At 69.8% G+C, this 54,840-nt stretch carries 48 protein-coding genes and 2 tRNA genes; 40 read left to right on the top strand and 10 right to left on the bottom strand.

Annotated features, from left to right (window positions below; all coding sequences use genetic code 11):
* Positions 1-151: 151 nt before the first annotated feature.
* Positions 152-565: an SsgA family sporulation/cell division regulator gene (locus tag ACWDEX_RS31735; RefSeq protein ID WP_003987206.1), complete on the bottom strand. Its 414-nt coding sequence runs from the start codon at positions 563-565 to the stop codon at positions 152-154.
* 566 nt (positions 566-1,131) lie between these two features.
* Here ACWDEX_RS31735 and ACWDEX_RS31730 point away from each other — a divergent pair.
* Positions 1,132-1,203, top strand: a tRNA-Val gene (locus ACWDEX_RS31730).
* Between the two features lie 254 nt (positions 1,204-1,457).
* Here the strand turns inward: ACWDEX_RS31730 and ACWDEX_RS31725 are convergent.
* Positions 1,458-1,745: a hypothetical protein gene (locus tag ACWDEX_RS31725; protein ID WP_450467918.1), complete on the bottom strand. Its 288-nt coding sequence runs from the start codon at positions 1,743-1,745 to the stop codon at positions 1,458-1,460.
* 37 nt (positions 1,746-1,782) lie between these two features.
* Entirely contained in the window at positions 1,783-4,167 is a 2,385-nt protein-coding gene (locus tag ACWDEX_RS31720) for an SCO7613 C-terminal domain-containing membrane protein (RefSeq protein WP_450467917.1), read from the bottom strand.
* 68 nt (positions 4,168-4,235) lie between these two features.
* Here ACWDEX_RS31720 and ACWDEX_RS31715 point away from each other — a divergent pair, with 68 nt between their 5' ends.
* Together ACWDEX_RS31715 and ACWDEX_RS31710 are read left to right on the top strand one after the other, a co-directional pair.
* Positions 4,236-4,682, top strand: coding sequence for an SRPBCC family protein (locus tag ACWDEX_RS31715; RefSeq protein WP_450467916.1), 447 nt, complete (start codon positions 4,236-4,238; stop codon positions 4,680-4,682).
* Between the two features lie 64 nt (positions 4,683-4,746).
* Positions 4,747-4,818, top strand: a tRNA-Val gene (locus ACWDEX_RS31710).
* 88 nt (positions 4,819-4,906) lie between these two features.
* On the opposite strand, the gene ACWDEX_RS31705 is transcribed toward ACWDEX_RS31710, so the two are convergent.
* Positions 4,907-5,632, bottom strand: a complete 726-nt coding sequence (locus ACWDEX_RS31705) for an exonuclease domain-containing protein (RefSeq protein WP_450467915.1) — start codon at positions 5,630-5,632, stop codon at positions 4,907-4,909.
* Positions 5,633-5,802: 170 nt separating this feature from the next.
* Here ACWDEX_RS31705 and ACWDEX_RS31700 point away from each other — a divergent pair, with 170 nt between their 5' ends.
* The 4 genes from ACWDEX_RS31700 to ACWDEX_RS31685 all read left to right on the top strand — a co-directional run bounded on the left by ACWDEX_RS31700 (position 5,803) and on the right by ACWDEX_RS31685 (position 10,380).
* The gene (locus ACWDEX_RS31700; RefSeq protein ID WP_450467914.1) at positions 5,803-6,369 is read left to right on the top strand and encodes a DUF4365 domain-containing protein; all 567 of its coding nucleotides are present in this window, start codon (positions 5,803-5,805) and stop codon (positions 6,367-6,369) included.
* Positions 6,366-7,589 (top strand): hypothetical protein, encoded by a 1,224-nt coding sequence (locus tag ACWDEX_RS31695; protein WP_450467913.1) that lies wholly within the window; start codon positions 6,366-6,368, stop codon positions 7,587-7,589. The genes ACWDEX_RS31700 and ACWDEX_RS31695 overlap by 4 nt, the downstream gene beginning before the upstream one ends.
* 100 nt (positions 7,590-7,689) lie before the next feature.
* On the top strand, positions 7,690-9,666 hold the full coding sequence (thrS, locus tag ACWDEX_RS31690) for a threonine--tRNA ligase (protein WP_450467912.1): 1,977 nt from the start codon (positions 7,690-7,692) through the stop codon (positions 9,664-9,666).
* Positions 9,667-9,819: 153 nt separating this feature from the next.
* Positions 9,820-10,380, top strand: a complete 561-nt coding sequence (locus ACWDEX_RS31685) for an HIT family protein (protein ID WP_450467911.1) — start codon at positions 9,820-9,822, stop codon at positions 10,378-10,380.
* Between the two features lie 58 nt (positions 10,381-10,438).
* Here ACWDEX_RS31685 and ACWDEX_RS31680 read toward each other — a convergent pair whose 3' ends face one another.
* Both ACWDEX_RS31680 and ACWDEX_RS31675 read right to left on the bottom strand, forming a co-directional pair.
* On the bottom strand, positions 10,439-12,109 hold the full coding sequence (locus ACWDEX_RS31680; RefSeq protein ID WP_450467910.1) for a hypothetical protein: 1,671 nt from the start codon (positions 12,107-12,109) through the stop codon (positions 10,439-10,441).
* A gap of 183 nt (positions 12,110-12,292) precedes the next feature.
* Positions 12,293-14,491, bottom strand: a complete 2,199-nt coding sequence (locus ACWDEX_RS31675; RefSeq protein WP_450467909.1) for an elongation factor G-like protein EF-G2 — start codon at positions 14,489-14,491, stop codon at positions 12,293-12,295.
* Positions 14,492-14,720: 229 nt separating this feature from the next.
* Between ACWDEX_RS31675 and pgsA the strand changes: the two genes are divergently transcribed.
* From pgsA to ACWDEX_RS31600, 15 genes are all read left to right on the top strand, one after another.
* The gene (pgsA, locus tag ACWDEX_RS31670) at positions 14,721-15,461 is read left to right on the top strand and encodes a phosphatidylinositol phosphate synthase (protein WP_450467919.1); all 741 of its coding nucleotides are present in this window, start codon (positions 14,721-14,723) and stop codon (positions 15,459-15,461) included.
* A 28-nt stretch (positions 15,462-15,489) separates the two neighbouring features.
* Positions 15,490-16,413, top strand: coding sequence for a phosphatidylinositol mannoside acyltransferase (locus ACWDEX_RS31665; RefSeq protein WP_450467908.1), 924 nt, complete (start codon positions 15,490-15,492; stop codon positions 16,411-16,413).
* A complete protein-coding gene (locus tag ACWDEX_RS31660; protein WP_450467907.1) occupies positions 16,410-17,633 on the top strand; it encodes a glycosyltransferase family 4 protein in 1,224 nt (407 codons plus the stop codon). Before ACWDEX_RS31665 ends, ACWDEX_RS31660 begins: the two co-directional genes overlap by 4 nt.
* 257 nt (positions 17,634-17,890) lie before the next feature.
* Complete coding sequence (locus ACWDEX_RS31655; RefSeq protein ID WP_450467906.1) at positions 17,891-18,436, top strand: hypothetical protein; 546 nt, start codon at positions 17,891-17,893, stop codon at positions 18,434-18,436.
* Positions 18,437-18,679: 243 nt separating this feature from the next.
* Entirely contained in the window at positions 18,680-19,591 is a 912-nt protein-coding gene (gene pdxS, locus ACWDEX_RS31650) for a pyridoxal 5'-phosphate synthase lyase subunit PdxS (protein WP_450467905.1), read from the top strand.
* Between the two features lie 33 nt (positions 19,592-19,624).
* A complete protein-coding gene (gene pdxT / locus ACWDEX_RS31645) occupies positions 19,625-20,233 on the top strand; it encodes a pyridoxal 5'-phosphate synthase glutaminase subunit PdxT (RefSeq protein WP_450467904.1) in 609 nt (202 codons plus the stop codon).
* 75 nt (positions 20,234-20,308) lie between these two features.
* On the top strand, positions 20,309-21,061 hold the full coding sequence (locus tag ACWDEX_RS31640) for a YebC/PmpR family DNA-binding transcriptional regulator (RefSeq protein WP_450467903.1): 753 nt from the start codon (positions 20,309-20,311) through the stop codon (positions 21,059-21,061).
* A 143-nt stretch (positions 21,062-21,204) separates the two neighbouring features.
* Positions 21,205-21,735: a crossover junction endodeoxyribonuclease RuvC gene (gene ruvC, locus ACWDEX_RS31635; RefSeq protein ID WP_450467902.1), complete on the top strand. Its 531-nt coding sequence runs from the start codon at positions 21,205-21,207 to the stop codon at positions 21,733-21,735.
* Positions 21,732-22,337 carry a Holliday junction branch migration protein RuvA gene (gene ruvA / locus ACWDEX_RS31630; protein ID WP_450467901.1) on the top strand — a complete coding sequence of 202 codons (606 nt, stop codon included), beginning with the start codon at positions 21,732-21,734 and terminating at the stop codon, positions 22,335-22,337. The genes ruvC and ruvA overlap by 4 nt, the downstream gene beginning before the upstream one ends.
* Positions 22,338-22,435: 98 nt before the next feature.
* Positions 22,436-23,530: a Holliday junction branch migration DNA helicase RuvB gene (ruvB, locus tag ACWDEX_RS31625; RefSeq protein WP_450467900.1), complete on the top strand. Its 1,095-nt coding sequence runs from the start codon at positions 22,436-22,438 to the stop codon at positions 23,528-23,530.
* Positions 23,531-23,693: 163 nt separating this feature from the next.
* Positions 23,694-24,161: a preprotein translocase subunit YajC gene (yajC, locus tag ACWDEX_RS31620; protein WP_450467899.1), complete on the top strand. Its 468-nt coding sequence runs from the start codon at positions 23,694-23,696 to the stop codon at positions 24,159-24,161.
* 137 nt (positions 24,162-24,298) lie between these two features.
* The gene (gene secD / locus ACWDEX_RS31615) at positions 24,299-26,077 is read left to right on the top strand and encodes a protein translocase subunit SecD (protein WP_450467898.1); all 1,779 of its coding nucleotides are present in this window, start codon (positions 24,299-24,301) and stop codon (positions 26,075-26,077) included.
* Positions 26,078-26,080: 3 nt separating this feature from the next.
* Positions 26,081-27,199 (top strand): protein translocase subunit SecF, encoded by a 1,119-nt coding sequence (gene secF, locus ACWDEX_RS31610; protein WP_450467897.1) that lies wholly within the window; start codon positions 26,081-26,083, stop codon positions 27,197-27,199.
* Positions 27,196-27,735 (top strand): adenine phosphoribosyltransferase, encoded by a 540-nt coding sequence (locus ACWDEX_RS31605; RefSeq protein WP_450467896.1) that lies wholly within the window; start codon positions 27,196-27,198, stop codon positions 27,733-27,735. The genes secF and ACWDEX_RS31605 overlap by 4 nt, the downstream gene beginning before the upstream one ends.
* A gap of 204 nt (positions 27,736-27,939) precedes the next feature.
* Positions 27,940-30,483 (top strand): RelA/SpoT family protein, encoded by a 2,544-nt coding sequence (locus ACWDEX_RS31600; RefSeq protein ID WP_450467895.1) that lies wholly within the window; start codon positions 27,940-27,942, stop codon positions 30,481-30,483.
* Between the two features lie 94 nt (positions 30,484-30,577).
* Here ACWDEX_RS31600 and ACWDEX_RS31595 read toward each other — a convergent pair whose 3' ends face one another.
* Positions 30,578-31,807 (bottom strand): DUF349 domain-containing protein, encoded by a 1,230-nt coding sequence (locus tag ACWDEX_RS31595; protein WP_450467894.1) that lies wholly within the window; start codon positions 31,805-31,807, stop codon positions 30,578-30,580.
* Between the two features lie 132 nt (positions 31,808-31,939).
* On the bottom strand, positions 31,940-32,761 hold the full coding sequence (locus ACWDEX_RS31590) for a peptidylprolyl isomerase (protein WP_450467893.1): 822 nt from the start codon (positions 32,759-32,761) through the stop codon (positions 31,940-31,942).
* A 167-nt stretch (positions 32,762-32,928) separates the two neighbouring features.
* Between ACWDEX_RS31590 and ACWDEX_RS31585 the strand changes: the two genes are divergently transcribed.
* Both ACWDEX_RS31585 and hisS read left to right on the top strand, forming a co-directional pair.
* On the top strand, positions 32,929-33,636 hold the full coding sequence (locus ACWDEX_RS31585) for an MBL fold metallo-hydrolase (RefSeq protein ID WP_450467892.1): 708 nt from the start codon (positions 32,929-32,931) through the stop codon (positions 33,634-33,636).
* Positions 33,637-33,649: 13 nt separating this feature from the next.
* On the top strand, positions 33,650-34,912 hold the full coding sequence (gene hisS, locus ACWDEX_RS31580; protein WP_450467891.1) for a histidine--tRNA ligase: 1,263 nt from the start codon (positions 33,650-33,652) through the stop codon (positions 34,910-34,912).
* Between the two features lie 112 nt (positions 34,913-35,024).
* Here the strand turns inward: hisS and ACWDEX_RS31575 are convergent, their stop codons facing one another.
* On the bottom strand, positions 35,025-35,948 hold the full coding sequence (locus ACWDEX_RS31575) for a hypothetical protein (protein WP_450467890.1): 924 nt from the start codon (positions 35,946-35,948) through the stop codon (positions 35,025-35,027).
* Positions 35,945-37,360, bottom strand: a complete 1,416-nt coding sequence (locus ACWDEX_RS31570; protein WP_450467889.1) for a phenylacetate--CoA ligase family protein — start codon at positions 37,358-37,360, stop codon at positions 35,945-35,947. Before ACWDEX_RS31570 ends, ACWDEX_RS31575 begins: the two co-directional genes overlap by 4 nt.
* A gap of 894 nt (positions 37,361-38,254) precedes the next feature.
* Here ACWDEX_RS31570 and ACWDEX_RS31565 point away from each other — a divergent pair.
* The 16 genes from ACWDEX_RS31565 (at position 38,255) to nusB (ending at position 54,727) form a co-directional block, all read left to right on the top strand.
* Positions 38,255-38,902, top strand: a complete 648-nt coding sequence (locus tag ACWDEX_RS31565) for a vitamin K epoxide reductase family protein (protein ID WP_450467888.1) — start codon at positions 38,255-38,257, stop codon at positions 38,900-38,902.
* A gap of 79 nt (positions 38,903-38,981) precedes the next feature.
* Positions 38,982-40,337 carry a replication-associated recombination protein A gene (locus ACWDEX_RS31560; RefSeq protein ID WP_450467887.1) on the top strand — a complete coding sequence of 452 codons (1,356 nt, stop codon included), beginning with the start codon at positions 38,982-38,984 and terminating at the stop codon, positions 40,335-40,337.
* 386 nt (positions 40,338-40,723) lie between these two features.
* Entirely contained in the window at positions 40,724-41,338 is a 615-nt protein-coding gene (gene rpsD / locus ACWDEX_RS31555) for a 30S ribosomal protein S4 (RefSeq protein ID WP_450467886.1), read from the top strand.
* Positions 41,339-41,575: 237 nt separating this feature from the next.
* A complete protein-coding gene (locus ACWDEX_RS31550) occupies positions 41,576-42,043 on the top strand; it encodes a DUF948 domain-containing protein (protein WP_450467885.1) in 468 nt (155 codons plus the stop codon).
* Positions 42,044-42,050: 7 nt separating this feature from the next.
* Complete coding sequence (locus ACWDEX_RS31545) at positions 42,051-42,446, top strand: hypothetical protein (RefSeq protein ID WP_450467884.1); 396 nt, start codon at positions 42,051-42,053, stop codon at positions 42,444-42,446.
* Positions 42,446-45,118 carry an alanine--tRNA ligase gene (gene alaS, locus ACWDEX_RS31540; RefSeq protein WP_450467883.1) on the top strand — a complete coding sequence of 891 codons (2,673 nt, stop codon included), beginning with the start codon at positions 42,446-42,448 and terminating at the stop codon, positions 45,116-45,118. Before ACWDEX_RS31545 ends, alaS begins: the two co-directional genes overlap by 1 nt.
* Positions 45,119-45,134: 16 nt before the next feature.
* Positions 45,135-45,599, top strand: a complete 465-nt coding sequence (ruvX, locus tag ACWDEX_RS31535) for a Holliday junction resolvase RuvX (protein WP_450467882.1) — start codon at positions 45,135-45,137, stop codon at positions 45,597-45,599.
* A gap of 110 nt (positions 45,600-45,709) precedes the next feature.
* The gene (mltG, locus tag ACWDEX_RS31530; RefSeq protein WP_450467881.1) at positions 45,710-47,518 is read left to right on the top strand and encodes an endolytic transglycosylase MltG; all 1,809 of its coding nucleotides are present in this window, start codon (positions 45,710-45,712) and stop codon (positions 47,516-47,518) included.
* A complete protein-coding gene (locus tag ACWDEX_RS31525; protein ID WP_450467880.1) occupies positions 47,515-48,351 on the top strand; it encodes a shikimate dehydrogenase in 837 nt (278 codons plus the stop codon). The genes mltG and ACWDEX_RS31525 overlap by 4 nt, the downstream gene beginning before the upstream one ends.
* A 179-nt stretch (positions 48,352-48,530) precedes the next feature.
* Positions 48,531-49,715, top strand: a complete 1,185-nt coding sequence (gene aroC / locus ACWDEX_RS31520; protein WP_450467879.1) for a chorismate synthase — start codon at positions 48,531-48,533, stop codon at positions 49,713-49,715.
* Positions 49,712-50,227, top strand: coding sequence for a shikimate kinase (locus tag ACWDEX_RS31515; protein ID WP_450467878.1), 516 nt, complete (start codon positions 49,712-49,714; stop codon positions 50,225-50,227). The genes aroC and ACWDEX_RS31515 overlap by 4 nt, the downstream gene beginning before the upstream one ends.
* A complete protein-coding gene (gene aroB, locus ACWDEX_RS31510; protein ID WP_450467877.1) occupies positions 50,224-51,315 on the top strand; it encodes a 3-dehydroquinate synthase in 1,092 nt (363 codons plus the stop codon). The genes ACWDEX_RS31515 and aroB overlap by 4 nt, the downstream gene beginning before the upstream one ends.
* Positions 51,316-51,519: 204 nt before the next feature.
* Positions 51,520-52,377 carry a Pro-rich N-terminal domain-containing protein gene (locus tag ACWDEX_RS31505; RefSeq protein WP_450467876.1) on the top strand — a complete coding sequence of 286 codons (858 nt, stop codon included), beginning with the start codon at positions 51,520-51,522 and terminating at the stop codon, positions 52,375-52,377.
* 146 nt (positions 52,378-52,523) lie between these two features.
* A complete protein-coding gene (locus ACWDEX_RS31500) occupies positions 52,524-53,630 on the top strand; it encodes an aminopeptidase P family protein (protein WP_450467875.1) in 1,107 nt (368 codons plus the stop codon).
* A gap of 93 nt (positions 53,631-53,723) precedes the next feature.
* Complete coding sequence (gene efp / locus ACWDEX_RS31495; RefSeq protein ID WP_450467874.1) at positions 53,724-54,290, top strand: elongation factor P; 567 nt, start codon at positions 53,724-53,726, stop codon at positions 54,288-54,290.
* Between the two features lie 2 nt (positions 54,291-54,292).
* Positions 54,293-54,727, top strand: a complete 435-nt coding sequence (gene nusB, locus ACWDEX_RS31490; protein ID WP_450467873.1) for a transcription antitermination factor NusB — start codon at positions 54,293-54,295, stop codon at positions 54,725-54,727.
* The last annotated feature ends 113 nt before the right edge of the window (positions 54,728-54,840 follow it).

Below are 54,840 nucleotides of genomic sequence, written 5' to 3'. Positions count from 1 at the left end.
CGGCTTGGCGTAGACGACCTCGACGGGCGGCGAGGAGGCGTACGGCTTCGCCGACCCTCGCGGTGGCGGCGCCTGGGCGTGCCGTATGCGGTTGTCCCGGCCCGAGCCGTCTCCCCGAGTGGACGGCGCCGGGCGGCTTGAGGATCTCGAACTAATTCTCGGCCAGGATGTGAGAGAGCTCCGTGTCGAGATCGAAATGGCGGTGTTCCGTACCGGGCGGCACGGCCGCGTCCGTCCGCTTCAGAAACGACTCAAGGGCCCGCGCCGGGGCCTCGAGCAGAGCCTCACCCTCTGGGGAGCTCAGGGCGATGCAGACGACGCCCTGACCGTGGCTGCGCGACGGCCAGACGCGGACGTCGCCGGTTCCCGTGGGCCGGTGCAGGCCCTCCGCGAGGAGGTCGCGGGCGAACACCCACTCGACGGTCTCCTCGGCTCCGGTATGGAAGGTGGCGTGCACGGCGTAGGGATCGGCCGTGTCATACCGCAGTCCCGCGGGAACAGGCAGTGAGGACTCGCTCGACACAACGAGGCGCAGGTGCAGCTCGCAGCTGACCGTGGTGTTCATAAGCGCCAAGGCCTTTCGCTCAGTGTGCGCTCGGGGATTCGCACGTCGGCGAAATCGACATGCCACCTACGGTGCCGTTGTAAACCCCTCTGCGTGTTTTGGCTGGCTTTACGTAGCTCATCCGGCCGAGATGTCGTTCGCGTCATACGTCCATTCCGGTGACGGGTTTCTCGCCGGTAGGATTTGCTCGCACGAATACGGAGAGTGACAGACTGGCGGGCCTGGTCGCCGCAGTGGCGGAGGGGTCGAAGATCCAACGGACGTTCGAATCCACGCACTGGCGTCAACGGAGTGCGACGGGTGATGCGTCTCTGCCGGCAGGTGGCTGTCCGCATCGGTGTTGCGCTGGACGAAGCGCAGGGGTGCTGAGGTGGCCCTGCTCCCGCGGGGCCGCGGGACAAGTAAGGCCCACTGGCTGCGAGGGTCACGGCCGGCCCTCGTCGACGTCGGTCTTTGGTGGTTCGGCCTCGCGACGCCCTGGAACATCAGAGGGCGTTGATCGCGGGCGTTGATCGGACAGATGGTCGGAGCCACCCCTGACATGGGGTAATGTTCTCCCTGCGCCCGGGCGATTAGCTCAGCGGGAGAGCGCTTCGTTCACACCGAAGAGGTCACTGGTTCGATCCCAGTATCGCCCACAAGATCAAGGGTGGCGTGTGCTCGGGAACAGTCGGGCCACGCCGCCCTCGTCGCGTTTCTGGCGGCGCCATGCCTGCCGGGGAGACCGACTCGCGCCGACGGCGAGACGGTGGCGAGCGTCCGCACGACCGCCCCGTTCAGTCGGTCCTCGATGCCGTGGTCGGCCGTCCCCTGCGTCGGCATTCGACCTGTGCGCCAACGGTTCCCCACCCCGTCCCCGGCCGGTCAGGGCTCTGTTGTCCGCGCCTCGCCATCACCCCGCATCAAGCGCTCCGAGTGCCTCCCCGTTTCCGTATCGACGCCCGAAGTACCTGAAGGTCAAGGTGAGGCGGACTTCCGGGATTACGTGGCCCGGCGGGAAAGCTTCAGCCCCGGGCAGCCGGTGGAAAACCTCCGTCGCGTAATCCGGAACGCCGTCGGAATTCTTCTGAAGTGCAACACGAGAGTGGTTTTGCTCGATCTCAAGTTCCGTGTGGAAAACCGGAATTCGATCGTGGCGAGCCGGTGTTCCCCTCGGCTCCGGCAGTATGACGTTGGTCATCGACACGAAGGTCTCGGCCAAATGCCGTAGCCGTCCCTCAGTGCATCCGTCCCAGTACCTCCCGTACCCGCCGGGCGTCCCGGATCCGCCGTTCGTACGTCGCGCCCAGCGCGAGCAGGAGCAGCCCGGCGAGCGCGGGAGGCAGCCAACGGGGGAGCGTACCCGCCAACTGCACCAGGTAGGGGGCCAGTTCGTGCAGCGCGTCCAGCACGAGCACGCTCCCGCCGAGGATGAGCGGCGCCTGGAGACGGTGGCGGGCGCCCAGCAGGGTGAGGACGAGGGCCGCCGTGCCGAGTAGCAAGGGGCGCGGCCAGTCCACGTCGGCCGACGCCGCAAGCAGGCTCGGCACGAGCGTCGCCGAGAGACCGGGGCCGTAGGCCGTCCACGACGAGGCCTCGGGGTTCCGGTGGCGCCGGACGAAGCCCACGACCAGTGCCGGGACGGTCACCGGCAGGGCGTAGGCCTCCGGAGCGTCCACGGCCCACGATCCGAGTCGCACCCAGGTGGCCAGGACGAACAGCGCGGCGGCCACGTACCCGGCCTGACGGCGGTCCGCGCGCACGGCGGTGCCCGCGGCGATCACCCCGCACAGGGCCAGTACGAGGGACAGCACGGGTGCGTCGGTGACGGCCAGCCCGATGGCCAGCAGCCCCGCGACGGCACCCGTGGCCTCGACCGGAACCGCGGTCCGCGGGACCCGCGCCGCGAGCACGGCAGCGGCGGCCGGGACGACCAGGACCAGCAGCGCCGTGTGCGCGGCAGGCCGGCCCGCGGCGGCGCCCACCGCACAGGCCAGGCCCGCCGCACAGGTCAGGGACGCGCTCGCGCAGACGGCGGTCAGACGCGGGTGCGCGGCGGCCACCGCGAAGACCCCCGTCAGTGCGGCGAGCACGGCCAGGGTCGCGCCCTGGGAGGCGAGCGAGAGGAGCGTGAGGCCGGCCGCGGTGAGCAGGGAGAGGAGGACGGCGGTGAGGGACGTCGGCGTCCGACGCGCGTACGCCGCCACGGCCAGCGCCGCCACGACCGCCAGGCCCTGCGCGAACAGCCCTGCCGTATAAGGGAGTCGCAGTGCGGCCGGGAAGATGAGCGCGGTCGCCCAGACAAGGACCACGGCACCGGTCGTGGCCGGGTCGCGCCACGCCGTGGTGGCGCGGGCCGTGACGACCGCAACCGCCGCGACGACCGCGAGTACCAGCGGTGCGGCCTCCGCGTCCGCCGGCCAGGGCACCCAGGCCGTCACCGCGGCACGCAGCTCCGACGGGGCCCCGGACCAGACCCGCTCCGTCCATCCGACCGGGCCCAACAGCGCCACGACGACCAGGGGCAGGGCCCACGCCACCGCCAGGGTCTGTACGGAGGCCGATGCCCAGGCGACTCCGCGCCGCACCGGTTCCGGGAGCGGACCGCGGAGGGCCGACAGCAGCCCGACCCCGCAGGCCAGATAGCCGGGCACCGTCCACACTCCGGGCAGTGACGCGCGCGGGATGCCGCCGAGCGCCGCCACCAGGAGCAGGCCGCCGGTCACCGCGGCGCCGGTGGCAAGACCCTGCTGCGGGGCGCGCCACGCGGCGTACAGTGCGATCGCCGCCGCGAGGGCGAGGAGCGCCGCCGCCCGGGCGGCGACGCCCGGGCCGTCGGCCTCCCACGAGAGCACGCCGGCCGCCGACACGCCCCAGCCGCCCATCCCGTACGCGCCGATGACGGCGGCGACGCGCAGGGACCTCGAAGACGTCCGGAGTGTGACGACAGTGTCGAACGCGGCCGTCAGCAACAGCGCGGCCGTGATCGGGTACGAGCCCACGCCGGCCGCCACCGCCCACAGCGGCAGGGGGAGCTGGGCGGCGGCCAGCGCGGCGGGGAAGGGCATGCGCAGGGAAGCGAATTTCCTGCCGTACCCCCACCACACCCCGGCCAGGAACGCCGCCGCGCCGGCTGCGTAACCCGTGCCGTCGGCCGCGGGCAACGCGACTTCGTGCAGCGCGTACGCGTCGAGCACTGTCAGCGCGAGACCGAGGCCCGCCAGCACCTCGGCCGTCGAGCGCAGCCCGCGCTTCAGCAGGGGCACGGGAGCGCCGAGCGCCGCCGCGGTCACCGTGGCGAGCACCAGAGACCGCCCGGCGATCCCCAGATGTCCCCAACTGACCAGGGTGAACGCGATCGCGGCGACGGTCAGCAGGACACCGCCGAGAACGAGGAGCACGTTCTGTACGCGGGGCGCGGTGGTCTCGGGCTGCCGCGGCACCGGGGGAGCGGGCGGGAAAGCCGATTGGAGGAGACCGATCAGCTGGGCACGACGGGCCAGCAACTGGGCTCGCCGAGCGTCGAGTTGCCACAGCTCTGCGTCAAGGAGCCGCAACTCCTCGGCCGGTGGCGGTAGGTGGGTCATACTGTGGAGAGTGGCGCGCGTCACTCCGTGGAGCATGAGTGCGCGTACTCAGGTTCCGTACTCAGATCCCGCGCGGCCCAGGCCTCGACGGGCAGACTCGGAGCATGGACTGGAACCACTACCGCTTCCACTGCGCGTGGGCGCTGCCCGTCCCGGCCGACCGCGTGTACGCCGCGCTGGAGCGGGCCGAGGACTATCCCCGCTGGTGGCCACAAGTCCGCACGGTGACCCGGGTCGACGACATGAGCGCCGTGATCGCCATTCGTTCGCTGCTGCCCTACGGCATCACCGTCACCGCACGTCGGACGCGGTACGACCCGGCCGCCGGGGTGCTGGAGGCCGAGCTGTCCGGCGACCTCGTGGGCTGGGCCCGCTGGAAGGTCACGGCGGCGGGTGCCGGCGCTCTCCTTCACTACGACCAGGCCGTCGACGTGAACAAACCCCTGCTCAGGCGGTTCGCCGTGCTGGGGCGGCCGGTCTTCCGCGCCAATCACCGGCTGATGATGCGGGCCGGTCGGCGGGGACTCGTGGCCTACCTCGAAGCGGTGTGAGGGCGACTGCCCCGAAGCGGTTTGAACGGAGCCCGCCGGGACCTGTATTGTTCAGTGCGTTCCCGGGCGATTAGCTCAGCGGGAGAGCGCTTCGTTCACACCGAAGAGGTCACTGGTTCGATCCCAGTATCGCCCACAAGACCGAGGGTGGCGTCGGCTCGCAGAAAAAGCGAGCGGCGTCACCCTCATCGTCGTTGCGCGACCTTCTCGCGCGTGGCGGGGGCTCAGGCCGCCGTCGGCAGCTCCGGACGCAGTGGCCATGCCGTGTTCACCTGCTCCTCCGTGCCGCTGCGCGCGAACCACGCCTGCAGACCGCGTGCCTGCGCCGCGTGCCATACCGTCTGCCGGGTGTGCAGCTCGGTCGGCGTCAGCCGCTCCAGGCGGGTCGCGAAACGGTGCCCCACCGCCCGTACGACCTCCATCGCGGCCAGCGCGTCCGCCGCCGCGTCGTGCGCGCCCTCCAGTACGACCTCGTAGTGCGCGCACAGATCGGTGAGCGTGCGACGGCCCTTGCGGTAGCGGTCCAGGTGCTTGTCCAGGACCCGCGGATCGAGCACACACAGGGGTGCCGACGTGAACCAGCGGTCCAGCGATGAGGCGCGATGCCGACGCAACTCCCGGTCCAGCAGCGTCAGATCGAACGGAGCGTTCATCACCACCAGCGGTCGGCCCGTCGCGGCCAGCTCGCCCAACTGCCGGGCTATCTCCTCCATCACCGGCGACGGCCAGCGGCCGTTGCGCCGCAGATGCTCCTCCGTCAGCCCGTGCACCGCCGTCGCCGCCGCGGGCACCGGCACCCCCGGATTCACCAGCCAGCGGCTCACCAGCGGCCGACTGCCCGGTGCGTCCTGGACGACGACGGCGGCCGAAACGATCCGGTCGGTCTCGACGTCCACGCCCGTGGTCTCCGTGTCGAACGCGGCCAGGGGGCCCTCGTACCAGCACGTCATGCGCACACAACTCCTCCCGCGCCCCAGGCAGTTGACATAGCGTCGGCTGTCCCGTTCCGGTGATACCCGGGCTGTTTGCGCAGTACGCCGGAAGGAGACAACAGGAGTACGGGTCTTTGCAGTTCACGGGCCCGCAGCGGGGATCCACCTGACGTGGAAGGCTGTTCGTCATGGCGATAGCGCAGCCCGAGCGGGGCGGGCTGCTGCCCGAGCGGACGGCGCCCCATCGCGGCACACTCGCCACCACCGCCTGCATGGAGACTCTGCAGGTGGGCTATCTGCACGCGGTCGCCGCGGCGGCCGGCTGCTCGCTGTCACAGCCTTTCCCGGACAACGGCATCGACTGGCACATCAGCCACACCGCCCCCGGCCACACGGTCGACGACGAGGTCACCATCAAGGTGCAGCTCAAGTGCACCTACCAGATACCGCCCCGCCCCCCGGGCCGGTTCTTCTCGTTCACGCTCGACAACGAGCACCTGGCGAAGCTCGCCCGCACCCCGGTATCGGTGCACAAGATCCTCGTCGTGATGCTCGTGCCCCGGTCGCAGGACGACTGGCTGCGCGCCAGTCACGACCGCCTGGACCTGCGGCACTGCTGCTACTGGAGCAATCTCGCCGGACACCCCGTCACGGGGCGGCGCCGCACCACCGTGCGCATCTCGACCGCGCGCATCTTCGACGACCGCGCGCTGTGCGAGATCATGACCCGGGTCGGAACGGGAGGCAGACCGTGACCCACCGCCCCATCGACCAGTCGGCCCGCGCCGACCGATCGCACCCGTCCGAGCCGCTCTGGAGCCGACCGCCCGCGCCCGAACAGGTCGACCCGGCCGTGCTCAGTGCCCTCCTGCACCGGCACGGCTGGCAGCGTCGAGGCGGCGCCGCAGGGCGCTACGGCCGCTGGACCCCGCCCGGCCCCGGCGGCGGTACCAGCCTGCTGGTGCCGGAGAGCCGGGTCTACCCCGACAGCGACGACCTGATCGGCGAGGCCCTCGTCGCCCTGTCCCGCAGCACCTCGCCCTCCGCGCGGGACGTGCTGGTCGGGCTCGCCGTGCCCAGCGACGAGATCCACTGGTGGCGCGACGTGCCGACCGGCCCTGTCGGTGCGGCGCCCTGGGCCGTCGAGGACCGACTGCGCACCGCCGCCCGCAGGCTGCTCCTGGCGGGCGCGCTCGCCACCCGCGCACGTGCCGGGTACTTCGGCGCCCGGCACCGTGGGGCCGCCGCCGCGGCCCTGGAGAACGTACTGATCGGCGCCGCCTCCCAAGGTCGCGGGCTCACCGCCCTCGTACCCGTCTCGACGGGCCGTCCGCTCGCCGTACGCCTGCACCAGGCGCTGTACGCGGCCCGGGAGGCCACCGACTACCAGCGGGCCACCGGCGGCATGGACGCCTTCGACGCCGCCGTCGAGGCAGGCGTGAGCCACGAGCTGACCGAGGCGCTGATCGCCCTGGTCCGCGGGTCCGAGGGCGCCCGGATCGCTGTCGCATGGGCGCCCGCCGCCGGAGTACCCGAGGGCTGCGCGACGCCCGCCGAGCCGGTCGAGTTCTCGCCGGGCGACCTGCCCGCGCTGCGCGAGGCCGGGGCTCGCTTTCTGCGTCAGGAACCGTCCGTGCCGGTGCGGCTCACCGGGGCCGTCGTACGTCTGCGCAGGTCAGGGCCGCGTGGCGAGGGCAGCGTACGCCTGCGGGTCATTGCCGGGGCCGAGGTCCCGCACGTACGGATGACGCTGGAGGAGGAGTCGTACCGGATCGCGGGCCACGCGCACCTCATGGGGCTGCCGGTGCGCGTGCACGGGCGTCTGGAGAGCCGGGGCGGCTTCCGGCGCCTCGTGAACGCGTCCGCGGTGGCACCGGTGCAGGTCGACGACGCCGAACGGGACCGGCTGATGAAGTCGCTCCAGGAGACGGCTGAGATCACGGCCTTCTTCGAGGGGGCGTGCGGCGGGGACTGACAGTGACCGTTTCGCGGTCGGTGGCCACGGGTCGGTACGATCCCAGTCATGCGCGCGCTCCAGGTATGGCGCCGCATCCGCCAGTAGTCAGGAGAGACCGGTGTCAGACGTCCGTGTGATCATCCAACGCGATTCCGAGCGGGAAGAACGCGTGGTGACGACGGGCACTACGGCGGCCGACCTCTTCGCCGGCGAGCGCTCGATCATCGCCGCGCGGGTGGCCGGCGAGCTGAAGGACCTCGCGTACGAGATCAAGGACGGCGAGACCGTCGAGGCTGTCGAGATCTCGTCCGAGGACGGCCTGAACATCCTGCGCCACTCCACCGCGCACGTGATGGCGCAGGCCGTGCAGGAGCTCTTCCCCGAGGCCAAGCTGGGCATCGGCCCGCCGGTCAGGGACGGCTTCTACTACGACTTCGACGTCGAGAAGCCGTTCACGCCCGAGGATCTCAAGGCCATCGAGAAGAAGATGCAGGAGATCCAGAAGCGCGGCCAGCGCTTCGCGCGCCGCGTCGTCACCGACGAGGCCGCCCGCGAGGAACTGGCCGAGGAGCCGTACAAGCTGGAGCTGATCGGCCTCAAGGGCGCGGCCTCCAGCGACGACGGCGCGGACGTGGAGGTCGGCGCAGGCGAGCTGACGATCTACGACAACCTGGACGCCAAGACCGGCGAGCTGTGCTGGAAGGACCTCTGCCGCGGTCCCCACCTGCCCACCACCCGGAACATCCCGGCGTTCAAGCTGATGCGCAACGCGGCCGCCTACTGGCGCGGCAGCGAGAAGAACCCCATGCTCCAGCGCATCTACGGCACCGCCTGGCCGTCCAAGGACGAGCTGAAGGCGCACCTGGACTTCCTCGCCGAGGCGGAGAAGCGTGACCACCGCAAGCTCGGCTCCGAGCTGGACCTCTTCTCGATCCCGGAGCAGATCGGCTCCGGCCTCGCGGTCTTCCACCCCAAGGGCGGCATCATCCGTCGGGTCATGGAGGACTACTCGCGGCGACGCCACGAGGAAGAGGGCTACGAGTTCGTCTACACCCCGCACGCGACGAAGGGGAAGCTCTTCGAGACCTCGGGCCACCTGGACTGGTACGCCGACGGCATGTACCCGCCGATGCAGCTCGACGAGGGCGTGGACTACTACCTCAAGCCCATGAACTGCCCGATGCACAACCTGATCTTCGACGCGCGTGGCCGCTCGTACCGTGAGCTGCCGCTGCGCCTGTTCGAGTTCGGGACCGTGTACCGGTACGAGAAGTCGGGCGTCGTGCACGGCCTGACCCGCGCCCGTGGCTTCACCCAGGACGACGCGCACATCTACTGCACGCGCGAGCAGATGGCCGACGAGCTCGACAAGACGCTCACCTTCGTGCTGAACCTGCTGCGCGACTACGGCCTCACGGACTTCTATCTGGAGCTGTCCACCAAGGACCCGGAGAAGTTCGTCGGCTCGGACGAGGCCTGGGAGGAGGCCACCGAGACGCTGCGCCAGGTCGCAGAGAAGCAGGGCCTCCCGCTGGTTCCCGACCCGGGTGGCGCGGCCTTCTACGGCCCGAAGATCTCGGTCCAGGCGAAGGACGCGATCGGCCGTACCTGGCAGATGTCGACGGTCCAGCTGGACTTCAACCTGCCCGAGCGCTTCGACCTCGAGTACACCGGCCCGGACGGTGCCAAGCAGCGCCCGGTCATGATCCACCGAGCCCTCTTCGGTTCGATCGAGCGCTTCTTCGCGGTGCTCCTGGAGCACTACGCGGGCGCCTTCCCGGCGTGGCTGGCCCCGGTGCAGGCCGTCGGCATCCCGATCGGCGACGCACACGTCGAGTACCTGGAGAAGTTCGCCGCGGCGGCCAAGAAGAAGGGCCTGCGTGTCGAGGTCGACTCCTCCTCGGACCGCATGCAGAAGAAGATCCGCAACGCCCAGAAGCAGAAGGTGCCCTTCATGGTCATCGCGGGCGACGAGGACATGTCGGCCGGATCTGTGTCGTTCCGCTTCCGGGACGGCTCGCAGGAGAACGGCATCCCGTTCGACGAGGCCATCGCGAAGATCATGAAGGTCGTCGAGGAGCGGACCCAGGTCTGACAACGCGGACGTGACGAGGGGCTCCGGGGGACGTACAGGTCCCCGGGGCCCCTCGGTCGTGTCGGAAGTCACCGGCACCTGCCGTCCCCTGCCACCGCCCGGACCGCCCTCTGCCCGAGCCCCCGCCGACACGCCACGAACGGACGAAGCCATATGCTGCACTGCATGACGAGTGAGCCGGAGCAGCAGATCGGAGTGGGGACGCAGGACGCGTTCCAGCGCCTGTGGACGCCCCACCGGATGGCGTACATCCAGGGCGAGAACAAGCCGACCGGTCCCGGGGCCGGCGACGGCTGCCCGTTCTGCTCGATTCCCGCCAAGTCCGACGAGGACGGGCTGATCGTCAAGCGTGGCGCGCAGGTCTACGCGGTCCTCAACCTCTACCCGTACAACGGCGGCCACCTCATGGTCGTGCCCTACCGCCACGTCGCCGACTACACGGACCTGACCGGGCCGGAGACCGCAGAACTTGCCGAGCTGACCAAGCAGGCGATGACCGCCCTGCGTGCGGCCTCCGGTGCCCACGGCTTCAACATCGGCATGAACCAGGGCTCGGTCGCCGGCGCGGGCATCGCCGCCCATCTGCACCAGCACATCGTCCCGCGGTGGGGCGGCGACACGAACTTCATGCCGGTGGTGGGCCACACGAAGGTGCTGCCGCAGCTGCTGGCCGACACGAGGAAGATGCTGGCGGAGGCCTGGCCCTCGGAGTGACTCCGCGCCCCGGCCCGACGAAGAGCGCGGCGCGAGCCCGGGGCTCCTGCCCGAGCCCCTACGCGTCGTACACGTCGGCTTTCCGCGGCGCCACTTCCTGCACCATGTTGCTCAGGATCGACGACCGCGAGCCGAACTTCTCCGTGTCCACGCCGTTCTCCTCCAGCACCCGGATCGCTGCCGCGTGCACCACCCTCAGCACCGGCGTGGCCGCACGCAGCGCATCGTCCGCCATGAAGCGGTGCCGCCACGGCTGGTCCGCCCAGGCGTGACGCAACCCGAACGGCTCGGGCAGGGTCAGTGAGCCGCCGAGCCAGTTCAGCAGCGGCGGGTACCAGGTGAGAGGGGCGCGGACCGCAAGCCGTACCACCTCGTCCGCGTCGACCAGCGGGAGCTTCACCTCGCGGGTCTCCCAGAACTTGACCGACTTCTGCACCTTCTTGGTCGGCGCCTCGGGCTTGCTGGTGAACAGCGCGTTCACGGGCCCCAAGGCGTGCCCGGTGACCTCGATGCGCAGCGTCTCATGCAGCACCGTCACTGTGATCATCATGGTGATGATCAGTTGACCGTCCCACAGGGTCCACTGAACCCCCAGATAGTGCCGCTCACCGCTGCCGAACTGCTGCTTGTTGCAGATGTCCTGTATGGCGTGGGTCTTGACCTGGTACGCGTCCACGTCCGTGCCCTCCGGACGGGACACCGCGTCTGCCTTCTCCCCGATCGGGTTGACGATCCAGTGCCGGATCGAGGGTTTCGGGAAACCACCGGTGTTCAGCGGACCGCGCTCCAGCATGTTCAGCTGGTCATGGATGGCCTTGATCACGTCCCAGCTACGGAAGGGGTGGATCTCCTTGCCCGGATCGCGGGGCACCAGATCCTCGGCGAGCTGCCAACTGCCCCAGCGCGTACCCATGCCGAGTATGCCCTTGGGCCCGGCGTAGAAGACGGTGTTGGACTGCTGCTCGGCGCTGAGCCGGGCGAGTGCCTGGCGAAGCCGCTCGGCGGCGCTCTCGCCCGGGCTGCCGGGCACCGCCTCGGGGATCTTCGCGCCGACGCCGCCGCCCGAGAGCAGACTGCCCCAGCGCTCACGCAGGTCCTTCGCCGTCCGCTCGCAGAGCTGCTTCGCCCAGAACCAGCCGATCACCGGCATGACGACCGCCGCGCGTGTGTACCACGCCAAGAAGCCGTCGAACGGCAAGCGGATCAGGAAGATCACGGCGACGGCACCCACGGCCAGCAGCAGCGTGGTACCGATCGCGGAGGTGCGCTTGTCGTCGCGCTTGGCGATGACGGCGCGGAGCTGGAAGACCAGCAGCCACGCCAGCATCCCCGGCAGGAAGAGCACACCGCACAGCACCGTCACCGCCGAGAGCCAGTTGTCACGGTCACGGCGGATGTGGTGGGCGGCCAGGCAGTGCTCCACGACTGCCTGTGGATCGGTACCGAAGGACTGGATGAGCGGCTTGCGTCCGGCACCCAGCATGCGATCCCGCACGGCCAGCGAGAAGGCCTCGCCGAGGTTCGGCCGGAAGATCTTCGCCCATGAGCGGCCGGGGTTGACCTTCGACTGGTGCCACTCGTTGTCGGCGTCGAGGATCTTCTCGACCTTCGCGTCCCGGTAGGCCGCCGAGGCCAGAGCGAAGGTCGCCGCTGTCTCGCCCGCGGAGCCCAAGAGGGGCACCTGTGCCCCGGGGCTGAAATCGAATCCATCCGTCACTGCCGCCCCCATCGCCGCCCAACCCGCTCCTGCGGCTTTCCCGACTTCCTTGCTCCGCACACCTGTTGAACAGGTCATCGCGCCGATCGCGTCTCGACGTGATCAGGTGATCAGCGTATCCGCAGGCGCCCACATTCGTCGGCGGACGGCGCAGAAGCCGTCCGCCGACGGGACAGGTCTGGAGCGGGAGTCCAACTACCGGGCGTCCCGCTCCTGTTCGCGAACCTTCTCCGCGAGCTGCGGAGGCATCGGCTCGTGCCGCGCGTAGGAGCGGCTGAAGCGCGCGGTGCCGTGCGAGAGGGAGCGGAGGTCGATCGCATACCGGCCGATCTCGATCTCCGGTACCTCGGCCCGTACGAGGGTTCGTCCACCGACCGCCTGCTCGGTGCCCAGCACCCGGCCGCGCCGCCCGGACAGGTCGCTCATCACGGCGCCGACGTAGTCGTCGCCGACGAGCACCGTCACCTCGGCGACCGGTTCCAGGAGGTGGATCGTGGCGCTGCCCGCTGCCTCGCGCAGGGCGAGCGCGCCCGCCGTCTGGAAGGCGGCGTCGGAGGAGTCAACGGAGTGCGCCTTGCCGTCGAGGAGCGTCACCCGGACATCGACGAGGGGATGGCCGGCGGCCACGCCCTTGGCGGCCTGGGCACGCACTCCCTTCTCGACGGAGGGGATGAACTGCCGGGGCACGGACCCGCCGACCACCTTGTCCACGAACTCGATGCCGGAGCCGCCGGGCAGCGGCTCGACCTCGATCTCGCAGATCGCGTACTGGCCGTGTCCACCGGACTGCTTGACGTGCCGGCCGCGCCCGGCCGACCTGTCCGCGAACGTCTCCCTGAGGGAGACCTTGTGCGGGATGACGTCGACCTGGACGCCGTACCGGCTGCGCAGGCGCTCCAGAACGACGTCCGCATGGGCCTCGCCCAGACACCACAGCACCACCTGATGGGTGTCCTGGTTCTGTTCGAGCCGCATGGTCGGGTCCTCGGCGACCAGCCGCGCGAGCCCCTGGCTGAGCTTGTCCTCGTCCGCCTTGCTGTGCGCCTGGATGGCGAGCGGCAGCAGCGGGTCGGGCATGTCCCAGGGTTCCATGAGCAGCGGGTCGTCCTTGGCCGAGAGGGTGTCGCCGGTCTCGGCCCGGTTCAGCTTGGCCACGCACGCCAGATCGCCCGCGATGCAGTGCGCCAGGGGGCGCTGCTGTTTGCCGAACGGCGCGGACAGGGCGCCGATGCGCTCGTCGACGTCGTGGTCCTCGTGCCCGCGGTCGGTCAGCCCGTGCCCGGACACATGGACCGTCTCGTCGGGGCGCAGGGTGCCCGAGAACACGCGGACCAGCGAGACGCGGCCCACATACGGGTCGGACGCCGTCTTCACGACCTCCGCCACCAGGGGACCGGCCGGATCGCACGGCCTGAGGTCGCGGGGCTTGCCGTCCGGCGTGGAGACCGCGGGCGCCTCCCGTTCCAGCGGGGTCGGGAAGCCGCCGGTGACCAGTTCCAGCACCTCGACCGTGCCCAGGCCCTGGCGGGCGCCCTCGGCGGCGGGTGCGGCGGCCAGGACAGGGAAGAAGGTCCCGCGGGCGACGGCCCGCTCCAGGTCCTGGACGAGCGTGCCGACGTCGATCTCCTCGCCGCCCAGATAGCGGTCCATGAGGGTCTCGTCCTCGCTCTCCGCGATGATCCCCTCGATGAGCCGGTTGCGCGCCTCCTCGAGCAGCGGCAGTTGGTCGGGCCCCGGCTCGGACTCCTTGCGCTCGCCGGACGAGTAGTCGAACAGCTTCTGCGACAGCAGTCCGACCAGCCCGGTGACGGGCGCGTGCCCGTCGGGACCCTGCGAGCCGTGCAGCGGCAGGTACAGCGGCAGCACGGCGTCGGGGTCGTCGGCGCCGAACGCCTCCGCGCAGACCCGGGTCATCTCCTCGAAGTCGGACCGGGCGGCCTCCAGGTGCGTGATCACAATGGCGCGCGGCATGCCGACGGCCGCGCACTCGTCCCACACCATGCGTGTCGATCCGTCCACGCCGTCCGAGGCCGAGACGACGAAGAGGGCCGCGTCCGCCGCCCGCAGACCGGCCCGTAGCTCCCCGACGAAGTCGGCGTATCCAGGAGTGTCCAGAAGATTGATCTTGATCCCGTCCTGTTGGACGGGAACCAGGGAGAGCTGCACCGAGCGTTGTTGCCGGTGCTCGATCTCGTCGTAGTCCGAGACGGTGCCGCCGTCCTCCACACGGCCCGCCCGGTTCACAGCTCCCGCGGTCAGCGCGAGAGCCTCCACCAGAGTCGTCTTGCCCGATCCGCTGTGGCCGACCAGCACCACATTCCGTACGGACGCGGGGTGGTCGGCCGCCGTTGCCCTGCCGGCGGCTCCAGGGTGTGTGTGCGCCTTGTCGCCCATGGCCTTGCCTCCCGTGCACGGTGAGGTCACTGTGGGCGCGGACACGCGGATCCGCGTGCGATGGCGGCTCCGATGACGCCCGCGGTGTCTTCGAGCTTCGCACTCAGGGCATGGTGCGTCCATACGAGGGACGCGATCCCGTCGCCCGGCAGTGCTCCGTCGGCCGCTGTCGTGCAGTGACCAGGGGGTCCGGGTGCCCGGCCGTCGCACACCCGCGCGCGTGGCTACGATGGGCCAGCCGGGCGGCCACCAGGGGACGCGCGGCTCACCGACCGTCGGGAAGGCCATGCTGAACAAGTACGCGCGTGCATTTTTCACGCGTGTCCTCACACCGTTCGCCGCGTTTTTGATCCGCCGGGGCGTCAGCCCTGACACGGTCACGCTGATCGGCACCGCCGGCGTGATCGCGGGCGCGCTGGTCTTCTACCCCCGGGGCGAGTTCTTCTGGGGCACGGTCGTCATCACGCTGTTCGTGTTCTCTGACCTCGTCGACGGCAACATGGCCCGCCAGCTGGGCCGCTCCAGCCGCTGGGGCGCCTTCCTGGACTCCACGCTCGACCGGGTCGCCGACGGCGCGATCTTCGGCGGCTTCGCCCTGTGGTACGCGGGCAAGGGCGACGACAACATGCTGTGCGCGGTTTCGATCTTCTGCCTGGCCAGCGGTCAGGTGGTGTCGTACACCAAGGCCCGCGGCGAGTCGATCGGCCTGCCCGTCGCGGTCAACGGGCTGGTGGAGCGTGCCGAACGCCTGGTGATCTCACTGGTCGCGGCCGGTTTCGCAGGTCTCCACAAGTTCGGTGTGCCGGGCATCCAGGTGCTGCTGCCGATCGCCCTGTGGATCGTCGCCGTCGGCAGCATGGTCACGCTGGTCCAGCGAGTGGTCACGGTACGCAGGGAATCCGCCGAGGCGGACGCGGCGGCCGCGCTCAAGAACGACAACGCCTCGCACGGGAGCGGGGCGGCGACGTGAGCGGCGGGCGGGAGAGCGGGGCGGCGACGTGACCAGACTCCAGGAACGGCTGGCGGACGGGCTCTACGGCCTCGGCTGGAGCACGGTCAGGACGCTGCCTGAGCCGGTCGCCACCCGGCTGGGCCGGACCATCGCCGACATCGCCTGGAAGCAGCGCGGCAAGGGGGTGCGGCGGCTCGCAAGCAACTACGCGCGCGTGCTGCCCGGCGTGACAGCGGAGCGGCTTGCCGAACTCACCCGGGCGGGCATGCGCTCGTACCTGCGCTACTGGATGGAGTCCTTCCGGCTTCCCGTGTGGAGCCCGGAGCGCATTCGGAGCGGCTTCGACCCCAAGGACCTGCACCACCTGACCGACGGACTGGCCGCCGGCAAGGGCGTCGTCCTCGCACTGCCCCACATGGCCAACTACGACCTGGCCGGCGCCTGGGTCACCACCAAGCTGGGGACGCCGTTCACCACGGTCGCCGAGCGGCTCAAGCCTGAGACCCTCTACGACCGGTTCGTCGCCTACCGCGAGGGCCTGGGCATGGAGGTGCTGCCGCACAGCGGCGGCTCCGCGTTCGGCACCCTGGCCCGGCGGCTCCGCGACGGGGGGCTGGTCTGCCTGGTGGCCGACCGTGACCTGTCCGCCTCGGGCGTCGAGGTCACCTTCTTCGGCGAGACGGCCCGGATGCCCGCGGGACCTGCACTGCTCGCCCAGCAGACGGGCGCGCTGCTGCTGCCGGTGACACTCTGGTACGACGACTCGACCGTCATGCAGGGGCGCGTGCATCCCCCGATCGAGGTACCGGAGACAGGTACCCGGGCCGAGAAGACGTCTGTCATGACACAGGCGTTGGCCGACGCCTTCGCCACGGGGATCGCCGAACATCCGGAGGACTGGCACATGCTGCAGCGGTTGTGGCTCGCCGACCTGGATCCCAGCAAGGACCCTGGGAAGGGGACCCCGTGAGGATCGGCATCGTCTGCCCCTACTCGTGGGACGTGCCGGGCGGTGTCCAATTCCACATCCGAGATCTCGCCGAGTACTTCATCCGCCTCGGCCACGAGGTGTCGGTCCTCGCCCCCGCGGACGACGACACCCCCCTGCCGCCGTACGTGGTCTCGGCGGGCCGCGCGGTACCAGTGCCGTACAACGGCTCGGTGGCCCGTCTGAACTTCGGCTTCCTGAGCGCCGCCCGTGTGCGGCGCTGGCTGCACGACGGCGCATTCGACGTGATCCACATCCATGAGCCGACCTCGCCCTCGCTGGGCCTTCTGGCCTGCTGGGCGGCGCAGGGTCCGATCGTGGCGACCTTCCACACCTCGAACCCGCGGTCGCGGGCGATGATCGCCGCGTACGCGATTCTCCAGGCGGCCCTGGAGAAGATCAGCGCGCGCATCGCGGTCAGTGAGTACGCGCGGCGTACGCTCGTCGAACACCTGGGCGGCGACGCGGTGGTGATCCCGAACGGAGTGGACGTCGACTTCTTCGCGAAGGCCGAGCCCAAGCCTGAGTGGCAATCGGGCGGCGGTTCTCGATCGGAAGGGGAGCGAGGCTCCGTTGAGGGTTGCGGGCCACGCGAGGGCGAGACGATCGGCTTCATCGGGCGCATCGACGAGCCCCGCAAAGGCCTGCCCGTCCTGATGAAGGCACTGCCGAAGATCCTGGCCGCCCGTCCGCAGACCCGGCTGCTGGTCGCCGGGCGCGGGGACGCGGAGGAGGCGGTGGAGACGCTCCCCGCCGAACTGCGCTCGCGGGTGGAGTTCCTCGGCATGATCAGTGACGAGGACAAGGCGCGCCTCCTGCGGAGCGTCGACCTGTACGTGGCGCCCAACACCGGTGGCGAGAGCTTTGGGATAATCCTGGTCGAGGCGATGTCGGCCGGGGCGCCTGTGCTCGCCTCCGACCTGGACGCCTTCGCCCAGGTTCTCGATCAGGGAGCGGCCGGCGAGCTGTTCGCCAACGAGGACGCCGACGCGCTCGCCGACGCGGCCCTGCGGCTGCTCGGGGACCCGGAGCGGCGGGCCGTACTGCGTGCGCGTGGCAGCGCCCATGTCCGGCGCTTCGACTGGTCGAGGGTCGGTGCGGACATCCTGTCGGTCTACGAGACGGTGACGGACGGGACGGCCGCGGTCGCTACGGACGAACGAACCGGGCTGCGGGCGCGCTTCGGCCTGGCGCGCGGCTGAAGCCGGGCCGCTGACCGTTGTCAGCCGCTGTCGGGTCTTGATGTGTTCGGGTCGAGCCCGGCCGCGGGCGGCTCGGCGGGCGCTGAAGGGGTCGCCGGCACGGTGCTCCGCCGGGGCACTGATGCTCGCGGCCAGGGGGCGCTGGCTGTCGGCTGCGGTGACGCGGCCGTGGCGATGGCCCCACCACCAGCAGGGCAGCCGCGGCCGAGCGCGGGACCCCGAGGGGGCCGGGCGGCGGCCCGGTAGCCTTGCCGCCCGTGACCGCAACCCTGATCTGGATCCTTGCCGCCCTCGTCGTGATCGGCCTCTACCTGAGCTGGACAGCGGGGCGCCTCGACCGGCTGCACGCCCGGATCGACGCGGCGCGCGCCGCGCTCGACGCGCAGTTGGTGCGGCGGGCCTCGGTCACCCAGGAGCTGGCGACCTCGGGGGTGCTCGACCCGGCCGCGTCGATCGTCCTGTACGAGGCAGCGCACGCGGCCCGGCAGGCGGAGGAGGACCAGCGGGAGGTCGCCGAGAGCGAGCTGAGCCAGGCGCTGCGGGCCGTCTTCGCGGAGGCGGAACAGGTGGAGGCGGTGCGGGAGGCTCCTGGTGGCGAGGCGGCGGAGGGTGAGCTGACCGAGGCTGTCCGCAGGGTGCCGATGGCCCGGCGGTTCCACAACGATGCGGTGCGGGCGGCACGGGCACTGCGGCGCCACCGCAAGGTGCGCTGGTTCCGTCTCGCAGGCCATGCCCCCTTCCCGTTGGCCTTCGAAATGGACGACGAACCACCGGCGGCACTCACGGACCGTCCCACGGCCTGACGGCCTGGCGTCTCTCCGGAGCCTCCCGCCGCCCCGACTCCGGACGCGTTGTCAAGATCGCCCGCGTACACCCCCGGAAACCCTCGACGGGCCGCACACGGCGTACCGGGACCAACCGGCCGTACCCCCGGCTCCCGGGCAAAACGATCCACCGGCTCCTTATTGGCCCTTGCTGTGGCCCGCCGACCTCCCGTTTCCTCGGTCCAGCAGAAATTCCTCTTCTCCAGAGTGAGGTCGAAACTCGTGTCCAGCGCGCTCTCCACCCCCCAGACCCCCGAGACCGGCACCGCCCGCGTCAAGCGCGGCATGGCCGAGCAGCTCAAGGGCGGCGTGATCATGGACGTCGTCACGCCGGAGCAGGCGAAGATCGCCGAGGACGCGGGCGCCGTCGCCGTCATGGCCCTGGAGCGGGTCCCGGCCGACATCCGCAAGGACGGCGGAGTGGCCCGCATGTCCGACCCAGACATGATCGAGGGCATCATCGACGCCGTGTCCATCCCCGTGATGGCGAAGTCGCGGATCGGCCACTTCGTCGAGGCCCAGGTCCTCCAGTCCCTCGGTGTCGACTACATCGACGAGTCCGAGGTTCTCACCCCGGCCGACGAGGTCAACCACTCCGACAAGTGGGCCTTCACCACCCCCTTCGTCTGTGGCGCCACCAACCTGGGCGAGGCCCTGCGCCGCATCGCCGAGGGTGCCGCCATGATCCGCTCCAAGGGCGAGGCCGGCACCGGCAACGTCGTCGAGGCCGTCCGCCACCTGCGCCAGATCAAGAACGAGATCGCCAAGCTGCGCGGCTTCGACAACCACGAGCTGTACGCCGCCGCCAAGGAACTGCGTGCCCCGTACGAGCTGGTCAAGGAGGTCGCCGAGCTGGGCAAGCTTCCGGTCGTGCTGTTCTCCGCCGGTGGCGTGGCCACCCCGGCCGACGCCGCCCTGATGCGTCAGCTCGGCGCCGAGGGCGTCTTCGTCGGCTCCGGCATCTTCAAGTCCGGCGACCCCGCCAAGCGCGCCGCCGCCATCGTGAAGGCGACCACCTTCTACGACGACCCCAAGATCATCGCTGACGCGTCCCGCAATCTGGGCGAGGCCATGGTCGGCATCAACTGCGACACGCTCCCCGAGACCGAGCGCTACGCCAACCGCGGCTGGTGACGCGGCCGACACGACGCACAGGACAACACGTACATGACTGACGCACCCGTCGTAGGCGTCCTGGCACTCCAGGGCGACGTACGGGAGCACCTCATCGCCCTGGCCGCGGCCGATGCCGTGGCCAGGCCGGTGCGGCGCCCCGAAGAACTCGCCGAGGTCGACGGCCTCGTCATCCCCGGCGGCGAGTCCACCACCATCTCCAAACTGGCCGTTCTCTTCGGAGTGATGGAACCCCTCCGCGCGCGCGTGCGGGACGGCATGCCCGTCTACGGCACCTGCGCGGGCATGATCATGCTCGCGGACAAGATCCTCGACCCGCGTTCGGGTCAGGAGACCATCGGCGGCATCGACATGATCGTGCGCCGCAACGCCTTCGGACGGCAGAACGAGTCCTTCGAGGCGGCGGTCGACGTCAAGGGGGTCGAGGGCGATCCGGTAGAGGGAGTCTTCATCCGCGCCCCCTGGGTCGAGTCCGTGGGCGCCGAGGCCGAGGTGCTCGCCGAGCACGGCGGTCACATCGTCGCCGTACGCCAGGGCAACGCGCTCGCCACGTCGTTCCACCCGGAACTGACCGGCGACCACCGCGTGCACGCGCTGTTCGTCGACATGGTGCGCACCAGGCGGACACCGGAGTCCTTGTAGGATCTCCGGGGGTCCCCGGACACTTGAGGTCTGGGGGAGTTTGTACAGGATGGGTTACGCGAAGGAGACAGGCAGATGTCCGGCCACTCTAAATGGGCTACGACGAAGCACAAGAAGGCCGTCATCGACGCCAAGCGCGGCAAGCTCTTCGCGAAGCTGATCAAGAACGTCGAGGTCGCGGCCCGCATGGGCGGCGCCGACGTGGACGGCAACCCGACGCTGTACGACGCCGTGCAGAAGGCGAAGAAGCAGTCGGTCCCGAACAAGAACATCGACTCGGCGATCAAGCGCGGCGCGGGCCTGGAGGCCGGTGGCGCGGACTACGAGACGATCATGTACGAGGGTTACGGTCCGAACGGTGTCGCGGTGCTCATCGAGTGCCTCACCGACAACCGCAACCGTGCCGCCTCCGACGTTCGCGTCGCCATGACCCGCAACGGCGGCTCCATGGCCGACCCGGGTTCGGTCTCGTACCTGTTCAACCGCAAGGGCGTGGTGATCGTCCCCAAGGGTGAGCTGACCGAGGACGACGTTCTGGGTGCCGTGCTCGACGCGGGTGCCGAGGAGGTCAACGACCTCGGTGAGTCCTTCGAGGTGCTCAGCGAGGCCACCGACCTGGTCGCGGTCCGCAGCGCGCTCCAGGAGGCCGGGATCGACTACGACTCCGCCGAGGCCAACTTCGTCCCGACCATGCAGGTCGAGCTGGACGAGGAGGGCGCCAAGAAGATCTTCAAGCTGATCGACGCGCTGGAGGACAGCGACGACGTGCAGAACGTCTTCGCCAACTTCGACGTCAGTGACGAGATCATGGAGCAGGTCGGGGCGTAACGCCGCCGCTGGGCTTGCACGGGCCGACGGGACACACCCGTCGGCCCGTCGCTTTGCCGGTCGTTGTCAGTGGTACCCGATAGCCTGCACGAACTGGGGGTACGGCCCGGCGGCAGCCGGGGGCGATCGAAGGAGGGGCGCTGGTGCGCGTACTGGGGGTGGACCCGGGGCTGACGCGCTGCGGGGTCGGCGTGGTCGAGGGCGTCCCCGGGCGGCCGCTGACCATGCTCGGCGTCGGCGTCGTCCGTACGCCCGCGGACGCGCAGCTCGCCGACCGCCTCGTCGCCGTCGAGCAGGGCATCGAACGGTGGCTGGACGAACACCAGCCCGAATACGTCGCCGTGGAACGGGTGTTCAGTCAGCACAACGTGCGCACGGTGATGGGCACCGCCCAGGCCAGTGCCATCGCCATGCTCTGCGCGGCCCGCCGCAGCATCCCCGTCGCCCTGCACACGCCCAGCGAGGTCAAGGCCGCCGTCACCGGCACGGGCCGCGCCGACAAGGCCCAGGTCGGCGCCATGGTCACCCGGCTGCTCCGGCTCGACGCGCCACCCAGACCCGCCGACGCCGCTGACGCCCTCGCCCTCGCCATCTGCCACATCTGGCGCGCACCCGCCCAGAACCGACTCCAGCAGGCCGTCGCCCTGCACACATCGAAAGGCCGTTCCGCATGATCGCCTTCGTCAGCGGCCCGGTCGCCGCCCTCGCCCCGGACTCCGCGGTGGTCGAGGTGGGCGGCATCGGCATCGCCGTCCAGTGCACGCCGAACACGCTCTCGGGGCTGCGGACCGGCCAGCCGGCGAAGCTCGCCACATCCCTGGTCGTCCGCGAGGACTCGCTCACCTTGTACGGCTTCGCGGACGACGACGAACGTCAGGTGTTCGAGCTGCTGCAGACCGCGAGTGGCGTCGGTCCGCGCCTGGCCCAGTCGATGCTGGCCGTGCACAGTCCGGATGCCCTGCGCCGTGCCGTGGCGAGCGGTGACGAGAAGGCACTCACCGCTGTCCCCGGCATCGGCAAGAAGGGGGCCCAGAAGCTGCTCCTGGAGCTGAAGGACCGCCTCGGCGAACCGGTCGGCGCTCCCGCCGTCGGCACTCCGGTCACCTCCGGCTGGCGCGATCAGTTGCACGCCGCCCTGATCGGCCTCGGGTACGCCACCCGTGAGGCGGAGGAGGCCGTCGCGGCGGTCACCCCGCAAGCCGAGGCCGCCGCGGGCACGCCCCAGGTGGGCACCCTTCTCAAGGCGGCCCTGCGGACGCTGAACAGAACACGCTGACCGGGCGGCGCCCCCAGAGCCCGGCAAGCGCCCCGAGATGGCCTTCCCACCGGGGCCCCTCGTAGACCGAACCCACCGCGACCCCTGAGGCACACGCAATGAACTGGGACGATACCGCCGACACCGCCGCCTCCGATCGGCTCGCCGATCCCACGGCGGAGCGGCTGGTCGGCTCTGCCGCCGACCGTGAGGATCAGGCCGTCGAGGCCGCCCTGCGTCCCAAGGACCTGGACGAGTTCATCGGCCAGGAGAAGGTCCGTGAGCAGCTCGACCTTGTGCTGCGCGCGGCTCGGGCGCGCGGCGCCACGGCCGATCACGTGCTGCTGTCCGGCGCCCCCGGGCTCGGCAAGACCACTCTTTCGATGATCATCGCCGCCGAGATGGGCGCCCCCATCCGCATCACCAGCGGCCCGGCCATCCAGCACGCGGGCGACCTCGCGGCGATCCTCTCCTCCCTCCAGGAGGGCGAGGTCCTCTTCCTGGACGAGATCCACCGCATGTCCCGGCCCGCCGAGGAGATGCTCTACATGGCGATGGAGGACTTCCGCGTCGATGTCATCGTCGGCAAGGGCCCCGGCGCCACCGCCATTCCCCTCGAACTGCCGCCGTTCACCCTGGTCGGCGCCACCACGCGCGCGGGCCTGCTACCGCCTCCGTTGCGCGACCGCTTCGGCTTCACCGCGCACATGGAGTTCTACGAGCCCGCCGAACTGGAGCGCGTCATCCACCGCTCGGCGCACCTGCTCGATGTCGAGATCGACGCCGCCGGCGCCGCCGAGATCGCCGGCCGCTCCCGGGGCACGCCCCGTATCGCCAACCGGCTGCTGCGCCGAGTACGGGACTACGCACAGGTCAAGGCCGACGGCGTGATCACGAAGGACATCGCGGCGGCCGCCCTGTCCGTCTACGAGGTCGACTCCCGCGGTCTCGACCGCCTCGACCGCGCCGTTCTGGAGGCACTGCTCAAGCTCTTCGGCGGCGGCCCCGTCGGTCTGTCCACGCTGGCCGTCGCGGTGGGGGAGGAGCGCGAGACCGTCGAGGAGGTCGCCGAGCCGTTCCTCGTACGGGAGGGACTGCTCGCCCGTACCCCGCGGGGACGCGTGGGGACCCCGGCCGCCTGGACCCACCTCGGTCTCACCGCGCCACGCGGGGCGAACGGGGGAAACGGACAAGAGAACCTGTTCGGGGCGTGACGGCGCGGGACTCGCATGGTCAGGAACCTGGGTGCCATGCTGAGCGTTGTTCCTTGCGTGCGGACTCGCTTAGACTCCGCCGATGCCGCCCTTGTGGGCGGCGCCGCCCACCCCCATCCACCAGGCCGCCGATCGGGCGGTCGTGCTAAGGAAATTCCGTCCCGTGAATATCATGACCCTCCTCCCGTTCATCGTGATCATCGGGGCCATGTTCCTGATGACCCGCTCGGCCAAGAAGAAGCAGCAGCAGGCCGTGCAGATGCGCAATGAGATGCAGCCTGGCAGCGGCGTTCGCACCATCGGGGGCATGTACGCGACGGTCAAGGAGGTCAATGACGACACGGTCCTCCTTGACGCGGGCCCCGGCGTTGAGCTGCTCTTCGCGAAGAACTCGATCGGCGCCGTTCTCACCGACGACGAGTACAACCGCATCGTTCACGGCATCGAGCACGACCTGAAGGCCGACGGCACCGTGGTGCCGGACGACGTGTCCTCCCTCACCGAGAGCGACGAGCCTGCCGACGCTGCTTCTGGTGACAACACCGTCGACCTGGGTAAGAAGGACGCGGACGACGCGAAGGCCGACGCAGCGGAGCCCAAGAAGACCGACGGCGAGTCCGACGCGAAGTAGTCACGCCCCGGGAGCACGGCGCGATCCGCTCGCGCCGAACTCCCGGGACGTGTCGTTCTCGCACCGAGTCCCTACACCATGTCATGGCCGCCCGGCGCCCCCTAGGCGCCGGGCGGCTCGAGAGGGAGTACGAGAAGGTGGCAGCACCGAAGAAGGGCCGGAGCGCGGGCGCTCAGGGCAAGCCGGGGCGCTCGCTGGCCCTCATCCTGATCGCCATCGTGGCGCTCACCGGAGGAATGTTCGCCTCCGGGCATACCACCCCGCGTCTCGGCATCGACCTCGCCGGTGGCACGAGCATCACGCTCAAGGCGAAGAGCGGCCAGGAATCGGCGATCAACAAGACGAACCTGGACACCGCGGTCGACATCATGGAGCGCCGCGTCAACGGTCTGGGCGTCTCCGAGGCGGAGGTCCAGACCCAGGGCGATCGCAACATCATCGTCAACATTCCCAAGGGCACGAACTCCCAGCAGGCCCGGGAACAGGTCGGCACCACGGCCAAGCTGTACTTCCGCCCCGTCCTGGCCACCGAGGTCGCCACTCCGCCCACCTCGGCCAACCCGACGCCGAGCGCCTCCGGCAGTCCCGCGAACAAGCCCACCGGCACCGCGTCCCCGTCCAGCTCCGCGACGTCCTCCAGCTCCGGGACCCCGTCGGCCAAGGCCACCTCGCAGGGCCGGGCGGTCACCGACGCGCTGAAGGCCGACAGCACGGCCTCGCCGTCCGCGTCGCACTCGGCGTCCTCCTCCCCGAGCGCCAAGGCCTCCACCTCCCCCAGCGCCTCCCCGTCGGCGGGCGGCTCCGACAGCATCAGCAAGCTCCAGGAGCAGTACGCCAAGCTGGACTGCACCAACCCGGCCGTCCGCGCCAAGGCCGGTTTGGGCGCCAAGCCCACCGAGCCCACCCTGGCCTGCGGCCAGGACGCGCGGAAGCAGTGGCAGAAGTACGTCCTCGGCCCGGCCGAGCTCGCCGGCACGGATGTGAAGAAGTCCCAGGCGGTCTTCGACACCCAGGGCGGCGGCTGGAAGGTCAACATGGACTTCACGTCCGCGGGGACCAAGAAGTTCGCGACGATCACCGGCAAGCTGGCGCAGCAGCAGTCGCCGCAGAACCAGTTCGCCATCGTCCTCGACGGCGAGGTCGTCTCCGACCCGTACGTCCGCCAGGCGCTGACCGGCGGCAGCGCCGAGATCAGCGGCAGCTTCGACCAGACCGAGGCGAAGAACCTGGCGAACGTCCTGTCGTACGGCGCGCTCCCGCTCTCCTTCGAGGAGCAGAGCGTCACCACCGTCACCGCCGCACTCGGCGGCGAGCAGCTGAACGCCGGTCTGATCGCCGGCGCGATCGGCCTCGCCCTGGTCATCATCTACCTGGTGGTCTACTACCGGGGTCTGTCGCTGATCGCGATCGCCTCGCTGCTGGTCTCCGCCGCCCTGACCTACGTGATCATGTCCCTGCTCGGCCCGACCATCGGCTTCGCGCTGAACCTGCCGGCGGTCTGCGGCGCCATCGTCGCGATCGGCATCACGGCGGACTCGTTCATCGTGTTCTTCGAACGTATAAGGGACGAGATCCGCGAAGGCCGCTCGCTGCGGCCTTCCGTCGAGCGGGCCTGGCCGCGTGCCCGGCGCACCATCCTGGTCTCCGACTTCGTGTCGTTCCTGGCCGCCGCGGTGCTGTTCGTCGTCACGGTCGGCAAGGTCCAGGGCTTCGCGTTCACCCTCGGTCTGACCACGGTCTTCGACGTGGTGGTCGTCTTCCTGTTCACCAAGCCGCTGATGACGATCCTCGCCCGCCGGAAGTTCTTCGCGCAGGGCCACAGCTGGTCCGGCCTCGACCCCAAGCGCCTCGGTGCCAAGCCGCCCCTGCGGCGCACCCGTCGTCCCTCCGCCCCCGTCGACCCGAAGGAGGCGTGAGAGATGTCGAAGCTCGGCAACCTCGGCGCCAGGCTCCACCGAGGCGAAATCGGTTACGACTTCGTCCGTAACCGCAAGATCTGGTACGGAATCTCGATCCTGATCACCATCACGGCCATTCTCGGCCTGACGGTGCGGGGCCTGAACATGGGTATCGAGTTCCAGGGCGGTGCCGTCTTCACCACCCCGAAGACCAGCGTCTCCGTGGCGCAGGCCGAGGAGTACGCCCAGGACTCCTCCGGTCACGAGGCGGTCGTACAGAAGCTCGGCACGGGCGGTCTGCGCATCCAGATCGCCGGGATCGACACCTCCAAGTCCGACCACATCAAGGCGGACCTCGCCAAGGACCTGAAGGTCGACTCGGAGAAGATCAACGCCGACCTGGTGGGCCCCAGCTGGGGCGAGCAGATCGCCAACAAGGCCTGGCAGGGTCTGGCGATCTTCATGGTGCTCGTGGTGATCTACCTGGCGATCGCCTTCGAGTGGCGCATGGCCGTCGCGGCCCTGGTCGCGCTGATCCACGACATCACCATCACGGTCGGCGTCTACGCCCTCGTCGGCTTCGAGGTGACGCCCGGTACGGTCATCGGTCTGCTGACGATCCTCGGTTACTCGCTGTACGACACGGTCGTCGTGTTCGACAGCCTCAAGGAATCGACGAAGGACCTCACCAAGCAGACCCGCTGGACCTACAGCGATGTCGCCAACCGTTCGATCAACGCCACGCTGGTCCGTTCGATCAACACCACCGTGGTGGCGCTGCTGCCGGTCGCCGGCCTGCTGTTCATCGGCGGCGGCGTCCTCGGCGCCGGCACGCTCAACGACATCTCGCTGTCGCTGTTCGTCGGACTCGCGGCCGGCGCCTACTCGTCGATCTTCATCGCCACGCCGCTCGTCGCCGACCTCAAGGAGCGCGAGACGCAGATGAAGGCCCTCAAGAAGCGCGTTCTCGCCAAGCGCGCCCAGGCCGCGGCCGGGGAAGAGCTGGTCGAGGCGCGGACCGCCGGCGGTCCGCTCATCGGCGACGAGCCGCAGGACGATGCACCTGCGGTCGTCGGCCAGCGCAACCAGCCCGCCGCCCGCAATCGTGGGCGCGGCCGACCCTCAGGAAAGCGTCGATGACCGACATAAAGGAACTCCTGCTCAGCCGCATTCGTGACGTGGCCGACTACCCGGAGCCGGGCGTGATGTTCAAGGACATCACCCCGCTGCTGGCAGACCCGGCGGCGTTCACCGCGCTCACGGACACGCTGGCGCAGCTGGTCGTGGAGCATGGTGCGACGAAGATCGTCGGCCTGGAGGCCCGTGGTTTCATTCTCGGCGCCCCGGTCGCCGTCCGCGCCGGCGTGGGCTTCGTCCCCGTACGCAAGGCGGGCAAGCTCCCCGGAGCCACCCTCAGCCAGGCGTACGACCTGGAGTACGGTTCGGCCGAGATCGAGGTGCACGCCGAGGACCTGTCCAGCACCGACCGCGTGATGGTGATCGACGATGTGCTCGCCACCGGCGGCACCGCCGAGGCCTCCGTCCAGCTCATTCGTCGCGCGGGCGCTCAGGTCGCGGGTGTGGCCGTGCTGATGGAGCTGGGCTTCCTCGGTGGGCGTGGCCGTCTGGAGCCCGCCCTGGACGGCGCTCCGCTGAAGTCGCTGCTGCAGGTCTGAGACCCTGGCGGCACACCCCCGCGCACGCCTGGGGAAAGCCGCAGGACGCCGCGAGGCGGGCCCGGAGGAATCCGGCGCCCGCCTCAGACGTTTCACCAGTGGAAGGCCGTCTCCACGGCCTGGGGGCGAGCCCGGAGCCCGGGATCGCTACCATAGGGTCTCCGGAGCCTGACCGGGGACCCGGATCGCGCATGAGGAGCCCTCTTGCCAGACGAGGCCCAGCCACTGTCTCCCAGAGCCGAACGCCTGGGGACGCCCACAGCCGCCAAGCCCGACCCGGGGCCCAAAGCGGCGGGCACGCCCGCGCGCAGCGCGAAGAACGCACCGCACGGGCCGGTCGAGCGCGCCCAGTCCACGTCGGGCGAGCAGACGGCCGAGCCGTCGCGCCCCAAGGCGGCCCCTGCCGAGCGCTCCCTGGCGGTCCGCCCGACTCCGGCCGCACCCGCCCGCGCCGGTTCCTCCAACCGTGTTCGCGCCCGCCTCGCCCGCCTCGGCGTGCAGCGCGCCAACCCGTACAACCCGGTGCTGGAGCCGCTGTTGCGCATAGTGCGCGGCAACGACCCGAAGATCGACGCGGCGACGCTCCGTCAGGTAGAGCGCGCCTACCAGGTGGCCGAACGCTGGCACCGCGGCCAGAAGCGCAAGAGCGGCGACCCGTACATCACCCACCCGCTCGCGGTCACCACGATCCTCGCCGAGCTGGGCATGGACCCGGCCACCCTGATGGCGGGCCTGCTGCACGACACCGTCGAGGACACCGAGTACGGCCTCGACCAGTTGCGCCGCGACTTCGGCGACACCGTCGCCCTGCTCGTCGACGGTGTCACCAAGCTGGACAAGGTCAAGTTCGGTGAGGCAGCGCAGGCAGAGACCGTGCGCAAGATGGTCATCGCCATGGCCAAGGACCCGCGCGTCCTGGTGATCAAGCTCGCCGACCGCCTGCACAACATGCGCACCATGCGCTACCTCAAGCGCGAGAAGCAGGAGAAGAAGGCGCGCGAGACCCTGGAGATCTACGCGCCGCTCGCCCACCGGCTGGGCATGAACACCATCAAGTGGGAACTGGAGGACCTCGCCTTCGCGATCCTCTACCCCAAGATGTACGACGAGATCGTCCGCCTGGTCGCCGAGCGTGCCCCCAAACGCGACGAGTACCTCGCCATAGTGACCGACGAGGTCCAGGCCGACCTGCGTGCCGCCCGCATCAAGGCGACCGTCACCGGCCGCCCGAAGCACTACTACAGCGTCTACCAGAAGATGATCGTCCGCGGTCGCGACTTCGCGGAGATCTACGACCTGGTCGGCATCCGCGTCCTCGTCGACACGGTCCGCGACTGCTACGCGGCACTGGGCACGGTCCACGCCCGCTGGAACCCGGTTCCGGGGCGGTTCAAGGACTACATCGCGATGCCCAAGTTCAACATGTACCAGTCGCTGCACACGACGGTGATCGGTCCCAACGGCAAGCCCGTCGAACTTCAGATCCGTACGTTCGACATGCACCGTCGCGCCGAGTACGGCATCGCCGCGCACTGGAAGTACAAGCAGGAGGCCGTCGCGGGTGCCTCCAAGGTCCGTACGGACGCGCCCCGTTCGACGGCCAAGGACAAGGACGCCGTCAACGACATGGCGTGGCTGCGCCAGTTGCTCGACTGGCAGAAGGAGACCGAGGACCCGGGCGAGTTCCTGGAGTCCCTGCGCTTCGACCTGTCCCGCAACGAGGTCTTCGTCTTCACGCCGAAGGGCGACGTCATAGCGCTGCCGGCCGGCGCCACGCCGGTGGACTTCGCGTACGCGGTCCACACGGAGGTCGGCCACCGGACGATAGGGGCCAGGGTCAACGGCCGCCTGGTCCCGCTGGAATCCACCCTGGACAACGGCGACCTGGTGGAGGTCTTCACCTCCAAGGCGCCTGGCGCGGGCCCCTCCCGCGACTGGCTCGGCTTCGTGAAGTCGCCGCGCGCCCGCAACAAGATCCGGGCCTGGTTCTCCAAGGAGCGGCGCGACGAAGCGATCGAGCAGGGCAAGGACTCCATCGCGCGGGCCATGCGCAAGCAGAACCTGCCGATCCAGCGCATCCTCACCGGTGACTCGCTCGTGACGTTGGCCCACGAGATGCGCTACCCGGACATCTCGTCGCTGTACGCGGCGATCGGCGAGGGCCATGTCGTCGCGCAGAACGTCGTGCAGAAGCTGGTGCAGGCGCTCGGTGGCGAGGAGGCCGCCACCGAGGAGATCGACGAGGCCGTTCCGCCGTCACGCGGGCGTGGCCGCAAGCGCCGCCGGGAGGACCCCGGCGTGGTCGTCAAGGGCGTCGACGACGTCTGGGTCAAACTGGCCCGCTGTTGTACGCCCGTTCCCGGCGACCGCATCATCGGCTTCGTCACGCGCGGCAGCGGTGTCTCGGTTCACCGCAGCGACTGCGTCAACGTGGAGTCGCTGTCGCGCGAGCCGGAACGCATCCTCGAGGTGGAGTGGGCCCCGACGCAGTCGTCGGTCTTCCTGGTGGCGATCCAGGTGGAGGCGCTGGACCGGTCGCGACTTCTCTCGGACGTGACCCGGGTCCTGTCCGACCAGCACGTCAACATCCTCTCGGCCGCGGTCCAGACATCCCGCGACCGGGTGGCAACCTCCCGCTTCACCTTCGAGATGGGCGACCCGAAACACCTGGGCCACGTCCTGAAGGCGGTCCGGGGCGTCGAGGGCGTGTACGACGTGTACCGCGTGACGTCGGCCCGCAGGCCCTGACCCCCGCCCGTTCCCGAACGAACGCCTACAGAAAAAGGGCTCCCGTACACCGCGTACGGGAGCCCTCTTCGTCGGAGTCGACGGGAGAGGTGTGTCAGCCGCCGAACTCCTGCAGACCCTTCAGTGCCTGGTCCAGGAGCGCCTGACGGCCCTGCAGCTCCTTCTCCAGCTTCTCCGCCTTCGCGGTGTTGCCCGCGGCCCGTGCCTGCTCGATCTGGCCCTGCAACTTGTCCACGGCCGCCTGCAGCTGGCCGGTGAGGCCCGCGGCACGCGCGCGTGCCTCCGGGTTCGTGCGGCGCCACTCCGTTTCCTCGGACTCCTGGATGGCCCGCTCGACCGCGTGCATCCGGCCCTCGACCTTCGGGCGCGCATCACGCGGGACATGGCCGATGGCCTCCCAGCGCTCGTTGATCGAGCGGAAGGCGGACCGCGCGGCCTTCAGATCCGTGATCGGCAGCAGCTTCTCCGCCTCCTCGGCCAGCTCCTCCTTCAGCTTGAGGTTCTCGGCCTGCTCGGCGTCACGCTCCGCGAAGATCGAACTGCGTGCAGCGAAGAACACGTCCTGGGCGCCGCGGAACCGGTTCCACAGGTCGTCCTCGTGCTCGCGCTGGGCGCGGCCCGCGGCCTTCCAGTCGGCCATCAGCTCGCGATAGCGCGCCGCCGTCGGACCCCAGTCCGTCGAGTTCGACAGCGCCTCGGCCTCGGCGACCAGCTTCTCCTTGATCTTGCGGGCGTCCTCGCGCTGCGCGTCCAACTGCGCGAAGTGCGCCTTACGGCGCTTGGAGAACGCCGAGCGGGCGTGCGAGAAGCGGTGCCACAGATCGTCGTCCGACTTGCGGTCCAGACGCGGCAGCCCCTTCCAGGTGTCCACCAGCGCCCGCAGCCGCTCGCCGGCCGACCGCCACTGGTCGGACTGCGCCAACTCCTCCGCCTCCGCGACCAGCGCCTCCTTGGCGTGCCGGGCCTCGTCGGACTGCTTGGCCCGCTGCGCCTTGCGCTCCTCACGGCGCGCCTCGACGGTCTCCACGAGCTTGGCCAAGCGGGTCCGCAGCGCGTCCAGGTCGCCCACCGCGTGGTGCGCGTCGACCTGCCCGCGCAGGTGGTCGATCGCGGTATGGGCGTCCTTCGCCGACAGATCGGTGGTCTGCACTCGCCGCTCGAGGAGGCCGATCTCGACAACCAGGCCCTCGTACTTGCGCTCGAAGTAGGCCAACGCCTCCTCGGGGGAGCCGGCCTGCCAGGAACCGACGACCTGCTCGCCATCGGCTGTCCGCACGTACACGGTCCCCGTCTCGTCGACGCGGCCCCACGGGTCGCTGCTCACAGCGCCTCCTCCACATGATGCCCGTGGGGGTGTGCGCCCCCGGGCATCGTCCACAGTTTCGTCACGGCCAACATAGGCGACCGGCGGGGTGGCTGTCCGCATCCCGCGCGACCGAAGTTTCGCAGTTGGCGGTCAGGATTTCGTCATGGTCGCCTTGTTGATCACCACGGTCGCGTTCGGTGCGCCGTCACCCGCGCCGGTGCTCTCTCCCGCCGCGGCGATTTTCTTCAGCACCTTCAGACCTGCCGCGTCAATGGTCCCGAACGGTGTGTAGTTGGGCGGCAACTGACTGTCCTGGTACACCAGGAAGAACTGGCTGCCGCCGGTGTGCTTCTGCCCGGTGTTCGCCATGGCGACCGTACCCGCCGGGTATACGTTCCCCTTCAGGCTTTTGTCCTTGAGGTTCTCGTCCGGAATGGTGTAGCCGGGACCGCCGTTGCCCATGCCCTTCGGGTCACCGCACTGCAGCACGTAGATGCCGTTGGTGGTGAGCCGGTGGCACTTGGTGTGATCGAAGAAGCCGTGATTCGTCAGGAAGTCGAACGAGTTGACGGTGTGCGGGGCCGCCGCCGTCTTCATCGCGATGCCGATCTCACCGCAGGTGGTCGCCAGCTTCATCGTGTACTTCGCCGACTTGTCGATGGCCATCGCCGGCTCCTTCTTCCAGCTCAGCGGCTTGACCTTGCCGGCGGCGGGCTTCTGGCACGGGTCCGGTGCCTTGCTGGGTGCCGTGGCGCTCGGGGTCACCTCCGCGGCCGCGTTCTCCTTCTTGTCGTCGTTCTTGAAGACGCCTGTCGCAAACGACACCACGCTGCCCACCAGGACCACGCCCAGGACTGACGCGATCACGGAATTACGCATGCGTGCCTTGCGTCGCGCCTCCGTACGCCGCTGCTGCTGCCGCAAGAACTTCTCCCGGGCGAGCTGTCGTCGCCGCTGATCCTGGCTGACCACGGGGTTGTCTCCTCATGCGTCTTGTCCGTCAACCGGTACGCGTGCGTCAGGTGTGCCGTCCGCCTGCGTGTGCCCCGTACCGTATATGGGTTCGCTGAGGAAACGGCAGCGCCGGTAGGCTCTGATCCACAGCCAGCCACTTCCGTACGACACGAAGAAGGACGATCGTGCTGATTGCCGGGTTCCCCGCCGGGGCCTGGGGGACGAATTGTTACCTGGTCGCCCCCGCCGCGGGTGAGGAGTGCGTGATCATCGACCCTGGGCACCAGGCCGCGCAGGGGGTCGAGGACGCGCTGAAGAAGCATCGGCTCAAGCCCGTCGCGGTCGTCCTCACTCATGGCCACATCGATCATGTGGCGTCGGTCGTCCCGGTGTGCGGCGCACACGACGTGCCCGCGTGGATCCACCCCGGCGACCGGTACATGATGACCGACCCGGAAAAGGCGCTCGGGCGTTCCATCGGGATGCCGTTGATGGGCGAGCTGACAGTGGGGGAGCCGGACGACGTCAGGGAGCTGTCCGACGGTACGAAGCTGGAACTGGCCGGTCTGGAGCTGTCCGTCGCGCACGCGCCCGGCCATACCAAGGGGTCGGTGACCTTCCGGCTGCCCGAGACCGCGGACATCCCGTCGGTGTTCTTCTCGGGCGACCTGCTGTTCGCCGGCTCCATCGGACGTACCGACCTGCCCGGCGGTGACATGGCCGAGATGCTCGACTCGCTGGCCCGCGTGTGCCTGCCACTCGACGACTCGACCGTGGTGCTGTCGGGCCACGGCCCCCAGACGACCATCGGCCAGGAGCGCGCCACCAACCCCTATCTGCGGCAGGTGGGCGCCGGCCAGGGAGCCCAGACCGCTCCCCGACGAGGAATGTGACGAGAGACCTTCCGTGAGCACCTTCAAGGCCCCCAAGGGCACCTACGACCTGATCCCGCCCGAGTCCGCCAAGTACCTCGCGGTGCGTGAGGCGATCGCGGGCCCGCTGCGCAATTCCGGCTATGGCTACATCGAGACGCCCGGCTTCGAGAACGTCGAACTGTTCGCACGCGGCGTGGGTGAGTCCACCGACATCGTGACGAAGGAGATGTACGCCTTCGAGACGAAGGGCGGCGACAGGCTCGCCCTGCGGCCCGAGGGCACCGCCTCCGTGCTGCGCGCCGCACTGGAGGCGAACCTGCACAAGGCGGGCAATCTGCCCGTCAAGCTCTGGTACTCGGGGTCGTACTACCGCTACGAGCGCCCGCAGAAGGGCCGCTACAGGCACTTCTCGCAGGTCGGCGCCGAAGCGATCGGCGCGGAGGACGCCGCGCTCGACGCCGAGCTGATCATCCTGGCGGACCAGGCGTACCGCTCGCTGGGTCTGAGGAACTTCCGCATCCTGCTCAACAGCCTGGGTGACAAGGAGTGCCGCCCCGTGTACAGGGCGGCACTGCAGGACTTCCTGCGCGGACTGGAGTTGGACGAGGACACCCGCCGCCGCGCGGAGATCAACCCGCTGCGCGTCCTGGACGACAAGCGCCCGGACGTCCAGAAGCAGCTGGGCGACGCCCCGCTGCTGCGTGACTACCTGTGCGACGCGTGCAAGGCGTACCACGAGGAGGTCCGCGAGCTGATCACCGCCGCGGGCGTGTCCTACGAGGACGACCCGAAGCTGGTCCGTGGCCTGGACTACTACACGCGTACGACCTTCGAGTTCGTCCACGACGGCCTGGGCTCGCAGTCCGCGGTGGGCGGCGGCGGCCGCTATGACGGCCTGTCCGAGATGATCGGCGGCCCGGCACTCCCGTCGGTGGGCTGGGCGCTCGGCGTCGACCGTACGGTCCTCGCTCTCGAGGCGGAGGGCGTCGACCTGGAAATCCCGGCCGCCACCAGCGTGTTCGCGGTCCCGCTCGGCGAGGAGGCCCGCCGCGTGCTGTTCGCCAAGGTCACCGAGCTGCGCAAGGTCGGTGTCGCGGCGGACTTCTCGTACGGTGGAAAGGGCCTTAAGGCGGCGATGAAGGCAGCCAACCGCTCCGGTGCGCGCTACGCGCTCGTCGCCGGCGAACGTGACCTCGCCGAGGGCATCGTCCAGCTCAAGGACATGGAGTCCGGCGAGCAGACGCCGGTCGCCCTGAACGAGATCGTGGCGGAGCTGGAAGCGCGACTCGGCTGACGGAACGGCAGAGCACGGGACCGGCGGCGCGGCTGTCCGGTCCCTGCGTGTCCGTGGGGACAGAGCTGCGGTGGGCTTCAGGCCGGACTTGATCCCCAAGGCCCTCGACGGTTCACAGGCTGGTGCGAGGGCCTGCGGTCTCCAACTCCCCATGGGCCGGCGCGAGCCCCGCGGGCGGCCGGATGTCGGCCATGCGCCGCTCCGGGCCGCTCCGCCGCAGCACGAGGTACCCGACGAACGCGGCCGGGCCGAAGAAGATCTGCGCGGGCACGATCTCCGGAAGGTGTCCGGTGAGGGCCTCGACGGTGATCGGTGTCAGTGTCGGTGCGAGCGCGCCGAACACGGCGACCAGGCAAAGGGCCAGGGTCAGCCCCTGACGTCCGTACGCCTTGTAGGCGACGGTGGTGAAGAGGGCGTAGACCAGAAGATCGCCCATGCCCACGACGGCACCGTACTCGCCGATGCGTATCCCGGCCGACGGTGCGAAGGCGTAGCCCTGTACAGCGCCGAACAGCTTCTGGGTGAGTGGCACGACGGTGGCGAAGAAGAGGTCGTACACGGCGAGCACCAGAGCGAAGCGGGAGACGTGCCGCAGCTTCAGGCCGCCCTGCGCGTTGAGATTGGCGGCGCCGATCGCCATCAGCATGATGACCAGGCTGTTGACCAGCCAGTACGGCGTGGCATGGGTGGGATCGTCCTCGGCGCCGCGCGCGGTGAGCCAGTCGGCGGCCAGTAGACCGACGATGAGTGACCAGCGCACCGGTCCCCGGCGGACGACCGGCCCGTAGCCGACCGCGAGACCGCCGGCCAGGGTCAGCCCCAGCACGGGCGGCAGCAGCCAGCCCGGAAGGGCGAGATAGAGGAAGGGCAGCGCGACCACGAAGCCCATCATGATGACCATGTCGTTGCCGTTGAAGGCGCCGACGGCCGGGCGGGGCAGCGTGGACCGCTGGAAGTAAGCGACCGAGCCGAGCGAGACGCCCAGGGAGACGGCGAGGGTCACGAGGACGAAGAACGCGCTCTGTGCGGCGGTCATGAGGCCCGCCCTGCGGAGGTGAAGCTGTTCTCGACCAGATCGCAGCGGTAGCGCCGCAGCTCACGTCCCTCACCCGGTACGACGTCGACGGTGGCGTCGAGGCCGGCCTCGGCGAAGTGACGTGCGATGTCGCTCGTCTCCGGCACGGATGAGGCGGCCACCTCCAGATGCAGCCTCCCGTCCACCACGTCGGCGCGGTGGCGCACGGGCCAGCACGCGCCGGGCAGCGCGTCGAGGACCTCGAGGACCTCACGCGGGGTCACCGGGCCGTCCTGGGTGCGCAGCACATGGTCCGCCTTTCCGAGGATGAGCGAGGTCGCCGGCACGTTCGCCATCTCGCAGGTGAGCGGCGCGTCGGGCAACTGCCGCACCAGGTCTCGGGTGTCGTAGCGGAAGAGCGGCATGCACTCCCGGTACGGGAAGAAGGGAGTGGCGACGATCGTGCCGAGCGCGCCGGGCGCGGCCGGGGCCCCGGTGTCGAGGTCGCACACCTCCACGAGGCCGATGCCGGCGTCGATGTGAAGGTGCCGTTGGCGGCAGATCGCGCCGGCCACCGGTGTCACCTCGGTCATGCCGTAGCCGTCGTGGATGGGGGCGCCGAAGGTCTTTTCGGCGGCCTCCGCGAGGGCGGGCGAGAGCACTTCGCTGCCGACGTTGATGCGGCGCAGCCGGAAGTCCGCGGGGCCGAGCCCCTGTTCGCGAGCCAGGCGGGTCAACTGTCCCAGATAGCTCGGGTAGGTGACCATCAGGGTCGGCGCCGATGGGCCGGTTCCCGCCATGAGGTCCAGCGTCTCGGCCGGGGGGACCAGGCCCACCATGCGGATCGCCGCCCCTGCCAAGCGGGCGACCTGCATCTCCGCGTACGCCGTGCCGGTCGCCCGGGAGCTGATGTTGAACTGGATCAGGTCGGTGGTGCGGACGGTGCCGCGCAGTACCTGGGAGAGGGCGACGAGCGCGGGCCACAGGCGTTCCTCGTAGCGGGAGTACCAGACCTCGGTGGGACGGCCCGTCGTCCCGGTGGTCCGGGAAGCGAGGAAGGGCTCGCTGCACAGGAAGTCGCGGGCCCGCTCGACCAGGTCGGCCTTGGTGGTGACGGGTACGGCGGTGATGTTCTCGACGGTCAGTGCGGCCGGATCGACTCCCGCTGCCGCGAAGTGGTCGGCGTAGAAGGGCGACTTGGCCGCGAGACGATTCGCGGTACGGCGAAGGGCCTTGTTCGTGAGGTCGGTACGCATCTGCGGGTCTGCGGCGGCGCCGCGCAGCAACTGTTCGACGTCCTCGCCGGGGGAGCCGAACTCGGCAAGTGTCGCCAGCGCGTCATCGACGAGTTTTTCGGCGGAGCGAACATTGATCGGACGGCCGAGCACCATGGCCAGCGCCATCCGGAACTGCCGTATCCCCGCGTCGAACATGGTCCTCCCCGCCCGTTCCGACCCCTCACGTGCCGGGGTGGGCGGCCATGACCGCCCACCCCGTACCTGCGTCAGCTGGGGCAGTTCGAGAACAGCACCGCAGCCAGGGAACCCATGACGTATTTCGTGTGCTTGAGCGTGGAAACGATCGCGGACATCCGAAAACCCCCAGTCTCATTTCTAACTGAGCCCCCACCGGCCAGCGGAGGCACAATGATGCTCAAGGGCACACCATCTACTGTCAAGGGTTTGTCGGGTTATCGACCTTCCGTCGTCAAACATTCAATTGGCTTGTATTCACGGCGAGTTCGGGCAGAGTGAGACGTATTTGTCGCGCTCTCGGCGGCTTGCCCGGGAGGCGAGCGCGACACCTCCTTCGGGCCGCGTAGCCGGGGCAACAGCGGGCGAAGTGCCCTACGGTCTCGTGGACCGTCAACTCCGCGGGCGCCGATTCGCCCTGCCGGATGATTCCCACTTTCGAGCGCCACGCGCGCGTGCCACGCGCCGGGCCCGCCACGCGCGCGTGCCACGCGCCGGGCCCGCCCCGAGCACGGACGTCTCGCCCCGTCCCGCTCGCGGTGGCCCTGGAGGATCTCCACGGTGGTGGTCCTGCCCGCCCCATTGGGTCCGAGCAGGCGGAACACCTCGGCTCGCCGGGTCCCGAGATCGATTCCGTCGATCGCGGCCACGTCCCCGTACTGCTCGCGCAGCCCCCGTACGTCCACCGCGAGTCCGTTCGCGTCTGTGGTCATGGCCATCGGACTCGGCCAGAATCGAACGTTCCGGCACGACCATGCGTACTTCCGCACGTCCACCGAACGGTGGACACTCATGCGCGTGCGGCACAATGACCCCAGTCCGCAGGCCCACCTCTCGAGCATCGGAATCGGCGTGATGAGCAAGACGACAGTCAACGACGTCTCCACCGAGCGGGAACCGGTGGTCGGCCCCAGGGCGGCGGGAGGCAGCCGCGCCTTCGCCCTGTTGCTGGTGATCACCGGCGCGGCCGGCGTGCTCTCCGCGTGGGTCATCACCCTCGACAAGTTCAAGATCCTCGAGGGCAAGGTGAGCGGTAAGACGTTCACCCCCAGCTGCAGCCTCAACCCGATCGTCTCCTGCGGCAGCGTCATGGAGAGCAAGCAGTCAGGTGTCTTCGGGTTCCCCAACCCGATGCTCGGCCTCGTCTGCTACGGCATCGTCATCTGTGTCGGCATGAGCCTGCTCGTCGGCGCCCGCTTCCCGCGCTGGTACTGGCTGACGTTCAACGCCGGCACGCTCTTCGGTGTGGGCTTCTGCACCTGGCTGCAGTTCCAGTCGCTGTACCGGATCAACGCGCTGTGCCTGTGGTGCTCGCTGGCCTGGCTCGCCACGATCATCATGTTCTGGTACGTGACCTCGTTCAACGTCCGCAACGACTTCCTGCCCGCCCCACGCCCGGTGAAGAACTTCCTGGGCGAGTTCGCCTGGGTCCTGCCGGTCACGCACGTCGGCATCATCGTCATGCTGATCCTGACCCGCTGGGGCAGCCAGCTCTGGGTCTGAGCCGGGGACGAAGCGCTCGGGCCGGTATGCGGTACCGGCCCCGGCCGCGTTGTCAGTGAGGTGACATAGGGTTTCGAGCGTGGAGCCCGACCTGTTCACCGCCGCCGCAGAAGATCGCCAGGAGAAGGACCCGACCGGAAGCCCCCTGGCGGTCCGCATGCGCCCGCGCACCCTCGACGAGGTGGTGGGCCAGCAGCACCTGCTGGGGCCGGGGTCCCCGCTGCGCAGACTGGTCGGCGAGGCCAGCGGCGGCCCCGCCGGACCTTCTTCGGTGATCCTCTGGGGTCCGCCCGGCACCGGCAAGACGACGCTGGCGTACGTTGTCTCGAAGGCCACCAACAAGCGCTTCGTCGAACTGTCGGCGATCACCGCGGGCGTGAAGGAGGTCCGCGCGGTGATCGACGGTGCCCGCCGGGCCACCGGCGGTTTCGGCAAGGAGACCGTCCTCTTCCTCGACGAGATCCACCGCTTCAGCAAGGCTCAGCAGGACTCCCTGCTCCCGGCCGTCGAGAACCGCTGGGTGACCCTGATCGCGGCGACCACGGAGAACCCGTACTTCTCGGTGATCTCGCCGTTGCTGTCCCGCTCCCTGCTGCTGACCCTCGAACCGCTCACGGACGACGACATACGCGGCCTGCTGCACCGGGCCCTGATCGACGAGCGCGGCCTGGGTGGGGCCGTCACGCTCCCGGAGGACACCGAGGCCCATCTGCTGCGGATCGCGGGTGGCGACGCCCGTCGCGCCCTGACCGCTCTGGAGGCCGCGGCCGGGGCCGCTCTCGACAAGGGTGAGCCGGAGATCGGTCTGACGACTCTGGAGCAGACTGTCGACCGCGCCGCGGTGAAGTACGACCGCGACGGCGACCAGCACTACGACGTGGCGAGCGCGCTGATCAAATCGATCCGTGGCTCGGACGTCGACGCCGCGCTGCACTACCTGGCCCGGATGATCGAGGCGGGTGAGGACCCCCGTTTCATCGCCCGCCGTCTGATGATCTCCGCCAGTGAGGACATCGGCCTGGCCGACCCCAACGCGCTGCCGACAGCCGTCGCCGCCGCCCAGGCCGTTGCGATGATCGGATTCCCCGAGGCCGCGCTCACCCTGAGCCACGCCACCATCGCGCTCGCTCTGGCGCCCAAGTCCAACGCGGCGACCACGGCGATCGGCGCGGCCATGGAGGACGTCCGCAAGGGGCTGGCCGGCCCCGTGCCGCCGCACCTGCGCGACGGCCACTACAAGGGCGCGGCCAAACTCGGCCACGCCCAGGGTTACGTGTACCCGCACGACCTGCCGGAGGGCATCGCCGCCCAGCAGTACGCCCCGGACGCGATCAAGGACCGTGAGTACTACACCCCGACCCGGCACGGCGCCGAGGCGCGGTACGCGGACGCTGTGGAGTGGACCCGCAAGCACCTCGGCCGAGGCCGTTCCTGACCTCGCGGACCACCGGACGGAGCCTGTTCCTCGGGTCGAAGGCGCTCACGGACACCCTGTAGACTTCTCCCAGCGCTGCGTCCCGTGCCCGGCTCCGGCCGGCACCACCAGAACGGGACATCCAGCCGGAACCCCGCTGCCGTCAGGCACGGGGATCCAGGAGCGTCGCGCACCGTCGAACGGTGTCGCGGGCAGCCCACCACCTTCCCGGCAGTCCCGGGGTACAGGACGGTGGGCCACTCGCGTGCTGCACGTATGTGCCCAGACCAGGGGAGCGGCTGCCCGGCAGGTCCCGTGTGGACCCGCAGGGTTTCCCCGGCTGCGGATGCGACCTCCCCTAACCCTGGTGAAGCCGAATTCACAGAGAAACACGAGGTGTTTGGTTCATGGCGAACCAGTCCCGCCCCAAGGTCAAGAAGTCGCGTGCCCTCGGTATCGCGCTGACCCCGAAGGCCGTCAAGTACTTCGAGGCCCGCCCCTACCCGCCGGGCGAGCACGGTCGTGGCCGCAAGCAGAACTCGGACTACAAGGTCCGTCTGCTGGAGAAGCAGCGCCTGCGCGCTCAGTACGACATCTCCGAGCGCCAGCTGGTGCGCGCCTACGAGCGTGCCTCCAAGGTCCAGGGCAAGACCGGTGAGGCCCTGATCGTGGAGCTGGAGCGCCGTCTCGACGCGCTGGTCCTGCGTTCGGGCATCGCCCGCACGATCTACCAGGCCCGCCAGATGGTCGTCCACGGCCACATCGAGGTCAACGGCCAGAAGGTCGACAAGCCGTCGTTCCGCGTCCGTCCCGACGACGTCGTGATGGTTCGCGAGCGCAGCCGTGAGAAGTCGCTCTTCCAGGTCGCCCGCGAGGGTGGCTTCGCCGCCGACGGCGAGACCCCGCGCTACCTCCAGGTGAACCTCAAGGCCCTGGCGTTCCGCCTGGACCGCGAGCCGAACCGCAAGGAGATCCCGGTGATCTGCGACGAGCAGCTCGTCGTCGAGTACTACGCCCGCTGATCGCTTTTCGGCGGACGCGAATACTCGCAGCACGTCAAGCCCGTCGTCTCCCGCTTCCCGGCGGCCGAGACGGCGGGCTTGCCGCATCCTGGGGCAGGCGACGCCGGGCGACGGCGGTGCCCGCGTCTCCGGCGCGGCCGGCCCCGATCCGGTACGGAAACCGGTACGGACCGACCGCCCCGGCGCGATAGGCTCGGGGGACGACTTTTCGATGTTCAGACACGTTCTAGGGAGCGGGTGCGCACGGTGTCCGGTGGAGAGGTGGCCGGGATCCTGGTGGCCGTCTTCTGGGCGATCCTGGTCTCCTTCCTGGCCGTCGCGCTGGCGAGGTTGGCCCAGACGCTCAAGACGACCACCAAGCTGATGGCGGACGTGACCGACCAGGCCGTCCCGCTGCTGGCCGACGCCTCCGCCGCGGTGCGCTCCGCGCAGACCCAGATCGACCGGGTCGACGCGATCGCCTCCGATGTCCAGGAGGTCACGTCCAACGCTTCGGCGCTGTCGACGACGGTCGCGTCCACCTTCGGCGGCCCCCTGGTGAAGGTCGCGGCGTTCGGCTACGGCGTGCGCCAGGCGATCACCGGCCGCCGTGAGAACGTGACCGCCAAGGCGCCCCGGCGTACCGTGATCGTGGGCCGCACCGTCCCGTCCCCGCGACGGAGGAAGCGGAACAACCGGGGAAACAACCGGGAAGAGGGGCTCTGACCGAGCGATGTTCCGCCGTACGTTTTGGTTCACCACGGGCGTCGCCGCCGGTGTGTGGGCCACCACCAAGGTCAACCGCAAGCTGAGGCAGCTGACTCCCGAAAGCCTCGCCGCGCAGGCGGCGAACAAGGCGATCGAGGCAGGCCACCGGCTCAAGGACCGCGCGACGGACTTCGCGTTCGACGTCCGGGCGGGAATGGCCCAGCGGGAGGCCGAACTCGGCGACGCGCTCGGGCTGAGTGCCCCCGTCGACGAACTGCCCTCGACGGCCCCGCTCGAGCGGGGGCACCCTCATGAGCAGGGGGCAACCCCAGTCCGGCGGCACGCCGCCATCGAGAACCGCAACAACCCGAAGTACGCCGAGAGGTCGGCGTACTCGTACAACCGGAATGAGGACCACTGATGGAGTCGGCTGAAATTCGCCGCCGCTGGTTGAGCTTCTTCGAGGAGCGCGGTCACACCGTCGTCCCTTCGGCGTCGCTCATCGCGGACGACCCGACTCTGCTCCTCGTCCCGGCCGGCATGGTGCCCTTCAAGCCCTACTTCCTGGGTGAGGTCAAGCCGCCGGCCCCGCGCGCCACCAGCGTGCAGAAGTGCGTGCGCACGCCCGACATCGAAGAGGTCGGCAAGACCACCCGGCACGGCACGTTCTTCCAGATGTGCGGCAACTTCTCCTTCGGCGACTACTTCAAGGAAGGCGCCATCAAGCTCGCCTGGGAGCTGCTCACCACGCCCCAGGACAAGGGCGGTTACGGCCTGGACCCCGAGCGCCTGTGGGTCACCGTCTACCAGGACGACGACGAGGCCGAGCAGATCTGGCGCGACGTCGTGGGCGTCCCGGCCGAGCGCATCCAGCGCCTGGGTAAGAAGGACAACTTCTGGTCCATGGGCGTACCCGGCCCGTGCGGACCGTGCTCCGAGATCAACTACGACCGCGGCCCCGAGTTCGGCGTCGAGGGCGGCCCTGCCGTCAACGACGAGCGGTACGTGGAGATCTGGAACCTCGTCTTCATGCAGTACGAGCGGGGCCAGGGCATCGGCAAGGAGGACTTCGAGATCCTCGGTGACCTGCCGAGCAAGAACATCGACACCGGGCTCGGCCTGGAGCGCCTCGCCATGATTCTGCAGGGTGTGCAGAACATGTTCGAGATCGACACCTCCATGGCCGTGATCAAGAAGGCCACCGAGCTGACCGGCGTGGCCTACGGCGACTCGCACGCCTCGGACGTTTCCCTGCGCGTGGTCACCGACCACATGCGCACCGCCACCATGCTCATCGGCGACGGCGTCACCCCGGGCAACGAGGGTCGTGGCTACGTCCTGCGCCGCATCATGCGCCGTGCCATCCGCAACATGCGCCTGCTCGGTGCCACCGGTCCGGTCGTCAAGGACCTGGTCGACGTCGTCATCGGCATGATGGGCCAGCAGTACCCGGAGCTGGTCACCGACCGCGAGCGCATCGAGAAGGTCGCCCTCGCCGAGGAGAACGCCTTCCTCAAGACGCTGAAGGCCGGCACCAACATCCTCGACACCGCCGTGACCGAGACCAAGGCCGCCGGCTCCGCGGTCCTGCCCGGTGACAAGGCCTTCCTGCTCCACGACACCTGGGGCTTCCCGATCGACCTCACCCTGGAGATGGCCGCCGAACAGGGCCTGTCCGTGGACGAGGAGGGCTTCCGCCGCCTGATGAAGGAGCAGCGGGAGCGCGCCAAGGCCGACGCCCAGGCCAAGAAGACCGGTCACGCCGACCTCGGCGCCTACCGCGAGATCGCCGACGCCGCCGGCCAGACCGACTTCATCGGCTACTCGGACACCGAGGGCGAGTCGACGATCGTCGGCATCCTCGTCGACGGCGTCCCCTCGCCGGCCGCCACCGAAGGCGACGAGGTCGAGATCGTCCTCGACCGCACGCCGTTCTACGCCGAGGGCGGTGGCCAGATCGGTGACACCGGCCGCATCAAGGTGGACTCCGGCGCCGTCATCGAGGTCCGCGACTGCCAGAAGCCGGTCCCGGGCGTCTACGTCCACAAGGGTGTCGTCCAGGTCGGCGAGGTCACCGTCGGCGCCAAGGCCCACGCCTCGATCGACGGCCTCCGCCGCAAGGCCATCGCCCGCGCCCACTCGGCCACCCACCTCACCCACCAGGCCCTGCGCGACGCCCTCGGCCCGACGGCCGCCCAGGCCGGTTCGGAGAACCAGCCCGGCCGCTTCCGCTTCGACTTCGGCTCGCCGTCCGCCGTCCCGACGGCCGTGATGACCGACGTCGAGCAGAAGATCAACGAGGTGCTCGCCCGCGACCTTGACGTGCACGCCGAGGTCATGGGTATCGACGAGGCCAAGAAGCAGGGCGCCATCGCCGAGTTCGGCGAGAAGTACGGCGAGCGCGTCCGTGTCGTGACCATCGGCGACTTCTCCAAGGAACTGTGCGGCGGCACGCATGTGCACAACACCGCCCAGCTCGGCCTGGTGAAGCTGCTCGGCGAGTCCTCGATCGGCTCCGGTGTACGACGCATCGAGGCCCTGGTCGGCGTGGACGCCTACTCCTTCCTGGCTCGCGAGCACACGGTCGTCAACCAGCTCACCGAGCTGCTCAAGGGGCGCCCGGAGGAGCTGCCGGAGAAGGTCGCCGGCATGCTCGGCAAGCTGAAGGACGCCGAAAAGGAGATCGAGAAGTTCCGCGCCGAGAAGGTCCTGCAGGCCGCCGCCGGTCTCGCCGAGTCCGCCAAGGACGTGCGCGGGATCGCCGTGGTCACCGGCCGGGTGCCGGACGGCACCACGCCCGACGACCTGCGCAAGCTGGTCCTGGACGTGCGTGGCCGTATCCAGGGCGGTCGGGCCGCCGTGGTTGCCCTGTTCGCGGTCAACAACGGCAAGCCGCTCACGGTCATCGCGACCAATGAAGCCGCCCGCGAGCGTGGCCTGAAGGCCGGTGAGCTGGTGCGGACCGCTGCCAAGACCCTCGGTGGCGGCGGTGGCGGCAAGCCGGACGTCGCCCAGGGCGGCGGCCAGAACCCGGCCGCCGTCGGTGAGGCCGTCGAGGCCGTCGAGCGCCTGGTCGCCGAGACCGCCAAGTAAGAAACGGTCGAGAGATATGAGAAGAGGACGCCGACTCGCGATCGATGTCGGCGACGCCCGCATCGGGGTCGCCTCGTGCGACCCCGACGGAATCCTCGCCACCCCGGTGGAGACGGTCCCGGGACGCGACGTCCCAGCAGCCCAGCGTCGCTTGAAGCAGCTCGTCGAGGAGTACGAGCCGATCGAGGTCGTCGTCGGTCTGCCTCGCTCCCTCAAGGGGGGCGAGGGCCCGGCCGCGGTCAAGGTCCGCACCTTCACGCAGGAACTGGCTCGTATGATCGCGCCGATTCCGGTCAGGCTCGTGGACGAGCGGATGACCACCGTGACGGCCAGTCAGGGACTGCGCGCCTCCGGCGTCAAGTCCAAGAAGGGCCGGTCGGTCATCGACCAGGCCGCGGCGGTCATCATCCTCCAGCAGGCGCTGGAATCCGAACGGGTGTCAGGCAAATCCCCCGGCGAGGGCGTCGAAGTGGTCATCTGATCGCGATACGGTAACGTTCCGCGCGATGCGCTGGTGTTCGAACAGCTGACGCACAGCAAAGAGGCGGAACGCGGGCCGAGCCAACGCCGCCTCGCGGCTCTAGGGGTTTGATGACTGAGTATGGCCGGGGCTCCGGCTCCGAACCGTGGCATCCCGAGGACCCGTTGTACGGGGACGACGGATGGGGAGGACAGCAGGCCCAAGGGGCCCAGTCCCCGTACGGCGGCCACCCACAGCAGTACCCGCAGCAGCCGCAGCAGCATCACTACGGAGACTGGGGAGGCGGCCAGCCGGGCGCGTACGACCAGAATCAGCAGCACTACCAGCAGTACCCGGAGCACTATCCGGGGCAGGGGGCGCACCCTCACCAGCAGCCCGGGCCGGACCCTTACCAGCACGGTCAGTATCCCTATCAACAGCAGGGACAGCAGTACCCGGATCCGCAGCAGGGACAGCAGTACCCGGATCCGCAGCAGGGACAGCAGTACCCGGCCCAGATGCAGCAGGGCCAGGGGAACGGCGGCTGGGACAGCGGCGGTCAGGGCCACGGTCCCTACCCCGGCGACCCGGCCGACCCGTACGGCGCCCAGGCCGGTTCCCACAGCGGTGGGCAGCCCGACTTCCACCAGACGCCCGACGCGTACCCGCCGCCCGAGTCGCCGCACCGCCGCCGAGCCGAACCGGAGCCGGAGACCGACTGGGATCCCGGCCCCGACCAGGGCGAACACGCCTTCTTCGCGGGCGGCGACGACGACGATGACGGCGACGACGAGCCGGTGGGCCGCCGTGGCCGCGGCCGCCCCGAGCGACGGGGGCGCGGCGGCGAGGGCAAGAAGCGCCGCAGCGGATGCGCCTGCCTGGTGGTCACCCTGGTCCTCGTCGGCGGAGTCGGCGGAGTCGGGTATTTCGGTTACCAGTTCTACCAAAGCCGTTTCGGTCCGGCGCCCGACTACACGGGCGGTGGCACCGGTGAAATGGTCACGGTCACGATTCCCAAGGACTCCGGCGGTTACGCCATCGGGAACGCGCTGAAAGAGGCCGGTGTCGTCAAGAGCGTCGACGCGTTCGTGGCGGCCCAGGAACAGAACCCCGAAGGCAAGTCCATCCAGGCGGGCACGTACACGCTGAAGAAGCAGATGTCAGCGGCCAGCGCCGTCCAGTTGATGCTCGATCCGAAGAGCAGGAACAACCTGATCATCGCCGAGGGATGGCGCAACGCCAAGATCTATACGGCCATCGACGAGCGTCTGAAGCTCAAGGCGGGCACCACCAAGGACATTGCCAAGACGAAGTGGTCGACCCTCGGCCTTCCCGGTTGGGCCAACACCGACAAGGACATCTTGGACCCGCTGGAAGGGTTCCTCTACCCGTCCAGCTATCCGGTCTCCAAGGGCATGAAGCCCGAGGCTGTCCTCAAGCAGATGGTCGACCTGGCCAAGGAGAAGTACAACGAGTACGGCATCAAGGACAAGGCCGACAGCCTCAACCTGAAGAATCCCTTGCAGGTGCTCACGGTCGCGAGCCTTGTGCAGGCCGAGGGCAAGTCCAAGCGGGACTTCGAGAAGGTGGCGACGGTCGTCTACAACCGGCTCAAGCCGGACAACACCGAGACCTACGGTCTGCTCGACTTCGACTCGACGGTCAACTACCTGCGCGGTGAGTCGAAACTCGCCACCGGTTCCGTCGACCAACTGCGGAAGATACACAATCCGTACAACACCTACTGGATCAAGGGCCTGCCGCCCGGACCCATCGGCAACCCCGGGGAAGTCGCGATCAAGGCTGCCCTCCATCCGGCCAAGGGAAACTGGTACTACTTCGTCTCGGTCAGCGAGGACAAGACACTGTTCGCCGAGACCAACGCAGAACAGAACCGCAACCGCGAGAAATACCTCGAAGAGCAGAAGAAGGGACAATGACGGGCACCACCGGCACGCGCCGAGCCGCCGTCCTCGGCTCGCCCATCGCCCATTCCCTCTCCCCGGTGCTGCACCGCGCCGCCTACGCGGAACTGGGGCTGAGCGGCTGGTCCTACGACCGGTTCGAGGTCGACGAGAAGGCGCTGCCCGGGTTCTTCGCGGAACTCGGGCCTGAATGGGCCGGGCTGTCGCTGACCATGCCGCTCAAGCGGGCCGTCATCCCGCTGCTCGACTCGATCAGTGACTCGGCGGCCTCGGTCGAAGCGGTCAACACCGTCGTGTGCACGGAGGACGGACGACGGGTCGGTGACAACACCGACATCCCCGGGATGGTGGCCGCGCTGCGTGAGCGGGGCGTCGAGCAGGTGGAGTCCGCCGCGATCCTCGGCGCAGGCGCCACCGCGTCGTCCGCGCTGGCCGCGCTGTCCCGGATCTGCACCGGTGAGGTCGTCGCCTATGTCCGCAGCGAGGCGAGGGCCGCCGAGATGCGGCAGTGGGGCGTGCGCCTGGACGTCGACGTCCGGACGGCCGACTGGGCGGACGCCGACCAGGCGCTGCGCGCCCCGCTGGTCGTCGCCACCACCCCGGCCGGTACGACGGATGCCCTGGCCGCCGCTGTACCGGAGCGCCCCGCGACACTGTTCGACGTGCTGTACGACCCTTGGCCCACTGCGCTCGCGGCGCGCTGGTCCGCGTACGGCGGCGCCGTCGTCAGCGGCCTCGACCTGCTGGTGCACCAGGCGGTGCTCCAGGTCGAGCAGATGACGGGCCGTTCCCCGGCCCCGCTGGACGCCATGCGCAAGGCGGGGGAACGCTCCCTGGCAGCCCGGTAGGAACGGCTCGCCTCGCGCCTCGGTGGCGTCCGCCTGATGGACCGGAGACCGGTTCCCCCCGCCGGACGTGGGAGGATCGGAGGTGGCGGGCCGGAGCCGCGCACCCGGTGGCGCCGTCGCCGTACGCGAGGACATGCGTACGCAGAGCAGGACCAGAGCGCGAGCACTGAGGAGCACCGTTGAGCAGGTTGCGCTGGCTGACCGCGGGGGAGTCCCACGGCCCCGCACTAGTCGCGACGCTGGAGGGCCTTCCCTCCGGTGTGCCGATCACCACGGAAATGGTGGCGGACCACCTGGCGAGGCGGCGGCTGGGTTATGGGCGCGGTGCCCGGATGAAGTTCGAGCGCGACCAGGTCACCTTCCTGGGTGGTGTCCGGCACGGTCTCACTCTGGGCTCCCCGGTGGCCATCATGATCGGCAACACCGAGTGGCCCAAGTGGGAACAGGTGATGGCGGCCGATCCGGTCGACCCGGCCGTGCTGGACGGGCTGGCCCGCAACGCCCCACTGACCCGGCCGCGGCCCGGTCACGCCGACCTCGCGGGTATGCAGAAGTACGGCTTCGACGAGGCCCGCCCGATCCTGGAGCGTGCCTCGGCGCGGGAGACCGCGGCCCGGGTGGCGCTCGGTGCGGTGGCGCGCTCGTACCTGAAGGAGACGGCGGGCATCGAGATCGTCTCGCACGTGGTCGAGCTGGCCGCGGCGAAGGCGCCGTACGGTGTCCACCCGACGCCCGCGGACGTGGAGAAGCTGGACGCCGACCCCGTGCGCTGCCTGGACGCGGACGCGTCGAAGGCGATGGTCGCGGAGATCGACCAGGCCCACAAGGACGGTGACACCCTCGGAGGTGTGGTCGAGGTCCTCGCCTACGGCGTGCCGGTGGGACTCGGCTCGCACGTGCACTGGGACCGGCGGCTGGACGCCCGGCTCGCGGCGGCGCTGATGGGCATCCAGGCGATCAAGGGCGTGGAGGTCGGCGACGGCTTCGAGCTGGCACGGGTGCCGGGGTCGAAGGCGCACGACGAGATCGTCACCACACCCGATGGCATCAAGCGGACGACGGGCCGTTCCGGCGGCACCGAGGGCGGTCTGTCCACCGGTGAACCGCTGCGCGTGCGGGCCGCGATGAAACCGATCGCGACCGTGCCCCGCGCACTGAAGACCGTCGACGTGGTCACGGGTGAGCCGGCACAGGCACACCACCAGCGCTCGGACGTGTGCGCGGTCCCGGCAGCCGGGATCGTCGCCGAGGCCATGGTGGCCCTGGTCCTCGCGGACGCGGTGGCGGAGAAGTTCGGCGGCGACAGCGTGGCCGAGACCCACCGAAACGTCCGCTCCTACCTCGAGAACCTGGCGATCCGGTGAGCGCACCACTGATCGTCCTGGTAGGCCCGATGGGAGTGGGCAAGTCGACCATCGGGCAGCTGCTCGCCGAACGGCTCGGCGTCGGCTACCGGGACACGGACGACGACATCGTGGCCGAGCAGGGCCGCGCCATCGCCGACATCTTCGTGGACGAGGGCGAGCCGGCCTTCCGTGCCCTGGAAAAGAAGGCGGTCCGCCAGGCACTCGCCGAACACGGAGGCGTCCTCGCCCTGGGCGGAGGAGCGATCCTCGACGCCGAGACGCGCGCCCTGCTGGCCCGGCACCGGGTGGCCTATCTGTCGATGGACGTCGAGGAGGCGGTCAGGCGCACCGGACTGAACGTGGCCCGCCCGCTGCTCGCGGTCAATCCGCGTCGCCAGTGGCGCGAGTTGATGGAAGCCCGTCGGCACCTGTACACCGAGGTCGCCCGCACGGTCGTGCCCACCGACGGCCGCACCCCCGAAGAAGTTACCCAAGCCGTCCTGGACGCACTGGAGTTGAAAGAAGCATGAACGAGGCTGTGACCCGGATCCAGGTCGGCGGCACTGCGGGCACCGACCCCTACGAGGTCCTGATCGGCCGTCAACTCCTCGGGGAACTCGCCGGACTGATCGGTGACAAGGCCAAGCGGGTCGCGATCGTCCACCCGGAGGCGCTGGCCGATACGGGGGAGGCGCTGCGCGCCGACCTCGCCGAGCAGGGCTTCGAGGCGGTCGCCATCCAGGTGCCGAACGCGGAGGAGGCCAAGACCGTCGAGGTCGCCGCCTACTGCTGGAAGGCGCTCGGCCAGTCCGGTTTCACCCGCACCGACGTCATCGTGGGCGTGGGCGGCGGTGCGACCACCGACCTGGCCGGGTTCGTGGCCGCGACCTGGCTGCGCGGAGTGCGCTGGATCGCGATCCCGACCACCGTGCTGGCGATGGTGGACGCGGCGGTCGGCGGCAAGACGGGCATCAACACGGCCGAGGGCAAGAACCTGGTGGGTGCCTTCCACCCGCCCGCGGGTGTCCTGTGTGACCTCGCCGCCCTCGACTCCCTCCCGGTCAACGACTACGTCTCCGGCCTCGCGGAGGTCATCAAGGCAGGCTTCATCGCCGACCCGGTGATCCTCGAGCTGATCGAGGAGGACCCGCAGGCCGCCCGTACCCCGGCCGGGCCGCACACGGCCGAGCTGATCGAACGCTCGATCAAGGTCAAGGCGGAGGTGGTCTCCTCCGACCTGAAGGAGTCGGGCCTGCGCGAGATCCTCAACTACGGCCACACGCTCGGCCACGCGATCGAGAAGAACGAGCGTTACAAGTGGCGCCATGGCGCCGCTGTCGCCGTCGGCATGCACTTCGCGGCCGAACTCGCGCGTTTGGCGGGGCGGTTGGACGACGCGACCGCCGACCGGCACCGTACCGTCCTTGAGTCGGTCGGGCTGCCCTTGCGGTACCGCTACGACCAGTGGCCCAAGCTCCTCGAGGCCATGAAGGTCGACAAGAAGTCCCGGGGTGACCTGCTCCGCTTCATCGTCCTGGACGGCCTGGCCAAGCCCACCGTACTGGAGGGACCCGACCCGGCGGTCCTGCTCGCCGCCTACGGAGAAGTGGCCGAGTAGGCGCCCCTGCCGGGCCCCGCGCGGCGGTCGACTCGTCCCCCTCGCTATCCATTGGCCCGAATCGCCCTGTGCCCATGGGTACTTCGGGCTGTCCCCGGCTGCCGTTCACACAACGGCGGCCGGGGACGGTACCGTTCGGAGGGGAGCGGGGTTCCAGGCCCCGCTGCCAGCGTCAGTCGCCTGCACGAGACGGAGTGGCACCGGATGCAGCACGCAGTGGGAGTTCCGCTGCCGCCGCCCCACCAACTGGGGCACGGTCCGGCTACCGTCTGGTCGCCGGCCGCACACCACCCGGGACATCCGGGCCCCGCCCCGAGCCCACCAGTTTCCACAGCGGGCCTGGCCGGACCACCGGTGCCGCCCGGAGCACCGCACAGCCACGTCCCGCCGCACCAAGTGCCTCTTCCGCCCGCGCCGGACAGCACGGGGCATGTACAGCTCCCGCCGGGCGGCCCGGTCGGGGTGCCCAGCGCACCGTCCGCCGCGGGCGCGCCCGACCCTTCGTCCATCACGCTGGCCGTGCTGCTCATCGGCCCTGCAGGCGCGGGCAAGACCAGTGTCGCCAAGTACTGGGCTGATCACCGTCGGGTACCCACGGCCCATATCAGCCTCGACGACGTGCGCGAATGGGTGCGCTCCGGCTTCGCCGACCCGCAGTCGGGGTGGAACGACCACTCGGAGGCGCAGTACCGCCTCGCCCGCCGCACCTGCGGCTTCGCGGCCCGTAACTTCCTGGCCAACGGCATCTCCTGCATTCTCGACGACGCCGTCTTCCCGGACCGCCCGGTTGTCGGTCTCGGTGGCTGGAAGAGGCATGTGGGTCCCGGCCTGCTCCCGGTCGTGCTCCTCCCCGGACTGGAGATCGTGCTGGAGCGCAACGCGGAGCGCAGCGGCAATCGCCGTCTCAGCGACGAGGAAGTCGCCCGCATCCACGGCCGTATGGCCGGCTGGTACGGCTCCGGCCTGCCGATCATCGATAACTCCCAACTCGACGTGGCGGGAACGGCCCGGGTGCTGGACGAGGTCCTGACCCGCTCGATCGCGAGCCCGCCGCAGTGGTGAAGCGCGGGGGATCTCCCGTGGACCAGCGCCGCAGGGCGGTGCCACCGGACGTTCCCGGGGCTCCCGGGCGCCTCTGACAGGTGCCTGGACGCCCGTCCGGCCCCTCTGGACCGGCGATATTCGGCCACGCCTCGTAGGCTCGGGTCATGTCAGAGGTGTACGCGGCCCGCCGGGAACGGCTGAGGGAACGCTGCAGCGCGGGTGGAAGTGCGACGGCGCTGGTCTCCCGCCCCGCCAACGTCCGCTATCTCGCGGGCACCGCGCCCCGCGGCGCGGTACTGCTGCTGGGCGTGGGTGAGGACGTGCTGCTGTGCGGTGGCCCGCCGGACGAACAGGCCGCCGACGGTCGACCCGACCAGGTACTGCGCGTGGAGACGCTGCCGGCGCCCGGCGGTGACTGCGCCGTCGCGGCAGCCGACCTGGCCGTCGCGCAGGGCGCCGACTCGCTGGCGGTCGAGGAGCACGACCTCACGGTCGCCCGGCACCGCGCCCTGCGGTCGGTCGCGCCCCGGCTGCGGCTCGCCGATCTCGGCAACGCGGTCGAGCAGCTGCGCCTCGTCAAGGACGAGGAGGAGATCTCCCTGCTGAGGATCGGTGCGGAGATCGCCGACCAGGCCCTGAGCGAGCTGCTCGAATCGATCCTCGTGGGGCGCACCGAGCGTCATCTCGCCCTCGAGCTGGAGCGCCGCCTCGTCGACCACGGCGCCGACGGGCCCGCCTTCACCACCTCGGTCGCCACCGGTCCCAACTCGGGCCGCCGTGGGCACCGCCCCACGGACCGGCGCGTGGAGGAGGGCGACTTCCTCTCCGTCTGTCTGGGCGCCGCCTACCGCGGTTATCGCTGTGAGATCGGCCGTACCTTCGTCATCGGCACCTCGCCCGCCGACTGGCAGATCGAGCTGTACGACCTCGTCTTCGCCGCCCAGCGCGCCGGGCGCCAGGCGCTGGCGCCCGGCGCCGCCTGCCGCGACGTGGACCGCGCGGCACGGCAGATGCTCGATTCCGCGGGATACAGTGAGGGGCTTCCGCCGGTGACCGGACACGGGGTGGGACTCGAAATCGACGAGGACCCTCAGTTGGCCCCCACGGCCATGGGTAAACTGGATGCCTGCGTGCCGGTCACCGTCGAACCGGGGGTCCACCTCCCCGGCCGGGGTGGTGTCCGGATCGATGACACGCTCGTCGTACGCCCCGAGGCGGACGGCGGACCCGAGCTACTCACCATCACGACCAAGGAGCTGCTCGCGCTCTGAGCGACCCCAGGGAAGTGCGGGCCCCCCGCCCTTCCCCGGCGCCGCTTGCGCGTGGCCCCGGGGTCGTACGTCAGTCCAGGAGATTCCGCAACCGTGGCTTCCACGAACGACCTCAAGAACGGCATGGTGCTCAAGCTCGAAGGCGGCCAGCTGTGGTCCGTCGTCGAGTTCCAGCACGTCAAGCCCGGCAAGGGCCCGGCCTTCGTGCGCACCAAGCTCAAGAACGTGCTCTCCGGCAAGGTCGTCGACAAGACCTTCAACGCCGGCGTCAAGGTCGAGACGGCCACTGTCGACAAGCGCGACATGCAGTTCTCGTACATGGACGGCGACTACTTCGTCTTCATGGACATGGAGACGTACGACCAGCTCCACGTGGACCGCAAGGCTGTCGGCGACGCGGCCAACTTCATGATCGAGGGCTTCACCGCCACCGTCGCGCAGCACGAGGGCGAGGTGCTCTTCGTCGAGCTGCCGGCCGCCGTCGAGCTGGTCATCGCCGAGACCGAGCCGGGCGTCCAGGGCGACCGCTCCACCGGTGGCACCAAGCCCGCGACGCTGGAGACCGGTCACCAGATCCAGGTCCCGCTCTTCATCACCACCGGTGAGAAGATCAAGGTCGACACCCGCACGAGCGACTACCTCGGCCGGGTGAACAGCTAACCGTGGCTGCCCGTAACACGGCCCGTAAGCGCGCCTTCCAGATCCTCTTCGAGGGGGACCAGCGCGGGACCGACGTCCTCACGGTCCTCGCGGACTGGATCCGGCATTCGCGGACCGACACCCGGCAGCCGCCGGTGAGCGAGTACACGATGCAGCTGGTCGAGGGCTACGCGGAACACGCGAAGCGCATCGACGAGCTGATCGCGCAGTACGCGGTCGGCTGGACGCTGGACCGGATGCCGGTCGTCGACCGCAACATCCTGCGCCTCGGCGCCTACGAGCTGATCTGGGTCGACGAGACCCCGGACGCCGTGGTGCTGGACGAGATGGTGCAGCTCGCCAAGGAGTTCTCCACGGACGAGTCGCCCGCGTTCGTCAACGGCCTGCTCGGTCGGCTGAAGGACCTGAAGCCGTCGTTGCGCCGAGACGAGGGCTGAGACGCCTCAACGCCTCGGGGCCCGCAGCACACTGCTGCGGGCCCCGAGGCGTTCTCGTACGGCGGCCGCCGTGCCGAAAACGCCGCAGATCGGAAGAGCGTCGGGGAGGGTAA

The organism is Streptomyces sp. NPDC001020 (assembly GCF_053599115.1).
This window is presented reverse-complemented; position numbering and strand designations above follow the sequence as displayed.

Excerpts from the sequence above, each read along its gene's own strand:
- ACWDEX_RS31735 (WP_003987206.1), bottom strand. The coding sequence starts at position 565 with ATGAACACCACGGTCAGCTGCGAGCTGCACCTGCGCCTCGTTGTGTCG.
- ACWDEX_RS31725 (WP_450467918.1), bottom strand. The coding sequence starts at position 1,745 with ATGACCAACGTCATACTGCCGGAGCCGAGGGGAACACCGGCTCGCCAC.
- ACWDEX_RS31720 (WP_450467917.1), bottom strand. The coding sequence starts at position 4,167 with ATGCTCCACGGAGTGACGCGCGCCACTCTCCACAGTATGACCCACCTA.
- ACWDEX_RS31715 (WP_450467916.1), top strand. The coding sequence starts at position 4,236 with ATGGACTGGAACCACTACCGCTTCCACTGCGCGTGGGCGCTGCCCGTC.
- ACWDEX_RS31705 (WP_450467915.1), bottom strand. The coding sequence starts at position 5,632 with ATGACGTGCTGGTACGAGGGCCCCCTGGCCGCGTTCGACACGGAGACC.
- ACWDEX_RS31700 (WP_450467914.1), top strand. The coding sequence starts at position 5,803 with ATGGCGATAGCGCAGCCCGAGCGGGGCGGGCTGCTGCCCGAGCGGACG.
- ACWDEX_RS31685 (WP_450467911.1), top strand. The coding sequence starts at position 9,820 with ATGCTGCACTGCATGACGAGTGAGCCGGAGCAGCAGATCGGAGTGGGG.
- ACWDEX_RS31680 (WP_450467910.1), bottom strand. The coding sequence starts at position 12,109 with ATGGGGGCGGCAGTGACGGATGGATTCGATTTCAGCCCCGGGGCACAG.
- ACWDEX_RS31675 (WP_450467909.1), bottom strand. The coding sequence starts at position 14,491 with ATGGGCGACAAGGCGCACACACACCCTGGAGCCGCCGGCAGGGCAACG.
- pgsA (WP_450467919.1), top strand. The coding sequence starts at position 14,721 with ATGGGCCAGCCGGGCGGCCACCAGGGGACGCGCGGCTCACCGACCGTC.
- pdxT (WP_450467904.1), top strand. The coding sequence starts at position 19,625 with ATGACTGACGCACCCGTCGTAGGCGTCCTGGCACTCCAGGGCGACGTA.
- ACWDEX_RS31640 (WP_450467903.1), top strand. The coding sequence starts at position 20,309 with ATGTCCGGCCACTCTAAATGGGCTACGACGAAGCACAAGAAGGCCGTC.
- ruvA (WP_450467901.1), top strand. The coding sequence starts at position 21,732 with ATGATCGCCTTCGTCAGCGGCCCGGTCGCCGCCCTCGCCCCGGACTCC.
- ruvB (WP_450467900.1), top strand. The coding sequence starts at position 22,436 with ATGAACTGGGACGATACCGCCGACACCGCCGCCTCCGATCGGCTCGCC.
- secF (WP_450467897.1), top strand. The coding sequence starts at position 26,081 with ATGTCGAAGCTCGGCAACCTCGGCGCCAGGCTCCACCGAGGCGAAATC.
- ACWDEX_RS31605 (WP_450467896.1), top strand. The coding sequence starts at position 27,196 with ATGACCGACATAAAGGAACTCCTGCTCAGCCGCATTCGTGACGTGGCC.
- ACWDEX_RS31575 (WP_450467890.1), bottom strand. The coding sequence starts at position 35,948 with ATGACCGCCGCACAGAGCGCGTTCTTCGTCCTCGTGACCCTCGCCGTC.
- ACWDEX_RS31570 (WP_450467889.1), bottom strand. The coding sequence starts at position 37,360 with ATGTTCGACGCGGGGATACGGCAGTTCCGGATGGCGCTGGCCATGGTG.
- ACWDEX_RS31565 (WP_450467888.1), top strand. The coding sequence starts at position 38,255 with ATGAGCAAGACGACAGTCAACGACGTCTCCACCGAGCGGGAACCGGTG.
- rpsD (WP_450467886.1), top strand. The coding sequence starts at position 40,724 with ATGGCGAACCAGTCCCGCCCCAAGGTCAAGAAGTCGCGTGCCCTCGGT.
- ACWDEX_RS31545 (WP_450467884.1), top strand. The coding sequence starts at position 42,051 with ATGTTCCGCCGTACGTTTTGGTTCACCACGGGCGTCGCCGCCGGTGTG.
- alaS (WP_450467883.1), top strand. The coding sequence starts at position 42,446 with ATGGAGTCGGCTGAAATTCGCCGCCGCTGGTTGAGCTTCTTCGAGGAG.
- ruvX (WP_450467882.1), top strand. The coding sequence starts at position 45,135 with ATGAGAAGAGGACGCCGACTCGCGATCGATGTCGGCGACGCCCGCATC.
- mltG (WP_450467881.1), top strand. The coding sequence starts at position 45,710 with ATGACTGAGTATGGCCGGGGCTCCGGCTCCGAACCGTGGCATCCCGAG.
- ACWDEX_RS31525 (WP_450467880.1), top strand. The coding sequence starts at position 47,515 with ATGACGGGCACCACCGGCACGCGCCGAGCCGCCGTCCTCGGCTCGCCC.
- aroB (WP_450467877.1), top strand. The coding sequence starts at position 50,224 with ATGAACGAGGCTGTGACCCGGATCCAGGTCGGCGGCACTGCGGGCACC.
- ACWDEX_RS31505 (WP_450467876.1), top strand. The coding sequence starts at position 51,520 with ATGCAGCACGCAGTGGGAGTTCCGCTGCCGCCGCCCCACCAACTGGGG.
- ACWDEX_RS31500 (WP_450467875.1), top strand. The coding sequence starts at position 52,524 with ATGTCAGAGGTGTACGCGGCCCGCCGGGAACGGCTGAGGGAACGCTGC.